The following is a 57,671-nucleotide window of genomic DNA, read 5'->3' as shown; positions in this document are numbered from 1 at the left end:
CCATGGCGGGCCCCGCCCTGCGCTTCCACTCCGACACGCGGGCGATCCTCACGGGCGCGCCCGTCGACGCCACGGTGAACGGCGTCCCGGTGGCCCGGTGGGAGGTGCTGGAGTTGCGGGCCGGGGACGAGCTGGACCTGGGTGCGGTGGAACGGGGGACGCGGTCCTACCTCCTTCTCGAGGGCGGACTGGACGTGCCGCTGGTCATGGGCTCGGCCTCGACGTTCGTGCAGGGGGCGATCGGGGGATCCACCGGGCGCGCGGTCGCCACGGGGGACGTGGTGCCCATCAACGCCCCTGCCGCCGGGCAGTTTGTGCGGGACGTCCCGCCCCACGAGCGCCCGCGGTTCGGGAGCGAGTGGGAGATCGGCGTCCTGGAGGGGCCGCACGCGGCACCCGAGTTCTTCACGGTGGGGGACATGGAGGAGTTCTACGCCGCCCGCTGGGAGGTGCACATCAACTCCGACCGGACCGGCGTCCGCCTCATCGGGCCCAAGCCGCAGTGGGCACGTCGCGACGGCGGCGAGGCCGGCATGCACCCGTCCAACATCCACGACACCCCGTACTCCGTGGGCGCCGTCGACTACACCGGGGACATGCCCATCCTGCTGGGCCCGGATGGTCCGAGCCTCGGCGGATTCACGTGCCCGGCCACCATCGCGGACGGGCAGAAATGGAAGCTGGGGCAGCTGCGGGCGGGGGACACCGTCCGGTTCGTGCCCATCACCCAGGTCCAGGCCGATGCCCTGCGCGCCGACCCGACCGCCGAGGTCACCGCGGGCAGGGCCCCCGTCGTCGACGGAGGGATCATCGCGAGGGTTCCCGCGACCGAGGGCCGTCCGGAGATGACCCTCCGACGCTGCGGGGACTCCAACGTCCTCGCCGAGTACGGCGAGATGAGCCTGGACATCGGATCCCGGATGCGCGTGGAGGTCCTCCGCCGCTCGCTCCAGGACCTCGTCGACGCCGGCCGGCTCGAGGGGGTGCTGGAGATGACGCCGGGCATCCGGTCCCTGCAGGTGCACCTCGATCCCGCCACGCTCCGCTGCGACGAGGCCTGCGAGGTGCTCATCGCCGCCGACGCGGAGCTGCCCTCGTCCCACGACCTCAAGGTGCCCAGCCGCACCGTGTACCTGCCGATGTCCTGGGACGACCCCTCGACCCACGAGGCGATCCGCCGGTACGAGAAGGGGGTCCGCGACGATGCCCCGTGGTCCCCGTGGAACATCGAGTTCATCCGCAGGGTCAACGGGCTCGACTCGACCGACGACGTCCGGTCCGTGCTGTTCGACGCGGAATACCTCGTCCTCGGCCTGGGCGACGTGTACCTCGGTGCGCCCGTCGCCACGCCGGTGGACCCCCGCCACCGGCTCGTCACCACCAAGTACAACCCGGCACGGACCTGGACGCCGCAGAACGCCGTGGGGATCGGCGGCTCGTACCTGTGCATCTACGGCATGGAGGGTCCGGGCGGGTACCAGTTCGTCGGCCGGACCACCCAGGTCTGGTCCACGCACCGCCAGCGGGGACCCTACGCACCCGGAACCCCGTGGCTGCTGCGGTTCTTCGACCGCATCCGGTGGTTCCCCGTCTCCTCTGCGGAACTCGCCGAGATGCGCGCGGACATGGAGGTCGGACTGCTCCCGATCCGGATCGAGGACGGGGAGTTCTCGATGGCCGAGTACCAGCGGTTCCTCGCGGACCACCGCGAGGGCATCGACGACTTCAAGCGCCGTCAGCAGAACGCCTTCGACGCCGAGCGCCAGCGCTGGGAGGACAGCGGGGAGTTCACCCGCGCCGCGGAGCTCGCGGAGACCGTCCGTGTGGAGGAGTCGGCCGTGGAGATCCCCGAGGGGGCCCACGCCGTCGAGTCGCCGTTCTCGGCGATCGTCTTCCGGGTGGACGTGGAAGTGGGCCAGACGGTGGACGAGGGACAGTCGCTACTGGCGGTGGAGGCCATGAAGATGGAGAGCCAGGTCCGCGCCCCGGCCGCCGGCGTGGTCGAGCGTGTGGTGGCCGAACCCGGCTCCCAGGTGGCCCCGGGATCGGTGCTCGTGGTGCTGCGCCCGGTCGTCGACGACGTGCTCGGCGCCGCATCCGGAACCCTCACCAGCAGCGCTGTCTAGAACATGGGAGAGTTGATGAGCACCCTGACCCACCACCGACCGGACACCGCGGACGACGCCGGCCGCGCCGCCGAGGACCTGGTCGCCCGACGGTTCGAGACCCTGGCGCGCGCCGATCGGCCGGAGGCGTGGATCACCCTGCGCGACCGCTCGGTGGTCGCGCAGGAGGTGTCCCGGGCCCTGACCGCCCGCGCGCAGGGGGAGTACCTGCCGCTGGCGGGCACCCTGTTCGCCGTCAAGAACAACATCGACGTGGCCGGTGCCACCACCACGGCGGCCTGCCCGGCCTACGGGTACGAGCCGGCCCGGGACGCGGTCGCGGTCCGTCGACTCCGCGACGCCGGCGCGGTGGTGCTGGGCACCACGAACCTGGACCAGTTCGCCACGGGACTGGTCGGCACCCGCAGCCCGTACGGGGCGGTCCGGCACGCCGAGGACCCCACCCGGATCTCGGGCGGGTCCAGCAGCGGTTCGGCGGTCGCCGTCGCCACGGGCGTCGTGGACTTCGCCCTGGGCACGGACACCGCCGGTTCGGGACGCGTGCCCGCCGCCCTGCACGGTCTCTACGGCGTCAAGCCGACCAAGGGCCTCGTGCCCACGACGGGGGTCGTGCCCGCGTGTCGCAGCCAGGACGTGGTGACGACGATGGCGCGCGACCTGTCTCTCGCCCGTCTCGCGGCGGACGTGATCACCGGCCTTGACGACGACGACCCGCTGTCCCGGTCAGCGCGCACGCACAGGGCCGCGGCACTCGAGCGGACCATCGGGTTCGCCCGGACCGAGCAGCTGGGCGAGTTGGCACCGGGCTGGCGGGAGGCCTACTCGGCGGCCGTCCAGCGGTTCGCCGACCGTGGCTTCCGCACCGAGGAGGTCGACATCGCCCCCTTCCTCGAGGCCGCGAGGCTGCTCTACGAGGGCGCGTTCGTCGCCGAGCGGTACGCCGCGGTCGGGGCCTTCGTGGACGCCAACCCACAGGAGGTCGACCCGACGGTGCGCGGCATCATCTCCGCGGCCGGCGAGCTCCCGGCCCACCGGGTCTTCGCTGACCAGGCGCGCCTGGACGTGTTCCGCGCGCGGGCGCGGGAGGTGTTCGGTCGCCTCGACGCGCTGGTGCTGCCCACCACCACGTTCCACCCGACCCTCGACGAGGTCGCGGCCGACCCCGTGGGCACCAACGCCCGCATGGGTCGCTTCACCAACTTCGCCAACCTCCTGGACCTCTGCGCCCTCGCGGTGCCGGCCGGGCGGGTCGCGGGGTTGCCGTTCGGTATCCAGCTCATCGGCGACGCCTTCGAGGACGCCCGTCTCGTCGCCGTGGCCCGCGAAGGAGGACATGATGAAACCTGATGATCCCGGCCGGACGGGGGGCATTCCCCTCGCGGTGGCCGGAGCGCACCTCGGGGGTCAACCCCTGAACCACCAGCTCACGGAGCGGTCCGCGCGGCTGCTCGAGAGCACCACCACTGCAGCGCGCTACCGCATGTACGCACTGCCCACAGATCCACCCAAGCCGGGGCTGGTCCGGACAGCGAACGGCGGACGGGCACAGGCGGTGGAGATCTGGGAGCTCGCGGCCGCGGACTTCGGTACCTTTGTGGCCGGCCTGCCCGCGCCGATGGCTATCGGGAAGGTGGAACTCGGCGACGGTCGCGAGGTCCCGGGCTTCCTGGTGGAGCCCGTCGCGGTGTCAGGCGCCCGGGACATCACCGACTTCGGTGGGTGGGTGAACTACCTCGACTCGCTGACGTAGCCCCGGCCCGCTGCATTACGGGACGAAGGGGCGTGTTTCGACAAGCAGTCGTCCGCAGCCGCACCTCCACAGGGTGCGGAGATCGGCGCAGATACCGGATCTCGGTGGTGTACAACCGCACCGGCGGCACCGACGCGCACGGGCGGCGCGGACCCGCGCCGGTGACCGGACGCCCGCCCCAGACTCCGGCCGACTTCATTACGGCGGACGCCCTCGACCCCCATACCTATTCGGACAAGACTCAGGGCGCGGAATCCGAGGTAGTCGTGGTTCCCATTGAGTCGCAGCCCGGGCAGGGTGTGGTGGGCACCCGGTTATACATCCCCAGCGAGGAGGTGCAGAACCTGTCCATGGATCCGTCACGGATACTCTCCGGGCAGGGGGCACCCATGATCCTCGGTGATGACCGGGGAACGGATCCTCTGGCAAGTGCCGAAGACTCCAGGGTGTCGATATACGTCGATTATGAGAACGGGGTTGTGATCGCGCGGCAGAACCCGACGGTCACCGCCGATGACAGTGATCGCCCTCGCGCCGCAATTCCCGATGGCGTGCCCACCGAACTCGTCGTGCATGATGCAACCATGAGCCCGACAGGACCGATGTTCGGCCTGCCGAAGGGTGCCAATACGCACATCGGGAACTGAAATCAGCATGCGATCAGTGTCGACTTCGGCAATTGCCGTGCCCGAGGTGTTCAAGCCGCGGCGCTTGCTGTGTCCGCGATTTTCGGGATGAAGGGACGGCGGGGGAGATGACGCGAGCGCTCACGGTGTCCGCGGTGTCGGTGTTCGGAGGCCTGCTGCTGTGGTGGGTCGCCGCGATGGCGGGCATGGCGATCTTCAGTGGGCTCGGTATCCCGGCGTCACTGTCCCTTGTTCCGGGATACCTCTACACCTATGTGGTCTGGGGGACCTTCTTCGCGGTCCGCTTCCTGGCGATCGGATGGGGGGTGTGCGTTGTCGTCGTCGGCGCGATCGTCCTGGTCGCCACCAGGCGGCGAGGCCCCGCGCGCCCGGCCGACCCCCGCATAGGTCCCACCGCGTCAGATCCCACGTCGCCTGATCCCACATGGCCGGGTCCCACCTCGCCGGATCGCAGCTAGTACCCATTCTTGACACCTGTCGACTTGGGCGTAATCTCGTAGAGCGTGACTACCCTCGCCTCCTTCCCGAACCTCACCTCGTCCGGCCGGATCGGCCCCATGTCGACGCGCAACCGCATCGTCCTGCCGGCCATGGACATGAACGTGTCCGAGGACGGCGAGATCGAGCAGCGGGAGATCGACCACTACGTCGCCCGCGCGGCCGGCGGGGCGGGCCTGATCATCACCGGCGCGTGCGCGATCGCGTTCCCGGTGGGTGCGGCGTCGATGAAGGAACCGGGACTGTCGGACGACAAGTACATCCCGGGACTGAAGGCGCTGGCCGACGCCGTGCACGCGGCCGGATCGAAACTGTGCGTGCAGTCCACCCACCACGGCAAGGTCGCGCGTGTGGACGTGGCCAATGACCGTCCCGTGATCGCGCCGAGCATGCCGGACTACGACTATGACTACTCCGCGCTCGCCGACAGCACTCCCGACGAACTGGCCCGCATGGGCGCCGCCACCGCGGGCAAGCAGATCGTCTACAAGGAGATGACCCACGAGGACATTGCCTGGCTCATCGACACCTGGGCCGAGGCCGCCGACCGCATCGCCCGCGCCGGCGCCGACGCGATCGAGATCCACGTCGCACACGGCTACATCCTGGGCGTGTTCCTCAACCGGCGAGACAACCAGCGCACCGACGAGTACGGCGGAGCGCTGGTCAATCGCGCGCGGCTGGCGTGCGAGGTGATCGAGGCAGTCAAGAAGCGCGTGGGGGACACGCTCGCCGTGATAGTGCGCGTGGCCGGGCAGGAGTACGGCCAGGAGGGCGGGCTCGAGCTGGACGAGGCGATCCTGGCCTCGCAGCTGTTCGAGCAGGCCGGCGCCGACGCGATCCACGTGACCGGCTGGGGCCGCAACCCGTTCGACAACTTCACCGACGGCCCCCTGCCCGACACCGTCGGTGCCTACCTGGACAACGCCGCCGCCATCAAGAAGGCGGTGTCGGTGCCGGTGATCGGCGTGGGTCGGATTTTGCCGGAGGTGTCGGAGAAGGCGATCGACGACGACAAGATCGACTTCGCCGCCATGGGTCGGCAACTGCTCGCCGACCCTGAACTACCTAACAAGCTCGCGGCCGGCACACCCGAGCTGGTGCGTCCGTGCATCAACTGTTACCTCTGCGTGGCCGAGAACTTCTTCGACGACACCCCGTTCTGCGCCGTCAACCCGGTGCTCGGCAACGAGGGGCTGCTGCCGTTGACGCCCGCGCCCACCCGCGAGCACGTCGTGGTGGTGGGCGCCGGACCCGCCGGACTCGAGTCGGCCGTGGTGCTGACCGAGCGCGGGCACCGCGTGACCGTGCTCGACAAGGCCGATCGGCTGGGCGGGACCATGTGGTTCTCCACGCTCACCACACCGGCCAACGAGCCGCTGATCAGCTTCTACAAGGCCAAGATCGACCAGCTGGGCATCGACGTCCGGCTGAACACCGAGGCCACGGTGGAGACCGTGCGCGCGCTGGGCGCCGACCGCGTGATCGTGGCGACCGGTGCGGTGCGGCCGGCCCCACAGATCCCGGGCGGCCAGCTTCCGCACGTGCACACCGGCGACTCGCTGCGCGCGACGATGCTCGGTACCGCCACCGCGGAGGAGGCCGGGACCTTCCTGCGGCTGGCCGGAAAGCTCGGCCGTCTGTCGGGGATCACCAAGCGTCCGGCGTGGATCCGCAACCTCACCAAGATCGCACTGCCGATGGGCAAGAACGTCGTGGTGATCGGCGGCTCGTTGGTCGGCCTGGAGCTCGCGGAGTTCCTCGGCGAGCGCGGCCGCAACGTCACGCTGCTACACGACTCGCAACAGCTCGGCCTGCCGCTGGCCATGCCGCGGCGGTGGACCGCGGTGCGTCACGCCAAGCACCACGGCGTGGATATCCAGCGCAACGTCTCCGTCACCCGGATCACCGAGCAGTCCGTGGAGTGGACCACCGCCAAGGGCGAGTCTGCCTCGGCGCCGGCGGACATGGTGATCTACGCCGACGGCACCACTGCGGCCGCGCCGCTCGCGGACCAGCTCCGCGATGCGGGCATCGAGTGCGAGGTGATCGGCGACGCCGGCGAGGTCGGCTACATCCACGGCGCGGTCCACTCGGCGTGGAAGGTCGCCACGGTGTAGGTCCGGGGCTGCGGATTCGTATGGTGTGACGTGACGTCCTCTGTCGTGGTGTCCGTGCCGCGATGGTGGGAAAGCACTACAAGGTAGCAACGACAAAGGCACCATCAATGATCCCCAGCACCCCGATCACGCCCGCCCTCGTCCGAGGTCACGAGTACCTCGAGACCACCGAGCGCGGCCTTCGCCCACACCGGCTGCCCACGTGGGTGACTGAGCAGTTCCCCGACCCGCAGCTGCTGGGCGCGGAGGCCCAGCCCTCCGGCGTGCGAGTGGCGATGGTGACCGAGGCGGAGGCCGTCACGCTCGTCTCCCATTCCACGAGGCTCGCCTACAAGGGCATCGACAGGCCGCGCGGCGCCATCGATCTGGTAGTCGACCATCAACTCGTGGAGAGCGACGAACTCACCGGCGGCGATGCCTGGGTGACCGACCTCCAGACCGGCGAGACTCACCTCGTTCCCGGCCCGTCGCACACGAGTAGCTTCACTGGACTCGGTCCCGGTGAGAAGCTCGTCGAGCTGTGGCTGCCGCACAACGAGCAGATCGAGCTCATCGAGCTCAGCACAGACGCCCCGGTGACCACGGCGCCCTCCGATACGCCACGCTGGCTCCACCACGGGAGCTCGATCAGCCACGGCTCCAATGCCACCTCGCCGGCGCGGACGTGGACCTCGATCGCCGCGAGGCTCGGCGGCGTCGACCTGCGCAATCTCGGCTTCGGCGGAAGCGCCATGGTTGATCCGTTCATGGCGCGAGTCATGCGTGACACCCCGGCCGACGTGATCAGCCTCAAGCTGGGCATCAACGTGGTCAACTCGGACGCGATGCGCCTGCGGGCGTTCGTTCCCGCCGTTCACGGGTTCCTCGACACCCTCCGCGACGGTCACCCCACCACCCCGATCCTGCTCGTCTCGCCGATCCACTGCGATATCCACGAGGACACCCCGGGGCCGGGTGCCTTCGACCCCGAGACCTTCCGGACCGGGCAGGTGCGGTTCGTCGCCACGGGCGAGGCCGGCGATACCGCGATGGGGCGCCTGACCCTTCGCGTCATCCGTGACGCCCTCGCGTCGATCGTGGAGGCCAGGGACGACGAACACCTGCACTACCTCGACGGTACCGAGCTGTACGGGCCCGCCGACGCGATCTCCCATCCCCTCCCGGACGCGCTACACCCCGACACCGCGACCCACGAGTTGATCGGTACGCGCTTCGCCCGACACGCGTTCGGGCCAGGCGGTCCGCTCCCCGGCGCCGGGAGCTGACGCGTTCTCGCTCCGTCGCGGACGACACCAGTCATGCTCAGTCGCCACACCGAGGCCTCGGTCAGCGCAGCACCACCAGCCGCTGCGTCGACCGGGTCATCGCCACATAGCGGTCCACCGCACCGGTCACGTCCGGACCGAACGAGTCGGGATCGACCAGCACCACCAGGTCGAACTCGAGCCCCTTCGCCTTGGCTGGGCTCAGCGCGCGGATGCGGTCCGTGGCGGGGAGGTCGGGGAGGGGCGCACCGGGGGCGGTGATCGCGCACGCCACGCCGTCGTGGCTCTCGGCCAGCCACTCGTCGAGCACACGAGCCAGGTCATCGACGGAGCCGTATTCCACGGGCACTCCGCTGCTGCGCACGGACTCCGGCACATTGGCATCGGGACGGACCGCTCGGATCACCGGTGCGGCCGCGTCCATCACCTCGGACGGTGTCCGGTAGTTGATGCTCAGGCCCCGTGTCCGCACGCTCTCCGGCGACAGACCGACCCGGCCCAGTCGCTCCGACCACGACTCGCCGAACTCCCCACGGGACTGCGCGCGATCGCCCACCACGGTGAGGCTGCCGGACGGACAGCGCCGCAGGAGCATCCGCCACTGCGCGTCGGTGAGTTCCTGGGCCTCATCCACGATGATGTGCCCGAACTGTCCCGCCAGTCCGGTTGGCGCCGCTGGCTCGTCGCGGCCGGGATCGAGCAGGGCCTCCTGCATTCCGGTGTGGCGCAGCATCGCGGTGACGCCTTCGGGATCGTCGTCCGCGGCGATCGCCTCGTCGATCACCGTCCGTCGCAACTCCAGCTCGGCCTGCTGTTCCTTTTGACGACGACGACCCCGACGCGCACGATCCGCATCGCCGAGCCGGTGCTGTGCCGTGTCCAGGAGGGGGAGGTCGGCGGTGGTCCACGCCTGCGGTTCGGGTCGCTGGAGTGCTCGGAGCTGGTCGGCGGTGAGCCAGGGGGCACACAGTCGGAGGTATGCGGGCACTGTCCACAGATCGCCCACGAGATCGACCGGGGAGATCATCGGCCAGGCCCGCGCCAGCGTCCGGCGCAGCTCGACGTTCGCGGCGAGCTCCGCGCGCAGGGCGGCCCCGGCGCCTGCTTTGTCCAGGAGTATCTCGACAAGGGTGTCCCAGATCTGGTCGTGGGCCTCGTTGTGCGGGGTGCCCTCCTCGACAGACGTAAAGGCCTCGGCCCAGTCGGCCGGTGTGATGCGCAGATCCAGCCATTCGGTCTGGACGACCATCGACTCCGTCGGCGGCTCCTCGTAGAAGCGCACGGCCGTGTCGATCGCGTCCACCATCTCCACTCCTGACTTCAGCCGTGCGATGTCCGGGTCGGCCTCGTCGGGTAGCTCGTCGACGTCGAGCTCGAGTGCTGCGCCCGCGAGTGCCGCGCCCGCGAGATCCGCCACCGTCGCAGTCTGGACACTGTGCTCGCCCAGCGCCGGGAGCACGTCGGAGACGTAGTCCAGGTACGGCCGATGCGGCCCGACAAGCAGGAGATTTCCGCGGCTGATCCCGGACCGGGACTGCTCGTGCAACAGGAATGCGGCCCGATGCATCGCCACCACCGTCTTGCCCGTGCCCGGCCCGCCGTCGACCACCAGCGCACCCGTGGCGTCGGCACGGATGATCGCATCCTGATCCGACTGGATGGTCGACAGCACGTCGCGCATCCGGCCGGTGCGTGCCCCGGACAGGCTGGTCACGAACGCCGATTGATCGTCGGGTGCCGTGTGGAGGTTCGTACCCGCGTTGTCGTCGTCGACAAGGACCTCGTCCCACAGATCCACGATGCGCCCTCCCGACCAGCGGTACCGACGTCGATACACCACATCTCCCGGGGCGGCGAGCGTCGCGGCGAAGTACGGCTCCGCCGCCGGCGTGCGCCAGTCCACGAGCAGCGGCGTGCCGGACTCGTCGATCAGACCGATGCGGCCGACGTACACGCGCTCGCCGCCGGTCAGGGCGATGTGCCCGATGCACAGGTCCAGGCCGAAGCGTCGCAGGGTCGCGAGCTCGGCGACGAGTCGGCGGATGTCGGCGTCGCGCTCAATGGTCTGGGCGAATCGGCCCGCGGGCTCACGGCGACGGGCGTCCAGGCGTGCGGAGAGGTCGGCGACCCGCGACTCGAGTGTGCGGGTGATCGCGGCGAAGTGCTGCTCGTCGGCGGCGATCACCGCCGAGGAGGCCTTGTGCGAGAGGTGGTCGGGGAGGGCGAAAACTGACGGGTTCGGGGCGTGACTGGCGGCAGGCATCGGGCCATTGTGCGCGCCCACCCGGGCCTTGCCGCAAGGCCCCCTACCAGCTATAAAGTGAAAGAGGGAAGAAATTCCGAGCGACGAGAACTCCTCTCTGTCGCCAACGAACGAGTCCTGTCGGGTGGGCGTTAGGATCTGGGCATCACCTGTTCGCGCACGCCCGTTCCCGTCGTCGGAGCCGGACGTGCCAGTTCGAAGGGCATCAGTGCGCACCCACCTCAGCTGTAGAGCCGCGCGTCGGGGCGAGTCGTGACAACCGTCTCCTGGACCGAGAACGGCGTCGAGCGCCGCGCGGGCTGGCGTCCGGAGAACGGCGCCACGCCGCCACGGGACATGTTGGTGGTCGACGACGACATCGCCGCCGATGCCGCACTCACACTGGCCCGCTCCGGCACGGGAATCCTCTGGCGGGGCGACTTCCACAACGCCCGGCAGCTCCACGCCGCGCTCGACCGGCGACTGCAGAAGCAGGCGGACAAGCAGGCTGCCAAAAGGGCCTCGCGTACGAGCAGCGACGCCTCGCTGACCGACCTCTTCCACGTCACGCGACTCGCGCGGTCGCAGCGGGCGGGGATCCTCGGCAAGATCCTTCTCGAGCTGGAGCCCGATTACACGATCAGGCTGCGTCGGGCTCCTGACGTGCGCGCGGCGTGCGAGCACGCGTATGGCTCGTCGGACGCAGACGGCTCGCCGGTCGCCGATGTGTCCGGGGAGTCGGTCCTGGTGTCGTTGCCCGAACTTCTGGGCATGATCAGCGCCTACGAGTGGCACCAGACCGGAATCGAAGTAGCGGCGCTGGGGGACCGCATCCACCCCGCCTACGGAGTGTTCGCGCCCACTCGGGACGAGTACCTCGATCTCGTCGCCGACGCCGCGTGGCCGGACGGGGTGGACCGGCCAACAGTCATGGATCTGGGCACCGGGACCGGAGTGCTCGCCGCGATCCTCGCCCGTCGCGGCGCACGGCGCGTGGTGGCCACCGACATCAATCCGCGCGCGGTGCGGTGCGCACGCGACAACGTCGACCGCCTGGGCCTGGCCGAGCGGGTGGTGGTGGAGCAGGCCGACCTGTGGCCCGCCACCGATGAGATGGCGGACGTGGTGGTGTGCAATCCGCCGTGGATCCCCGGCCGGCCCACGTCGGCGCTCGAGCAGGGGATCTACGACCCGAAATCCGACGTGCTCCACCGCTACCTCGCCGGACTCGCGAACCGCCTCACCCCGGGTGGCGAAGGGTGGCTGATCCTGTCCGACCTCGCCGAACTCCTCGGGCTGCGGACCCGGAAGGAGCTACTGCGACGCATCAGCGAGGCCGGTCTCGTCGTCGTCGACACCATCGATACGACGGCGACGCACTCGCGCGCCGCCGACGACACGGACCCGCTCCACGCGGCCCGGTCACGGGAACGGACCAGCCTGTGGCGGCTCCGGGTGGGGTGAGGACGCGCCGCGCAGTCCGCCGACTCGAGCGCGCCGTTCGGGCCTGATACGCCCGTCGCTCTGCCTACAGTGCTGACATGGGTCGGCGAGGAGAGTCAGCAGGGAACGGGTCGTTCATCACGAGGGTCGTGGCGGTGCTGGTCGCGGTGGTCCTCGTCGCGGCGGTGCCACAGGTACCGCGCGTCGGCGCCGCACCTGCCGAGCCCGCCGCACCGACTACGCCGGCCGCGCCCGTGGCCCTGGATTTCCACTGGGGCGTGGCCACTTCCGGCTTCCAGGTCGAGGGCTCCAGCCCCGACTCCAACTGGAAGCGTTACGTCGACGCCGCCGCGCCCCGCGGCGAGGCCGATCCGTTGCGGGACGCCGTGGATTTCTGGAACCGGTACCCCGAGGACATCGCGCGTGCCGCCGAGATGGGGGTCAACACGTTCCGCCTGAGCGTGGAGTGGGCGCGGATCGAACCGGCGCCGGGGGAGTACAGCGCCGAGGCGCTCGCGCACTACGACCGGATCATCGCCGAGATCCGCTCGCACGGCATGGTCCCGATGATCACCATGGTCCACTTCACCTACCCGGGGTGGCTCGCCGACCGTGGCGGCATGCTCTCCGGCGACGCGGTGGAGGCGTTCGGCCGATTCGCGCAGCTCATCACCGAGCGCTGGGCCGGCGAAGGGACCATGTGGGTGACAGTCAACGAACCCCTGGTGTTCTTCAAGCACGAGATGACCCTCGGCAGAGTGGGGCCCGGCGACTTCTCCCGGTTCCTCGACCAGATCGAGGCCGCCCACCGGCTGGGCTACGCCGCCGCCCACCGCGCCGACCCCGGCGCCATGGTGACCATGAACGAGGCCTACCTGCCGCTGGCCACAGGCTTCACCGACACGCTCATCGGCGACCGCGTGGCCGACGTGGTGGACTTTGTGGGCATCGACTACTACTACGGCGTCGCGCTGAACAACCTCACCGCGATCAACGCGGCCTGGGACGACTTCGCGGCGGTGCGGCCGCAGCCCGAGGGAATCTACGAGGCGATCGCCCACTACGCGCGCTCCTATCCCGGTAAGCCGATCTACATCGTGGAGAACGGGATGCCCACGGCGGACGGTGGCCGGGCAGACGGGGTGGACCGCGGTGACTTCCTCCGGGACACCGCGTTCTGGCTGCAACGCGCTGTGGCCGACGGCTACCCGGTGATCGGCTACAACCACTGGTCACTGGTGGACAACTACGAATGGGGCAGCTACTCGCCGCGGTTCGGGCTGTACCGCGTGGACGTGCTCGGCGACCCGGCGCTCGAACGGCGGCCCACCTCCGGCGTGGACGCGTACCGCGAGGTGATCGCCGGCGGGGGAGTCGGGCCCGACTACCGACCCGTTCTGCCGACGGCGTGGTGCTCCCTGTCGACGATCCCCGAGACCTGTCTGGATCCGGTGTCGGTGGAGGGGCCTCGGGCCGTGCTCACGGGATAGACCCGACAATCACGGGATAAACCCGAGCCTCACGGGATGTCTATCAGAGGCGTGACGGGTAACACAGTGGTGCCGCAGGCCGATAACCCTTGCAGGACATCACTGTCGACACTGCGAGGAGCGATCCCGATGTTCGAAGGCTCGTTAGAGGACCCGATGCGTTTCCTGTTCGGTCCCGGAGAGGGCGAGATGGCCTGTATGGCCCTCACTCCCGGCTGCATGGGGTGGATTCCGTACCTTGCCAGCAGGCTCGGGCTCGCCTCCTGAACCCGACCGAATGACGCGGCTGCCCCCGGCGTGCGACGAGTTCGCACGCCGGGGGCGCTTTGTGTCCGGGGGTAAATCGTGCCCCGCGAGGCGGCCATGTCGGTCGGGGGCTGCCGCATCAGTCCGGCATGTGCTGCTGCATGATCCGCAGGGTGGTGTCGCTTCCCCCGCCGATGCTGCCGAGATTCCGAACCGCCCCCGCGGAACTGGAACACGTTCTACGCTGCGGGCATGAGCTTTGAGGGGAAGTCAGTACTGGTCACCGGCGGGGGAAGCGGCATCGGCGCCGGAGTGGCCGAGGAGTTGGTCCGCCGCGGCGCGAAGGTCACGATCGTCGGTCGGGGAGCCGAGCGACTGACGGAGACCGCGCAGCGGATCGGCGAGAACACCGGGCGGACAGACGCCGTCCTCGCACACGCCGCCGACGTCACAGACGAGGATCGCGTGGCCGGGGCGGTCGCGGTGGCGGTCGAGCACGGGGGTGGGCTCGACGGTGTAGTGGCCTGTGCCGGTGGAAGCGAGACGATCGGTCCGCTCACCCAGATGGACACCGAGGCCTGGAAGCGCACTGTCGACCTCAACGTCAACGGCATGATGTTCACCCTCAAGCATTCCGCGCGAGCGCTGGTCGCGGCCGGCGGTGGCTCGTTCGTGGCGATCTCCTCGATCGCCGCGAGCAACACCCACCGGTGGTTCGGCGCCTACGGGGTGACCAAATCGGCGGTCGACCACCTCGTCGGGCTCGCCGCCGACGAGCTGGGCGCGAGCGGGGTACGCGTGAACGGCATCCGCCCGGGCCTGATCGAGACCGACCTGGTGGCGCCGATCCTGTCCGATCCGGCGATCGCCGAGGACTACCGCATCAACACCCCGCTCCCGCGGATCGGACGGGTGGAGGACATAGCGGAGGCCGCCGCATTTCTTCTCGGCGACGGCTCGACGTGGATCACAGGACAGGTGATCAACGTCGACGGCGGCCAGATGCTGCGCCGCGGCCCCGACTTCTCCTCGATGCTCGAGCCGCTGTTCGGGGCCGACGGCCTGCGCGGGGTCGTGGCGGACGGGAACTGATCCCTTAGCGAACCGGGACTGAACGCTTCGCCATCCGGGATGGTCCGATGTGGATAGGTTGAGGACACGCCCTCCGCGGCTGTGTGGACGGCGTCCCGTCCGCCCGGCGTCGGAAAGGTTGATCATGGCGAATCTCAAGGAACTGGCCGAGTCCCACCTCGCTACAGCGCGTGCGGGGGAGCACGGGCGCAGCGCCGAACTCGTCGCTCACGACGGGCCCCTGCGCCAGTCCGTCATCGCACTACGTGACGGGGTCCGTCTGGCCGAGCACAACTCCCCACCGGCAGCGAGCTTGCAGGTCCTCCGGGGGCGGGTCCGCGTGGATCTGGACAACGAATCCCAGGGCGAGTTCGGCGAGGGCGAACTCTGGATCCTCACCCACGAGCGCCACTCGGTGCTGGCGCTCGAGGACAGCGTGTTCCTGCTGACCACGGTCACCAGCCAGCCGGGCCAGGACTCGCGCGCCTGATCGTCCGGCGCAGGCCGAAGCTGTGCGTTGGACGAATGATGGATTATTTTTCATAGCCGGGATCGGCCGCTAGAGTGCCCGGTGTGATGGGCGACACAATTCGTAGGTGGGCGCTGAGCGCCGTCGGTACCGCAGTGACCGGATCTCTCGCGCTGGGGGGAGCGGCCAGCGTTGATCTCCTGGGCGTGCCCACCGATCACCTCGCGGTGATGTCTCCCAGCGGGCTCAGCGTCGACCCGGGCGCGGTCGGCGTGCACCCGCTGGGCGCGCACTCCGTGGTCGTCGAGGACGACGCGGTGCGAGTGGTCGAGGGCGATCAGACCGTGTGGTCGAACGCCCCGGGCGCAGCCTTCCTGTCCGCCGGGACCGGGCACGTCTCCTGGGAGGAGCACCGCGGGTACTTCTGGGCCGACGTGAACCACGATCAGCAGTGGACGGCCCAGCAGCTGACCGGCGTGGAGGCCGCCCCGGGAGCCGTCACCCTCACCGGCGACCTCGTCTCCGCGGACGGTGCGGTCCCGTTCACGGTGAGCTTCACCGAGCGCGCTGACGGCGGGGTAGCGGCCGACGTCGACACCGGCGCCACCGCGGCAGGCGGCGACGACCCGGTCCTGCAGTGGATCGGCGGCCGGTCGGCCGGCGCAGGCGTGCACGGCTTCGGTGAACAGTTCGACGATTTCAACCTCGACGGCCGGCTCGTCCCCGTGGTCGCCCGCGAGCAGGGCGTCGGCCGCGGCGAACAGCCGCTGACGCTGTTGGCCGACGTCACCAACGGCGGGGCCGGCGGGACCACCTCGATGACCTACGCGGCGTGGCCGTCGTATGTCACCGGCGACCTGCAGGGCGTTCGGGTGGACCCGGACCACGAGGCCGCGCACGCGTTCGCGGTGGGCGACACCCGCGCTCCCGACCGGGTTGGGCTGGAGGTGTGGGCCCCGTCGATGCGGCTCGAGCTCACCCGCGGCAGCACCCCTGAACACCTCATCGCCACGCAGCAGGGTTCGGTGGAGCGGCCGCGGCTGGCCGACTGGACCCAGCAGGGCGCGATCGTCGGCATTCAGGGCGGCACGGACACGGTGCGGGAGACCGTGGACAGGCTGGAGGCCTCCGGAACCGAGGTGGCGGGTGTGTGGCTCCAGGACTGGACCGGGCAGCGCACCACGGACTTCGGCGACCGCCTGTGGTGGACGTGGCAGTTGGACGAGCAGCGGTACCCGGGGTGGGAGCAGCTCGTCGGTGAGTTACATGATCGCGGCATCCGGACCACCACCTACGTCAACCCGTGGCTCGTCGACGCCGCTCCCAAGGGCGACCCCGGGATCCGTAACCTGTGGGCGGAGGCGCGGGACGCCGGGCTTCTGGTGCGCGCGCCCGACGGTGGCCCCTACATGGTCGACCAGGGCGGGTACTCGGCGGCGCTCGTGGACTTCACCAACCCGGCGGGCCGGGAGTGGATGTCCACGGTCATCGCCGAGGAGGTGCTGGCTGATGGGGTCGACGGATTCATGGCGGACTTCGGGGAGGCGCTGCCGATGGATGCCGTCCTTCACGAGGGTGACGCCACCCTCATGCACAACGCCTGGCCCCGCCTGTGGTCGGAGGTCGTGCGTGAGGGCTGCGAGAAGGCGGGACGCCCCGACTGCGTGACCTGGTTCCGCGCCGGCACCTCGGGGATGGACTCGCAGAGTCCGGCGTTCTGGAACGGCGACCAGATGGTCGGCTGGTCGGAGGAGGACGGTCTCGCCTCGGCGCTCGCCGGGACATTTGCGGCCGGGGTGTCGGGCTGGCCGGTCGTCCACTCCGACATCGGCGGCTACACCTCCGTGAACCTGCAGCTGACCGACTACGTCCGCGACGCGGAACTGCTCGCCCGCTGGGGTGAGTACGCAGCGTTCGGCCCGATGTTCCGCAGCCACGAGGGCAACCGGCCGGCGGTCAACCGTCAGGTTTATGACCCCGAGGAGATCGATGCGTTCGCCCGCAACAGCCGCATCTTCGCGGCGCTTGCGCCATATAGGGCCGAGGTTCTGGACGAGGCCGCCCTTACCGGGGTCCCGGCGATCCGGCACCTGTGGCTCACCCACCCAGGCACCACCGCCGCGGGGGCGGACGGCCAGTTCATGCTGGGCGGCTCCCTGCTCGTGGCGCCGGTGATGGCCCCCGGCCAGACCGAGGTCACGGTGTCGCTGCCGCCGGGCACCTGGCGGCACCTGATCACCGGGGAGGCCTACCAGGGCGACTCGACGATCACGGTGGCCGCCCCTATCGGCAGCCCGGCGGCGTTCATCGACGCCTCCCACCCGCTGGCCGACCAGCTCGTGGCCGACGTCGGCGCCGCTGCGCGGGGAGCCGGCTGAGCGGACTGCCCGTCACTGCGCGGGCGGCCCCCACGTGAGCTCGGATTTCCTGATCTTTCCGGCCGGGGTCATGGGCAACGAGTCCACCACCTCGAACTGGTCCGGGACCTTGTACGCGGCCAGCTGCTGCGTGCACAGGCCGCGCAGCTCATCGATGTCCACCACCTGGCCGGGTGCGGGGACAATGAACGCGCAGCCCTTCTCCCCGAAAGTCGGGTCCGGGTACCCGATCACGGCGCACAGGGCGACCGACCGGTGGGTGGACAGGACGTTCTCGATCTCGGCCGGGTACACGTTGTAGCCACCCCGGACGTACATCTCCTTCTTGCGTCCGCGGATGGTGATGTGGCCGTCCCCCGTCATGGTGCCCATGTCGCCGGTGGCCAGCCACCCGTCGGGCAGGAACGTGCTCCGGGTCTCGGCGGGCATGTCCCAGTAGCCGTCCGCCACACACGTCCCGCGGAGCTGGAGTTCGCCCTCGGCTCCGGGGGGCACCAGGTCGCCGGAATCGTCAACGATGCGGGCCTGCACGTCGCCGATCGGGGTCCCGATCGTGGTGTCTTCTCTGTGTGGGCAGAGCGGTTCCCGTCGGCGGCCGGGTTACCCGACGCGGGGCAGTGTCCTTCGCAGGAACTCCACCGTCAGTTCGCGTGCTCGCCGGCTTTCCGGTGCCAGGCCGTCGAGTACGGGGAAGGCGTGAACGGCCGTGTACCAGCGGTGCGTCTCCACCGTGCGCCCGGCCGCGTGGAGACGCTCGGTCAGCGCGATCGCGCTGTCCTCCACCAACTCGCCCGCAGCCAGCGTGATGAGTGTGGGCGGGAACGCCTCGGGGTCCACCTCGAGCATGGACCGCTCGCCCCGGATGCCGGCCGGCCCGCGCGACCACAGCGCCTGAGCGCGCTGCAGGGTCGCCGCGGGCTGGTAGGCATCGCGCGTGAACCACGATCCGTCGCGGACCTCGCGGTCGAGATCGAACAACGGGGAGTACCCCACCATCGCGGCGGGCGCCCGTACGTCGTCGAGCGCCGCAAGCTCGCAGATCTTGGCGGCGAGGAACCCGCCGGCCGAATCCCCGGCCACCACGATCCGATGCCCCGCGGGAAGCTGCCCGGCCAGACTGCGGTACGCCGAATAGACCTCGTCGATCAGCGCAGCCAGGTCCACCTCGGGCAGCTTGCGGTACCGCACCGCGTGGACCGGGGCGTCGAGGTGGACGGCGAGACTCGAGCACAGCCGGGCGTGCGTGCCCGGACCGCAGAACACGAACGCCCCGCCATGGAGGTACAGCACCGTCACGTCCGACCCGTCGGCGCCCGACCGGGGCGTCGTGGTGACCGCCGGGACACCGCCGAGCGAGCTGGCCTCAACGACCACGCCCGGCGCATGCGGTAGCCGGGCGAAGCCCCGTTCCACTGCGGCGAGTCCGCGGATGCCGGATTCTGTCAACGGCCACGCCCGGTACACGTGCCGCAGGGTCGCACGGGAGCCCCAGTAGAGGACGCGCGACGTCGGGCTGGGGGACCGGTAGGTGGTGACGACGTCACTGGTGTGTGCGCTCATCGCAGTGTGGGTCCGTTCTTCTCCACCATCTTCTTCTGCACCCGGCGCCCCTGCGTCACGAGCAGCGGCAGCGCCGCCGAGCCGAGACTGGGGAACGCGGCGCCCAGGCGGGCGAGCGCCCCGCGCCAATGCGGGATCGCCGTGACGGGGCGCGGCTTGTCGAGCACCGTGCCGACCGCCTTCACCACGTCCTCGGGTTGGAGCAGCACGCCGGAGAAGGACAGCGCCGCCTGTGGATCGTCGAGTTTGTCATGGAGCATCGGCGTCCAGATGCCGTCCGGGCACACGCACGAGATGTCGATGTTGCACACTCCCGCGAGCCGCAGATCGGCCACGGTACTGCTGGAGAATCCCATCACCGCGTGCTTGGACGCCGCGTACACGGCCTCACCGGGAACAGCCGAGATGCCGGCGAGCGAGGCGATGTTGATGATGTGGCCGCCGGGGCCCGAGCCGGCGCCGCCCCGCATCGCGTCGATCGCCGCGACCGTGCCGTTGATCGTGCCCAGCGCGTTGACGTCCATATGGAGCTTGCGCAGCTCCTCCGACTGCTCCCACGCCGGCCCCGTGACCAGCACGCCGGCGTTGTTCACCCACACCTCCAGCGACCCGGCCGCGGCGATCAGCTCATCGCGCGCCCGCTCGACCTGCGTGTGCTCGCGCACGTCGACCTCGGCCCAGAGCGCCCCACGCCCGATCTCCGCGGCCGCGGCGGAGGCGGCCTCGCCACTGAGATCGGTGACCATGACCAGGTGTCCGCGATCGGCCAGCAGCTCGGCGATCGCCCGGCCCAGCCCGCGGCCAGCACCCGTGACGAGGGCGCCGGGACGTGTTCTCGTCGTCGTCACTTCTCGTCCTTCAGGCCCGACTCGATGCGGCCGTACGAGATCCCGCCGTGGCAATATGTGGGCACCACGGGCCAGAACCGCTTCCACGGCGCCAGCTCGGTCGACGGCAGGATCTGCAGCCAACGCGGATCGGCCGCGCACGTATCCGCCATGGTCTTCTCCTTGATCATGGAGTCGTACTGATCCAGCGCATCCTCGAGGGTATTGGCGTTGGGGCAGATCTCGCGGCCGTACTGCTCGTGGTAGCGGCGCACGCCCGGGATCTTCGACAGTTCCGGCTGCCAGTTGTCCAGCGAGATACCGTTCTCCGAGGACACCCACACGCCGTCCGGGGTGTTGATGACCAGCGAGTGGTTGCCGTCGGTGTGGCCGGGCGTCCACAACAGCGCGATGCCGGGGCCGAGCTCGATGTCGCCGTCGAAGAGTGCGAACCTGCCCGGGTCCACGCCGCCGAGGCCGTCCTCGACGTACCAGGCCCACTGCATCGGGTGCAGGTCCTGCAGGGTCGCCAGCTCGCGGCGGTGCACGAGCATCCTCGCGTCGCCGAACAGCGGTTCGCGCGGGGCGGAATCGCCGGGGATCGTCTCGGTGGAGCCGAGGATCATCCGCGGGTCCTGCACGTGCAGGTGGTCGAACGTGCAGAAGTCCACGTCCGCGGGCGTCAGGCCCACCTTGGCCAACGCCACGTCCGGCTCGTTGAAGTACTTGAGGATCACCTTGCTGGCGAGCTGGCCGCCGGGGATCTTGTCGACCATCGTCTGCAGGTTGTTGTAGAACGGCGCCTCGGCCGAGCCGGCGGGAACGGTCGGCTCGAACACCAGCGTGCGGGGGCGGCCGTTGAAATCGTCGTACTGCACCACGAGCATGCGGTTGATCATCGTGATGAGCGGCAGGCTGGGCACCGACACGGCGTTGTCGAACGCGTAGTTGACCGGGTACGGCGCACCGGCCACGTCGACGGACTTCACCGCGCGCACCTGCCCCTGCGCGGCGAAGCGCTGCTTGTACTCGGTCGCGGCGGCGCGGATCGCGCGGAGACGCTCGCCGCGGGGCCAGATGTCGTGGACCCCGTCGAACTCGGGGATGGCGCGGGCACCGATCTCCTTGAGCGTCGTCGCGGTGCCCGCCTGCGGGGTGTGTTGCTGCGTGGTCATCGTTCTAGGATCGGACGGCCGCCGACAGAAAACTTGTGTCAGCGCGACAACCTGGCCTGGTGGCGGAGCCGCCTGGGGGAGACGCCGAACCACCGCCGCACCGCGTGGCTGAGCGTGGCCTGTTCGGCGAAGCCCACCAGGTCGGCGATCTGTGTGAAGGACAGGTCGGTGGTGGTGATGTACCGGTGCGCGCGGTCGCGGCGCAGGTCGTCGATGATCTGTCCGAAAGACGTGCCGACGACGACGAGGCGCCGCTGAAGAGTCCGCGGATGGAGATGAAGCGTCCTCGACACCTCCGACAGTGAAGGGATGAGGCCGGGAAGGCTCTCGCTCACGATCCGGCGGATCTGGGTTGCGATCGAGTCCGCGGGGTCCGCGTAGGCGCCGGCGAGGTGCTCGACCGCGGCCCGGCGGATCTCCTCGTCCGCGGTCTCGAAGACCGAGTCCAGCACACGGGCGTCCACGCACAGGGCGGCCACCGGCCGGTCGAACTTCACGTCCGCGGAGAAGAAGTCGAGGTATCGATTCACCGGGGACAGCGGCCCGTGCGGGATCTCGACCGACCGCAACCCGGTGGACCGGCCGAGCAACTGCACGGCGACCCGGTAAAACACGCCCAGACCGAGTTCGACGGCCTGGGGCGAGTACGGCGACTCGGAGACCTCCTTGCGGTACGTGAGCGCCACGACCCCGCGCCGGTCCCAGGGGTCGTCGTCCACGCCGATGGTCAGGACCGGGCTGTGCACGAACAGGAAGCGGGCGGCAGCGTCGAGCGCCTCGGTCGCGGTGGCCGACGTGCTCACCGCGCGGGCCACCGGGCCGAGGATCGTCAGGTCCTGCCGCTCGGCCAGACGCAGACCCAGGTCCGGGCAGTGCAGCTCGGCCGCGGCGGCGTCGAGCATCCGGTCGTGCGCGGTGATCGACAGCAGTCCGTCGTCGTGTTCGAGGACGTCCGCCACGATGTCGAATGCCTCGAGAAGGCGGACTGGGTCGCCGCCGAGTTCGGTGACGAGCGCGTCGAACCCGCGCAGGCTGGCCGCGCGGATCAGCGGCTGCACGACGGCTCCCGGGTGGTCACGGCACCTACGCTACGGTCCCGCGGGAGTAGGTCACCTCGCCCGTCCGGCGCCAGGGCCGCTTCCGTCGCCAACTGTGCGAGTCCCGTTCGCCGAGTGGTCGCAGATCACTTTCTCCGGAACGCCGGACCTGGGAGAACGTGAGGCGGTGCGACCACGCGATGGGTGCAGCGCGACGAGGCTGCGCGGCGGCGACCAGCACCCGGTCGGGAGCGGCGAAAGGCTCCGGTTGATGGTGTCGGTCTTTCGGCATGCGTGTCCCACGTCACTACGAGGTGGCCATGAAGCTGGATCTGACAGTGCTGGCGATCCCCGGGTTCGTCGGGTCGATGGTCGCCGAGTACGCGTGGCAGAAGCGCCACCCCGCCGCGGACGCGCGTGCCGGCGACTACGAACTCGCCGACACCCTGGCCAGCCTGTCGATGGGAATCGGGAGCCTGATCGCCCCGTATCTCACCGACAAGGTCCTGGCGCCGCTCACCCCCCGAACCGGCCGGTACGCCAAAGTCCTCATGGGCCTGACCGTGGCCGCCGCCGCCGCGACCACCGCTGGCGATGTAATCCGCCGAAACCGCAGCACCGGACTACTGGAGGCAGGGTCGGTGACGGAGTCGTCATCCGGCCCGGCTCCGGCCCCGGCCGGTGAGCCCGCCGCGGCGCTTCCGCCCGCACTACGCCGGATCACCGGCGCTTCTGCGGTCACGGCGGTCGCCTCGACCGTCGTCACCGCGTCCACGTTGTGGAGCGCGCAGACCGCCGCCAAGAAACTGTTCGACCGCAGCCCCCTCGACCTGGGGTCGGGGCCGTTTGCGTACGCCGCTGCGATTCTCGGATGGGACCTCATCTACTACTGCAACCACCGGCTGTCGCACGAGAGCCGGTGGCTGTGGGCCATGCACGTCGTCCACCACTCGAGCGAGCGCTACAACCTGTCGACCGCACTGCGCCAGCCGGTGGCCGAGGCGCTGACCGTGTCCGTGCCGTATGGGCTGCTGTCGCTGCTGGGGGTTCGGCCGGCGATCGTGCAGGACGCGCGGGCGGTCAACCTCATCTACCAGTTCTGGATCCACACCGAGGCCGTGCGATCGATCGGGCCGCTGGAAAAGGTGTTCAACTCGCCCTCGGCACACCGCGTGCACCACGGCAGCAACCGCCGCTACCTGGACCGCAATCACGGCAGCATCCTCATCGTCTGGGATCGGCTGTTCGGGACCTACGAGCCCGAAGGGGAGCGGGTCGTCTACGGCCTGACCACGAACATCAACACGTTCAACCCGCTGCGGATCGCCACGCACGAGTGGTTCGCGATCGCCCGCGACGTGTTCCGGTCGCGTACCTGGCGGGACCGCGCCAGCTACCTCGTTCGCGGACCCGGCTGGGCGGGTGCTCCGAGGGACTGAGCGCGGCCCGGGCCCGACGCCCGCGCAGCCGGCTAGATACTCAGCGCGTCGGACGTGTGGACCCCGTGCCGCCCCAGTGGCAGCATGAGCGGCCGGCCGGACGTGGGGGGTCCGGGATCACCTCGCACTCGAGCCCGAACACCGCGTGGACCGTCTTGGCGGTGAGCACCTCGTCGGGCGGACCGGCGCTGTGCACGCGGCCGTCGGCGATCGCGACCAGGTGATCGGCGTAGCGGGCGGCCAGGTTGAGATCGTGCAGGACCATCACGATGGTCGTCCCGCGATCACGGTTGAGGTCCACCAGCAGGTCGAGCACCTCCACCTGGTGCGCCACGTCGAGGAAGGTCGTCGGTTCGTCGAGCAGGAGCAAGTCGGTCTGCTGGGCCAGGGCCATCGCGATCCACACGCGCTGACGCTGACCGCCGGAGAGCTCATCGACCGCCCGGTCCGCCAGTTCGAGGGACCCGGTGGCCTCGAGGGCGGTGGCGACCGCCTCGTCGTCGTCCCTGCTCCAGCGCGAGAGCATCCCCTGGTGCGGGTTCCGGCCGCGCCCCACCAAATCCGACACGGTGATCCCCTCCGGCGCGAGGGGCGACTGGGGGAGCAGGCCGAGCGTGCGGGCGAGTTCCTTGGCGGGCATCCGGTGCACTCTCTTGCCGTCGAGCAGCACCTGGCCCGCCCTCGGCGTGAGCAACCGCGACATCGACCGCAGCAGCGTGGACTTGCCGCACGCGTTCGCGCCGACGATCGCGGTGAGGCGGCCGGCCGGCACCTCGAGATCCAGATCGTGGATGACGGTGATCACGAACGGCATCGTGGTCTCGCCAGCCGTGTATGCGGGGAGTCTCCGGCGGTCGACCCCGGGACGTTCGGCCGTGCGCGTTGCTGCCATGCGCTGCTTCTGCACGACCGGCTCACGCGAGGTAACGCTCGTCACTTGACGGGCGTCGCGGAAGAGTGGTCGGGTAGGGTTCGCTGGTTCCCGTGCGCGGCGACGTGCCGCCCGGACTTTGTCCTCTTTTCCCGTAGTACGTATTTCATAAGGACGACCCGTGACGTCTCAGTCCACTGCCGCCGACCACGGCAGCAGTACCGAATCCCCCCGACTGCCCGCAGCCACGATCAGGCTCATCTCGCTGCTCGTCGCGGCCGCGTTCGTGGTGATCCTCAACGAGACCATCATGTCCGTGGCGCTGCCCGACCTGATGGCCGAGTTCGAGGTCACCGCGGCCACCGCGCAGTGGCTCACCACGGCCTTCATGCTCACGATGGCCGTGGTCATCCCGTTCACCGGGTGGATGCTCGTGCGGTTCCCGCTGCGGACCGTCTTTGTCATCGCGATGAGCACGTTCACCGCCGGTACGGTTCTGGCATCTCTCGCGACGGTGTTCCCCATGCTCGTCGCCGGGCGCGTGGTGCAGGCCGTCGGCACGGCGATCATGATGCCCCTGCTCATGACCACTGTTCTCAACGTCGTGCCCGCAGATCGCCGCGGTCGGACGATGGGCATCATCTCCATCGTGATCGCCGTGGCGCCCGCCATCGGGCCGACGGTCGGCGGCGTGGTGCTGGACTCGCTGAGCTGGCGCTGGATGTTCTGGTCGGTCCTGCCGATCGCTGTGCTGGCACTGATCGCCGGCGGCGCGCTGATCCGCAACGTCACGGAGAACCGCAATGTCCCGCTGGACATCCTCTCGGGTGTTCTGTCGGCGCTCGGCTTCGCCGGCCTGATCTACGGTCTCAGCTCGATCGGCGAGGCCGCCATGGGCAACGCGCTCGTCTCCCCGTGGATCCCGGTGATCGTCGGCGTGCTCGCACTCGCGGTGTTCGTGTGGCGCCAGTTGGCGCTCAAGGGCAATGCTCTCCTCGACGTGCGGGCGTTCGCCTCGCCCACCTTCACCGTGGCCCTGGTGCTCATGCTCATCGCCATGATGTCGCTGTTCGGCGTGCTGATCCTGCTGCCGATCTACATGCAGCAGGTGCTGGGCTCGACCACGCTCGAGGCCGGCCTTGCGCTGCTGCCCGGCGGCCTGGTCATGGGCGTCCTCGGCTGGTTCGTGGGACGCCTCTACGACAAGGTCGGCCCGCGCCCGCTGATCATTCCCGGGTCGATCCTGGCCTCGGCGGGTCTGTGGGGCATGACGACCCTCGGTACCGACTCCTCGCTCGGCACGGTCGTGGTCTTCCACGTGACACTGACGTTCGGCCTCGCGCTGCTGTTCTCGCCGCTCATGACCTCGGCCCTGGGGTCGCTCGAGCCGCATCTGTACTCCCACGGCTCGGCGCTGCTCACCACACTGCAGCAGGTCGCCGCGGCGGCCGGCACCGCCCTGTTCATCACCGTGATGACGCTCGGTCAGGTGGCCGGCGGCGAGAGTGGCGAGGATGCCGTGGCGGCTCAGATGAACGGCGTCCACAACGCACTGATCGCTGGTGCGGTGATCTCGCTGGTCACCGTGGTCGGCGTGTGGTTCCTGCGCAACACCGCCCAGACCGAGGCGCCGGTGGCCCAGGCCCTGGCTGACGAGGCGGAGCAGGCCGCGCACGCCGAGCAGGCTGAGAACGGATAGCACGAGGCGAGACGAACAACGGCGGCACAATCGCCACCAGGTGGCCGGAGGCGTCCGTCGTATCTCTCCGGAGATGCCTCCACCGGTTCGTTCACTTGTCGCCGACGCGTCGGCGCGTAATCCGGGGCGGGGGAGGGGACGGGCGGCTGTCGGTCGGGGTTCGGCCAGGTAGCGCGAAAGTCGAACCAGTCGCACCACCTGGCGAGCGTGCGGCGGGAGATGCCGTAACGCCGACACACATCGTCGGCGTGCATACCGTCCTCGTACAACGTCACGGCGTCCATCCAGATGAGTTCGTCTCCGAATGCAGGTCCCATGGCGATGTTGTACCGCCTGGGTACGACACGGGCGCGCGGGCGGGAACCGGTCCAGGGGGCATCCAGCTATTGGCTCTGCGGCATGTGACGCTGCGGCTATTGACTCGGCGCCCACATAGTGTCACTGTATTAAGGTACTAATACAGCGATACGGAGGGGTGCTGCGATGCAGTTCGACACCTCGTCCCCGATCTGGGTGCAGCTCGTCCGCGAGTTCTCGCGGCGCATCGTGACGGGGGAGTGGGCGGCGGGCGAGAAGATGCCCGGCGTCCGGGAGTTGGCCGCCGACCTCGGCGTCAACCCCAACACGGCACAACGGGCGCTCGCCGAACTCGAGCGACTCGAACTGTGTCGATCAGAACGGGCGACCGGTCGCTTCGTCACCAGCGACGACGAGCGAATCGACGCGGTGCGCGCCGAGCTGGCCGCCGATGCCACGGACGAGTTCATCCGACGAGTGCGCGGTCTCGGGATGGTCCGCGACCGCGCCCGCACGCTGCTCGACGAGAGATGGGACAGCAATGAGCACCACACCACTGACGTTCCGGCCGGCGGAGGAGGCTGAGATGACCGATCACACCGCCGCCCACGACGCGGAACAGTCCGGACCCGGGTCCGCCCCGCTGATCGACGTGCGCGACCTGACCATGGAGTACGGTGCGGTCCGCGCACTCGACGGTCTCGAGATGACCGCCCGTTCCGGGCAGATCGTCGGCCTTCTCGGGGAGAACGGCTGCGGCAAGACCACCCTGCTCAAGATCCTCGCCGGTGTCCTGGCCGGATACTCCGGTCACGTGAGCATCGCCGGTCACGCCCCCGGTCCCGAGTCCAAGGCGCTCGTGTCGTTCCTGCCCGACACCAGCTTCCTTCCCGACTCGGCGCGGGTGAGCTACTGCCTCGACCTGTATTCGGACTTCTTCGCCGATTTCCAGCGGGAGAAAGCGCGGGACCTCATCGGCTTCTTCGGCCTGAGTGAGTCCACGCGGCTCAAGGAGATGAGCAAGGGCATGCGCGAGAAGGTGCAGATCTCGCTCGCCATGTCCCGCGACGCCTGCGTGTTCCTGCTCGACGAACCGATCTCCGGCGTCGACCCGGCCGCGCGCCAGCTCATCCTCGACGGCATGCTGCGCAGCCTCGACGAGGACTCGCTCCTGCTCATCTCGACGCACCTCGTGCACGACCTCGAGCCGCTCCTCGACGGCGTGGTGATGATGCGCCACGGCCGCGTGATCGCCCAGGGCGACGCCGACGACCTGCGCGCGCACCACTCCGCCAGTCTCGACCAGATCTTCAGGGAGATGTACCGATGACCACCACACTGCTCAAGCACGAGTGGCTCCGCACGCGCGCGCCGCTCGGGGCCCTCGCCGGCGTCGTCACCCTCGTGGTGCTCCTCGGCTGCCTCCTTCTCCCTCTCGGGTCGATCCTCGCCACCTTCGGACTGATCGTGTCCATCGGGGGAGTGTGCCTCCTCGTCCCGGCCACGCAGCTCCTGCTCGCCGCCGACTTCTGGCGTTCGGGGTTCGGGCGCACCGGCTACTTCACACACTCGCTGCCGATCCGGGGTGGCACCGTGTTCCGCGCGAAGCTGGCGTGGAGCGCCCTCGCCAGCCTCGTAGCTCTGGTGTGGGCGGTGGTCATGGGGCTGCTCATCCGGCAGGTGGCGGAGTGGACACTGGAGGCCGCACCGCCCGGTCCGCGCGAACTCTGGCAGCAGGCCACCGGGGTCATGCCCGCATGGATGCTCGTCGGGGCCGCACTTCTACTCCTCGCCTACATCGGCGTGTGGCCGATCTTCTACTACTTCTCCGTGTCGATCGGGCATGAGAAGCGGCTCGTCGGACTCGGTGCGGGTGGCCCGATCGTGGTGTTCGTGGGCGTCTACCTCGTCGTCCAGGTCGTGACCTTCCTCGGATTGCTGGCCATCCCGTTCGGGATCGGCATAGACGGCGACCGGCTCGGGGTCGTCCCGTTCCATCTCCTCGACGAGATGACGGCGGGCACCTCCAGCAGCGACGTGATGCCGTTTGGCGTGGTGGTGATACTGGTGGTCGCCGCGGTCTGCCTGTGGCGCACGGCCCGGTCGTGGAACCACAGGATCGCCCTGCGATGACCGTGTCCGAATCCGTGTCAGTCGCGTAGCGCGTACACCTGCGCATCGACGGTTCCGCCCCCGTCGAGCCGTGCCCGCACGGTCACGCGCGAGTACTCGTCACCCTCGAACTCGTCGAGCCGATCCCAGTGTTCGGGCAGTTCCGGTGAGCTGAACACCTGGCCGGCCACCTCACCGTCGGTTCCCAGCACGATCCCGGGAAACCCCTGTGCAGCACCCCAGCCCCGGGCCTCGAGCGAACCGGAGATCACCGCGGGCCGCCAGGTGCCCGGCACATCGGCGAGCACATGGGCGTTGGGCCGGCCCGGCGCGAGGGTTCCGTACACGAACAGGTGCTCAGGCATGCGGCGAGTATGCACGACGCGCCGTCGGCATGGCGTCAACCAGCCGCCGTCGCTACCCGCGGCTACCCGCGCGATCTCACTCCGGCTCGGCCGGCACCACCGCCCAGCCGCTGGTCATCTCCGCCAGGAACACCGGCAGTCGCTGCAGTATCCGGTTCTGCTCCGCGCGCTGCCGGAACTCCACGCCAAGCACCCGCTGCGCCTCCGCGGGCCGGTCCTGCACCAGCTCGCGCTGCCGGGGCACGAGTTCCTGCTCGATGTACTCCCAGCGGGGTTCGCGGTCGGCCCAGTTGAAGGCGGGCAGGGGAGTGTGGACGGTCAGGTGTCGCCCGTCGACCTCCGCCTGCACAGTCAGGGGCCGGAACTGTCCCAGGCTCGCCAGCCGTAGGTAGTTGACGTAGACCTTGTCGACCGTGGCGAGGTTGGCCTCCAGTCCCCGGGCGGGAACCCAGTCGTTCAGGTCGATCCCGGCGTTCTCCGCCCCTACGGCGAGCCAGTACTGCCTGGTCAGGGTGCTGTAGCTCGCGGGGTCGGCGCCGGAGGCCCGGGCCCGGTCGAGCAGCGGGCGCAATGCCTGACTGTCGACGGGAAGGGACGAGGAGAACCCGCCGCCTCGTTCGCCGTGGGGATTGTCCTCCACCGCGGTGGTCGCCGACGTCGCCTGGACGGCCGGCGCTGCGTGGGCGGGCTGTGTCGCGTGGGCGGGCGGTGCCGCGGGGCCACCGGGTGTCACGGCGGTGACGAGCGCGGACGTGACGAGCCCCGAGGTGGCAACCGTGACGACGATGACAAGGCCCGCCCGACCCGCCCGAGTTCGCATTCCCATGTACGCCCACCCAACTGTGCCCTGAGTCACATATAGCGCATCCGGGTGCGGTCTGGGCGCCGATCGGCAGATCGGTGTCGTCCCGACATCAGCGTCAGGCGGGCCCGTCGGCGAGTAGTCCGTAGAGCCGCTTTCGCAGGGCGACGAGTTCCTCCGCGGCGGCGGTGGCGGCCGCGTCGTCACCGGTCTGGACCACGGCACGCACCGCCATCGCGGCGTCGCCGAACGCCTTCCACAGCTCCGCGTTGCCGCCGAGTCGGTCGGCCGCCTCCTCGGTGGCGTCCTCCCAGGGGGCGGGACGTTCGCTGAGTCGCTCGACCTCGGCCCGGCCGGCGTCGGTGAGCTGGTAGTGCTTCGGGCCCGCGTCCTCGGCGGGACCGATCAGCTGCTCATCCTCGAGCATGGCCAGCGCCGGGTAGACGGCTCCCGAACTCGGCCGCCACGTGCCGCCGCTCCGCTCCGCCAGCTCACGGATGATCCCGTAGCCGTTCATGGGGCCCTCCGCGAGGAGGAGCAGTGCTCCATGGCGGACGTCTCCTCGACGTCGTCGTCCCCCGGAACTGCGCCGGGGACCGCGACCCCGCCCGCCCGGTCCGCCCCCGAAGGGGCCGTCGGAGCCGAACGTCCCACCGGGGCCGAACGGTCCGCCCGGACCGAACGGGCCGCCCGGGCCGAACGGGCCGCCGGGGCCGAACGGGCCCGCCTGGCCGAAGGGTCCGCCGCGATGATCGTGTCCATGGCCTCCGCGGCCGTGACCACGCGGATGGTCGTGGCCGCGGGTGTGGCCGCGTCCTCCGCGTTGTCCTGTCTGTCCGAAGCTGAACGGGTGCCCGCCGTGTCCGGGCCGACCGAACCCCTCCGGGCCGAACCTGTCCGGGTCGAATCCGCCCGGGCCGTGATTGACGTCGTGACTGCGCATCGATCGTCTCCTTCTCCGCTGGATGGCCGCCCGTGTGGCGACCGGCATGGAAGGAGTATCAACGCCACTCGAAAGAATGTCAACGACATGTCGTTAAACGGCGTTACCGACACTGCCGGCCGGCGACCGAGCGACCCTGCGTTACGGGCGAGCGGCAGGGCGGGTCTCGATTGGCAGCGGGGCGAGTGTGACGCGTCGGCCGATATCGGTGACGGCTCCCAACTAGGAAAATAAGCAAAACATCAGCTAAAGTACTCGCGTCCGCAGTGTCGGACGAGCCCCTCTCGCCCTTCGTTTCGAAAGCCCCTCGACCATGCCGATAGTCCTGCCGTCCCCGTCTCGACCGCACCTGACCGAGCCGACGTTCGTCGCTCCGCCGGTGTGGAAGCCCGTCCTGGCATGGGCCGCGCTCGTGCTCGGCGGACTGACGATGATGGCGGCGGTGGCGACGTTCGGCGACGGTATCCGCCTGTCCGTCGGGATGATCCTGGTCGGTGCGGGGATCGCCGGACCCGGAGCCTGGTGGATCTACTGCGAGCGCACCGACCGCACCCGCGCGGACGAGGACTTCCGACTCGACCAGCAGGCGGCCAGGGCGCAGCAGACGATGGCCGACTTCGTGGCCCCGGCCGCGCTGGCGCCGCTCTCATGGGACACGCCGCTGGTTCCGGTCGAGCGCCGCTGGCTGGTGGTCGGCACAGCGTCCGCGGCACTGCTCATCGGAGGTGGAATCGTCACGCCGTCGGTGGAGACCGAGCCGGGCACTGCGTCACCGGTGCGGACTCCCGTCGTGACGACCATGACGACGACCCAGACGTCGACGGCGACGACTCTCCCTCCGACCAGCACCGCCGTGACCGAACCGTCAACCGTCACCGTCACCGAAGTGGCGGTTGCCGAGGCGGCTGCGGTCCCTGCGCAGGACCCGGCGTCCACGGCGCGCGCGTACGTGCCGACGGCCCCCGCCTACGCTCCGGAGCCCACCTATGCGCCGGCACCCACCTATGCGCCGGCCCCGCTCGCCGCGGTCCCACAGGCGGCGTCGTATGCGAACTGCTCGGCGGCCCGTGCTGCCGGGGCGGCGCCGCTCTATCGCGGACAGCCCGGCTACGCCCCGAAACTCGATCGCGACAACGACGGCGTCGCCTGCGAATAGCCCGGGCCCCGCTACTCGCGACGTGCCCGGACCCAGCTACTCGCGAGACGGCGCGACGAGGGGAGTGGCGTCGCAGGAAGGCGCGTCGCGGGGAGGTGCGTCGCGTTCTCACAGGAATTGTGAAGGAAAATTCCGTGGCGGGAACATCCAGGTGAACCCGTGCGTTGACTACGTACGAGTGATTCGTCGGTCGCCCGGCGGGGACTCTCGGTAAACGACCTTCCCCACCAATCTCGAAGGGACCTCGATGCGCCAGAGCAGCAACCCGGTCTTCAGTTCACTGTCCTCCGACTCCGCGAAGGGCGCCACCGCGCTCGGCGGCGCGGGCCGCGCGGCCTTCCACCAGGGCCAGTACGGCCAGCAGGGCTTCGGTGCCCAGCCCGGTTACGCGACCCAGCAGCCGCAGTTCGCGACCGACGACCGGCCCATGACGATCGACGACGTGGTGTCCAAGACCGGCATCACCCTCGGTGTCATCGGTGTCATCGGCGTCATCGCCTACTACCTGTCGATCTCGGCAGGTCTGGCCATGCCGCTGCTGCTGGTCGGTGGCATCGGCGGTTTCATCACCGTCCTGGTGGCCACCTTCGGCCGCAAGATGGACTCCGCGGCCGTGACCCTGATCTACGCCGCGTTCGAGGGCCTGTTCATCGGCGCGGTCTCGCACGTGTTCACGATGGACATCGTCGGCGCCAGCGCCGGTGTCGTGATCGGCCAGGCCGTGCTCGGCACCTTCGGCGTGTTCGCCGGAATGTTGTTCGTCTACAAGACCGGCGCCGTCCGAGTGACGCCCAAGTTCACCCGGTTCATGACCGCCGCGATCATCGGCGTCGTGGTGCTCATGCTCGGCAACCTCGTCGGCGCGCTGCTGTTCGGCTTCAACCCGCTGCGTGACGGCGGCCCGATCGCCATCGTCTTCTCGCTGGTGTGCATCGGCCTCGCGGCGTTCAGCTTCCTCATGGACTTCGACAACGCCGACCGCCTCGTGCGCGCCGGCGCCCCCTCGAAGATGGCCTGGGGCGTCGCCCTCGGCCTGGCCGTGACCCTGGTCTGGCTGTACATCGAGATCCTGCGCCTGATGAGCTACTTCCGCGACTGACATCGCGACTGTCGCGACAGTTCTCCCGGCGACCCCGGCCACGCACAGCGCGGCCGGGGTCGCCGGCATTTGACGAGGTCGCCGGCATCTGACGAGTGAGGCCAGGAGAAATGTCGAGAGCCTTCCGCCCACGTTCCCCGCGAAAGGGAGTGAGCGGAAGGCTCTCGACGCCTGAGGTTGCCCGTCAGGGGCGTGCAGCGCCGTCACAGCGCTGGCGGGGATCAGCTGAGGCGCTCGAGCACCATCGCCATTCCCTGGCCGCCGCCGACACACATGGTCTCGACGCCGAACTGCTTGTCCTCCGCCTGGAGGTTGTTGATGAGCGACGCGGTGATGCGGGCGCCCGTCATGCCGAACGGGTGGCCGAGCGCGATGGCGCCACCGTTGACGTTGAGCTTGTCCTCCTCGATGCCGAGCTCGCGGGCCGAGCCGAGCACCTGCACGGCGAACGCCTCGTTGATCTCGAACAGGTCGATGTCGGAGATCTGCTTGCCGGCGATACGCAGCGCGTTCTTGACGGCCTCGATCGGGCCCAGGCCCATGATCTCGGGCGACAGGCCGGAGACGCCGGTGGAGACGACGCGGGCGAGCGGCGTGAGGCCGAGCTCCTTGGCCTTGGTGTCGGACATGATCACCAGCGCGGCGGCACCGTCATTGAGCGGGCAGCAGTTGCCGGCGGCGACGGTGCCGTCGGGGCGGAAGACCGGCTTGAGTTGCGAGACCTTCTCGTAGGTGGTGCCGGGGCGCGGGCCGTCGTCGGCGGAGACCACGGTGCCGTCGGGCATCGTGACCGGGGTGATCTCATTCGCGAAGTGCCCACGCTCGACGGCGGCGACGGCGCGCTCCTGCGAGCGGACGCCCCAGCGGTCCTGCTCCTCACGGGTGATGCCGGTCATCTGGGCGACGTTCTCGGCGGTCTGGCCCATCGGGATGTACACGTCGGGCAGCAGGCCCTCGGCGCGCGGGTCGGTCCACACAGGGGCCCCACCCTCGGCGCGCGCGGCGGTGCGGGCCTCGGCGTCGGCGAAGATCGGGTTGTGGGTGTTCGGGATGTGATCGGAGGTGCCGTACTGGAAGTTCGAGACGGTCTCGACACCGGCGGAGATGAACACATCGCCCTCGCCGGCCTTGATCGCGTGCAGCGCCATACGGGTGGTCTGCAGCGAGGAGGAGCAGTAGCGGTTCACGGTGGTGCCGGGAACGGTGTCCAGGCCCGAGAGCACGGACACGACCCGGGCCATGTTGAAGCCCTGCTGACCGCCGGGCAGACCGTTGCCCAGCATCAGGTCGTCGATCTGGGTGGGGTCGAGTTCGGGGACCTTGGACAGTGCGGCCTTGACCATCTGCGAGGTGAGGTCATCCGAACGGATGCCCACGAGGGAACCCTTGTTGGCGCGCCCGATGGGGGAACGGGCGTAAGAGACAATCACGGCTTCCGGCATGGAAGGCTCCTTCTATAGCAGGTGGTGCCCCCGGGTCTGATGGGAGCACCGTGCGGGTGGTTCTAGTCTGCGGGGTCAGGGCTGTCCCGATGTGGACGGGCCACCCGGAGGATGCGACTACGGCGCCTGAGGGTGTCCGCGGCCTCGCGGGCGTCCACCGTGTTCTCGGGATCGCCGTCCACGTCCTCATTATGCAGGAACGTGTTCTCGCCCCGGCCGGGCGCGTCCTCGTGGGTGCGGATGAAGTCGGTGAGGCGCCTGGACAGCCGCGCCACGACGGAGTCGCGGTGCGAGCCCGCGGCCTCGTCGTCGCCGACGTCGTCGGTGCCGGCAGCCCCGGTGCCCGGCACGGCGGTGGCCGGCAATGCGGAGTCCACCTCGTCTGCGTCGACCTTGTCGGCGACCGCCTCGTCGTCGTCGACCCCGGCCGCCACCGCGTGGTCACCCACGCGGTCCTCGGGCAGTTCGTCCCACACACCGAGCGCCACGCAGACCGACGGCAACAACAGGCCGGCCGCGAGCTCGTACCCGGCCGAATTCGGATGGAAACGATCGGGGGAGAACAGGCTCTCGCCACGCCGGTGGAACTCGGGCGCCAACGTCTCCGCCAGCGACACCGGCACGCCGCCGGCCTTGCGCACATGCGCGGTCTGCGCCGTGGCCAGACGACGGCTCAGCGTCGACATGACCGAGCGCAGAGGCTGGGGGACCGGCTTGATGATCCCCAGATCAGGACACGTACCCACCACGACGTGCGACCCGTCGTCGACCAATGCCGTGACCGCCTCGCCCAGGCGGCGCGCCGACGGCCCGATCGCGTTGCGCGCCGTGATGTCGTTGCCACCGATGAGGATCACCGAGATGTCCGGCCTGCCCTGCGCGATCTGCATGGCCTCGACCTGACCGGGCAGCCCCTTGGACGTGGCCCCGACGATCGCCTTGATGGACAGTCGCACGTTCCAGCCCGACTCCTCGGCCAGGCCGCGCGCCAGGAGGACGCCGGGCAGTTCGTGGACCGAGTCGGCGCCGAGACCGGCCGCGAGTGAGTCGCCGAAGACCATCATGTGGACGTCGCACTCCATGCCAGGACGCCACGGCTCCGGCGACACCGCGCCCGGCCGGTACAGGCCGTCGCCCGAGTACGGGGGTGAGGTGGGCTTGGGGATGATCGTGCGCGCGATCTTCGCCTGCTGCGTCAACAGTCCGAGCGTGCCCCGGTAGACACCCGCCGTCCCCACGGCGACCAGCGCGGCACCCATCACGAGTCGGCGGGCCGGATCCTCGAAGTCGCTCATCGGGCGTGTCGACGTCCTTCCGTGCGATGACGCGCTGCCGTCCCCTGGGGCGCGGCCGCGTGGATACGGGCGTGTTCTGCGAGATCGACGATAGCCTGTCGGCTCTGCATCGGCCCGCCGGACAGATCGATCGGGTACTCCACGATCGAGATGTCGGTGTGGACGATCCGCCTCGGCTGGGGTGTGTCGCCCCGGCGCTGGGCGGGATAGACCAGATACGCACGGTCCACGCCCAGCGCGGTGCACGCCGCCAGCAACCGGTAGTGCTCGGCAGCCCGCGCGCGACGGTCGGTGGGGTAGGTGGGGACGAACGTGGTGACCGGCTCGTCGTGGACCTCCCACACGAGCCCCGTACGGACGGAGATGGTGTCGGCGGCCTCGTCTGCCGGGGCACGGTGACGGCCCGACGCGTGGGTACCGGAGCCGGGGACGCCGGTGGCGGAGTCCGACGTGCCGCCCGTGCCGTCGGTGGGACCGCCTTCCGCCTCGGTGCCCGACGACAGGTCGACGACGGGGTTCTGCAGCAACCGGCCGCCACGGCTGGCCAGGGCGGCGGTCAGTTCGGCCTCGATGTAGCGCTCGAACAGGTCCGGCATCTCGGTGACGAACGCCGCCGAGGAGGCATGCCCGTCCTCGACCTCCACGGAGATCCGTCGGACGATGCGGTCGGCCAGGGATAGCGCGTCCTGGAACCGGGTGTTGAGCCGGTTCGGCGTCCACGCGGGGATCTGGGCCCCCTGCGGGATGAGCGTGGCGTCCGCCAGCCGGGCGTCGACCATCGCCAGTCGGCGTCGAGTCGAGTCGGGCAGGTCCGGCAGGAACTGCAGTCGGTGTGCCGCCGTGCGCAGGATCCGGTTCTCGGAGATGTCCGGCGTGAACTCCGAGTACGAGACCTCGAGCGGGATCGTCATGCCTGGCCGGCGGCGGATCTGGTCGCCCAGCCGGATGCGGCCGCGCACCGTGGTGAGCGACTCGTCGACGCGGCGGTAGCCGCGCAGCAGACCGGCCGCGAGCGCCTGGTGCGCGAGGTGGGCCAGGGACTCGGCGACAGAGACCCAGAGCTCGTCGTCGTCACGCGCCTGGACGGCTGAGGACAGGAACGGGTCACCGGGCGCATGGTCGAGCAGGAAGAACAACTGCGTCAAGCCGAGGCTCGCCGCGGGCATGACGCGAACCGACAGTCCCTCGACATGCACCGATCCGACAGACCCGCAGGGGATCAGTCGCCACGTGTCCCGACCGGCGGGCAGCACCTCCACCAGTCCCGTCTGGGACAGGTGCTGCGCCCCCTCCCAACTCAGGGTGACGAGCTTGCCCCGCCGGTCGAACTCGTCGAACTCGAGGACCACCGGCGGTTCACCCGCCGCCCGGCCTGTCGAGGTACGGGTCACGCCCGGCCGATCTTGCGGCGTAGCGCGGCGAGGCCGAACCGCTCGTGCACCTCGGCGCGGGTGAGCCTGCCGTAGTAGTGCTCCTCGAGCAGGGGCAGCAGGTCGAAGCGCCAGATCGCCTCGAGTCCGCCGGGCTCGGTGGTTTCGTCCTTCATGAAGTACGAGGGGCCGATCCGCAGGTCGCGGTCCGAGTCGTCGATCTCCGAGTTGAGCGCCTCGAGCAGGTCCGCGGGCTCGGTGCTCACGCCCTTCGCCTCGAGGTGGCGGCGCAGCACGCCGGCGACCGGCGGGGTGTCCGGGTGCAGTTCCATGAACGCGAAGCGGCGCCGGATGGCCGCGTCGACCATCGCGATGGACCGGTCAGCCGTGTTCATGGTGCCGATGATGAACAGGTTGCGCGGCAGGCGGAACGACGTGTCGGGACTGTACTGGGGGAGCACCGTCCGGTCGCGGTACTCGAGCAGGAAGTACATCTCGCCGAACACGCGTGCCAGATCGGCGCGGTTCATCTCGTCGATGATGAGGAAGCTCGGATGGTCGCGGCCCGATTCGGACGTGGCCCGAGCGGCCTGCCGACGCAGGGGTCCTGCCTGGAGCGCGAAGCCCGGCTGTCCCGACTCGGTGAGGGTGGGACGGTAGCCCTCGAAGAAGTCCTCGTAGGCGTAGCTCGGGTGGAACTGCACGAGCTGCACGCGACTCGGGTCGTCGAGACCGGCGAGGAAGCGGGCCAGCTCCTGGGCCAGGTAGGTCTTACCGGTTCCGGGCGGACCGTAGAACACGATCTGCTGCCGCGACTGCAGGGTGTCGACGATCTCCTGAAGTTCCTTGCGGGGCATGTGCAGGCTCTCGGCCAGCTCCTCGGTGACCTCCGGCAGCTGCGGCACCGCTCCTGCGGCCGGCGCCTCGGCGATCTGCGACTCGGAGGAGTGGCTGCCCGGGTGCATCGCCGCGAGCAGGGCGTCGAGGCCGTCGGTGAGGTCCACGACCGTCCCGGGCTCGCCGATCAGCTCGGACAGCGGGCTCGGCAGCGAGTCCAGGTCGAGGGTGACATCGCTCCACAGGACCGACCGCTCGAGCTGCTGGCCGCCGTCCTCCACGTAGCCCAGGTCGTCGGTCAGCGTGCCCAGGTGGAGGCGCGCGTCGGCGACTGTGGCCACCACGTCCTGCGGTGTCATCCGCGACAGGAAGGTGTGCAGCTCCGCGGTGAGCTGAAACCGGGCCTGGTAGTCCAGGTGCGGGTAGCCCTGCTCGACCGCCTGCGACACCTCGAGGCGGCTGGCGTGCGCCGGGATCCGCGGGAGGTGCGAAGCGGGCAGCGCGATGCGGTTCTGCTCGACCCACTGGCCGGCCTTGCCGACCCCGCCGCGACCGGGCCGGACCAGCCACGCACGGCGCGAGTGATCGTCACGGTGCCGCTGCCACTGGTTGGCCACCGACCCTCGGTACCAGTCGACCGGCTGGCCGAGCTGCGCGGACAGGACCTCGGAGATTCGGTACAGGTCCTGGTCGATGTCCAACTCGTCGATGCCGGACGGGCCGCTGATGAGGTCCGCGAACGCGTCCCGGATCCGGGTCTTGTGCTCGTGCTTGACGATCGGCTGGAAATTGCCGGGCCAGACGAGGTACTGGAGGCTGTAGCGGATCGCACGCCAGTCGCCGGGGGTGGAGCGGGCGGCCCGCTGGAACTCCCACGGGTCGGAAAGGGCGGCGTCGCGGACACCGGGCTCGAGCTCGGCCCAGTGGATGATGAACGAGCACAGCCAGCGCAGGTGCTCGCGCATCTGGACGTTGAACCCGAGACCGCCGGTCAGCGGACCACGCTCGGTGAGCACCTCGTCGAGGTCGGCGGGGATCTCGGGGGCGTCCTCGGTCCAGGAGAGCACGTCGCGGACCCGACCGCGCTTGAGGCGGGCCGTGACCGTGGACAGCGGGAGCTGCTGGATGTAGAGCAGCTCGGCGGCCAGCAGGACCACCGGGCGCGGGGCGCCCTCGAGCTGGTCGTGCAGTGCCTGCATGACGGGGGAGCGGGGATTGTCCGAGGCCGCCGACTCGTCGGGATCCGCATCGAGTCGGCGGGCGAGTTCCTCGGCCACCTCGGGAGTCCACGTATACAGGTCGTCCTCGAAGGGCGACTGCCCGGTGCGCAGCGCCGGACCCAGGACCCGAGCCGCCGCCGCTTCGAGCTTCGGCGCGGGGCCGAGGGGCCTGTCCTGGGAACCGTCTGACACGTGGAACTCCTGCAACGCCGGCGCTGGGTCGGGTCCGGGGATCCGGCCCGACATTCGTCAGAAACCTACCACCGGGAGGCGGTCGGCCACGGTCAGCTGTGGTACGGCTCCGCGGTCACGACGGTCACCTTGACGGTCTTGCCGTTGGGGGCCGTGTACTCACGGGTCTCACCGTTCTTGGCGCCGAGCAGGGCGCGGCCGAGCGGCGAGTCGGGCGAGTAGATCTCCAGATCGTCCTTGCCGGAGCCCTCACCGCGGGTACCGATGAGGAAGGTCTCCTTGGTGTCCTCGTCGCCGTTGTAGTAGGCCCGGACGACCGAACCGATGAGCGCGACACCGGTCTCCGTGGGGGCCTCGCCGACCTGGGCGTTGGCCAGCAGGTCGTCGATGGTCCGGATGCGGGCCTCTTCCTGACCCTGCTGCTCGCGGGCTGCGTGGTAGCCGGCGTTTTCCTTGAGGTCGCCCTCCTCGCGCCGCTCGTTGATCTCGGCTGCGATCACCGGGCGATTCGCGATGAGCGCCTCCTTCTCAGCCGTGAGGCGGTCGTACGAGTCCTGGGTCAGCCAGTGGACCTGGGTGTCGTTCGCCATGGCGCACTCCTATCTCTTCTACCTGTATGTAACAAAAACACGGCCCCGCGGAACGGGAGCCGTGCTGATGCGACGATCTTAACACACTGCACCGGGGGTGGCGGCGCCTCAGAGGGCCGGGCCGGAAACCTGCCGGTGGCCTCCCGGACCGTCAGCGTCGCAGGTAGGCGGGGACGTCCGTGCCGCAGCCGTAGACGTCGGCCATGAACGCGAGGGCGGTGGTGGGGACCTCGGTGGTGACCTGCACCGTGCCGCTCTCCGATGGCGGGACGAAGATCTCGCGGCGGCCGAGCTCGCCCTTGGACTGGTCCTGTGCGCGGACGATGCAGTAGACGGGGTCGCCGGGTACGTCGCGGGAGACGGTCATGATCACCTCGAGCGTGTTCTCGTCCGGGGCGTCGACGCTCACGATCTCGCCGGAGATCGAGTCGGTGGAGGTGAAGTCGTAGATCGTGAAGGCGCCGGCCACGATGATCCCCACCATGAGCAGCCCCAGCACCGCGGCAACGACCTTGCCCATGATGTTGTTCCCGCTGCTCTGCGGGCCGTAGCGGCCCTCGGGAAGCGACGTGGCGCGCTGGGGCCCGGCGTCCGACCTCGGCTGACTCATGCCCTCAAGGGTATCGGCAGGGCGGGTCCGGACCCGCCCGGGGGCACTCGGACTCGCACCGACCCTAGAATGGTGCGGACCCGAGTAGTGCGCGAGCAAAAAGAAATGGCAGGTGCCACGATGGCCGGTCTCCGGCTGATGGCGATTCACGCCCATCCCGACGACGAGGCGTCCAAGGGTGCGGCGACCATGGCGCGGTATGTCGCCGAGGGACACCGTGTCCTGGTGGAGACCTGCACCGGTGGCGAGCGTGGCGACATCCTCAACCCCGCGATGGACCGGCCGGACGTGACCGCTGACCTGCCCGCGGTGCGGCGCCGGGAGATGGCGCGTGCCGCCGACATCCTGGGCGTCGACCACCACTGGTTGGGGTACGAGGACTCGGGGTTGCCGGAGGGTGACCCCAAGCCGCCCCTGCCGGAGGGATGTTTCGCGCTGGCCGACGACGATGAGGTCACGGAAGCACTGGTACGCCGCATCCGCGAGTTCCGACCGCACGTCCTCATCACCTACGACGAGAACGGCGGCTACCCGCACCCGGACCATCTCAAGGTGCACTCGGCGTCGATGGCCGCCTACGAGGCCGCCGCGGATCCCGCACGGTACCCGGACGCCGGCGAGGCGTGGGCCGTGGCGAAGGTCTACTACACGCACGGCTTCCCCAAGAGTCGGCTCGAACTGCTCGACGAGGAGCTGTTCACCCGCGACGGGGTCCGCCACTTCGAGGAGTTCCTCTCCCGGTGGGGTGACCGCCCGGACGTCATGGAGCGTGTCACCACGCGCGTCGAGTGCGCGGCCTATTTCGAGCAGCGCAGCTCGGCCCTGCTGGCGCACGCCACCCAGATCGATCCGAACGGCTGGTTCTTCGCGGCGCCGGTGGAGATGCAGCAGCGGGTGTGGCCGACCGAGGAGTTCGAGCTGGCCGCCAGCCGGGTGGGCTTCCCGGATCTGCCTGAGGGACAATACGAGGCAGACCTGTTCGAGCGAGTCGATCCCCATGTCGACCTGCCGGTCGGACCGAGCACGAGTGAGGACCTCCGATGATCACCCTGGGACCGAACGTCCAGATCCTGGCGTACGAGTCGGTGATGGTGCTGGCGCAGAACCAGTCGCCGGGTACGCCGGGCGCCAACGACAATCCGGTGGGTCCGGAGTTCGGTAAGGCGTCGCCGATCGGCATCCCGGTCGTGCTGATCCTGCTCATCGCCACCGTGCTGCTCATCCGCAACATGAACAAGCACATCAAGAACCTGCCGGAGAGCTTCGACGCCGAGAATCCCGAAGCCGATCAGCTCGCCGACGAGGGCACCGACCGGTCCGGGGTTCCTGTCGACGACCCGGACGGGGCTCCGGACCTCCGCTGAGCTCCGTCGCCGTGAGCCGGGGCCCGCTCGGCCTGTGGGCGACCACCCTCTGACGGGTGCCCCGCTCGGCCAATGGGCGGAATCTGGCCCTGATCACCGGTGTTCAGCGGTATCGTCCCACCACGTGAGAATCGGTTTAGCACCTCTAGGTCGTGTGTCTGCAGGTCTGCTTGTCATCGCTCTCGCCTTTCCGGCGCCCGTTGGTGCGCGCACTGTGATCGGGGCGACCCCGCTGGGGATGTCGGACGAGATCGGGTTCAGAGATCGCACTGACGAGGTCGCCTTTCCGATCCCGGTGCCGAGGGGACTCACCCCGAAGACGTTGACGGGCACGGTACAGACGCCCGTCGATCTGGAGAGCGGGCATCTCGAGGCGTGGTCGGGGGATCTGCTGTTGGCCCGTATCGCCATCGACGGCCGCCGCGATTTCACGCCCGTCGAGATCCCGCTCGAGGGCGCTCGCGTACGCAACGGAGTGGCCGACGTGACGCTGCGGACCGTCCTCCACTCGGAGGGCGAGGCATGCCCGGACTGGACCGGGCGAACGCTGGAGTTTCGCGACGGCGAGGTGGTCTTCGACGGCGGGCTCGAGGTTCCGCGGGTGCTGGCGGACTTCATCCCCCCTGTACTGGAGCGGCTCGAGATCTACCTGCCCACCGATCCGAGCACCGTCGAGGCGGAGGCGGCTGCAGAACTGGCGCTCGCCGCATCGGCCAGGTTCGGTACCCGAGATCTCGAGGTGGCGATCCTGCCGGCCGACGGGGTCCGCGCGACGGCCGCCTCACCGTTTACCCGACGGGTGGAGCTGCGGGAGGAAACGGAGTCTCGGATCACGCTGGTCGAGGCTCCGGTCCCCACGGCCGAGGTCGTCGGTGACGCCAGCACCCTGGCCCACCAGGTTCGGTCGGTGTCGACGAATCTGCGGGACCTGGCGATCGCCGACTCCGTCTCCGTGGAGACGAACCTTCCGGTGCCGCGGGCTCTGGTCACCGAGGCGACGCTGAACGAGCTGGACATCGGCACGGTCACTTCACGAGGGGTGGGGACGGTGACCGCGACCTTCGGGCTCGACCAGACGCGTCTGGCGACGGCCGCCGGCGACGTCACTCTGGAGCTGTCGGGCACGTACTCCCCGCCGCCGGCGGATCATAGCGGTCTGGTGGTGGTGGAGGCCGGCGGTACGGTGATCGACTCATGGGTGGCGGATCCGTCCGGTCTGATCGACCGGACGGTCGTCGTCCCGGGTGACGTGCTGGGCCGCTACACCGACATATCCGTGTCGCTGCAGACCTCCGGCGCCGGAGCCTCGTGCGGGGTCGTCCAGCCGCTGACCATGGTGCTCTCCGGCGACTCACGGCTCCGGATCGGCGAGTCCGGTTCGCCGGCCCCTCGCGGCTTCGATTCGCTGCCCCAGGCGATGATGCCGCGGGTACAGGTGGCCACCGGATCTGCGTCACTCGACGACACCCGGCGGGCGATCACCATCCTCGTGGAGCTGCAGAGGCTCTCTGCCAGTCTGCTGCGACCGGAGTGGGTGACGGTCGAGGAACTCACCGACGGTGCGGCCCCGGGCCTGCTGGTGTCCTCCGACGGCATCGCGGACGGACTGCCGCTGCCACTGGAGTTGACCGGCGGCCGCACACTCGAGGTGATGGGCGCCGGGGACGTCGAGCCGGCAATCCTGCGGTTCTCCGAGGACATCGATTTCGCCTCCCTGCAGGTGGTGGAGGACGACGATCGCGCCATCCTGGTCGCCTCGACCTCGTCGGGTTCCGGGGAGCTCGACCGAACCCTCGAGTGGCTCTCGGCCGATCCGGACCGCTGGGCCGGACTGCGCGGCGACGTCCTGTTCACCGCTCCGGGCAGGGAACCGGTCCAGCTGTCGACCGCAGAGGCCGCCGGTGCGGCCGCCGTCGACGAGGACGGCGGGTCGGCAACGGTGCGCACCGCGCTGCTCGTCGGCTCGGTGGTCGCGGTCGCGGGAGTCGCGCTCGCCGGTCTCGCCTGGCTGGCGACCGGGCGTGGCCGCCCCCGACGGCGGTCGTGACGCCGCGGACCTCCGCGGTCATCGAATCCACCGCGCGGGGCGTACTGATCCTGGCAATGGTGGTTCTCGCTTTCTGGCCCACCTGGGGGCGGATCGCGGACGAGACCGCAGTGGGGGCGGGTAGCGCGCTCGTGTTCGCCCCACTACTCGGCGGGCTGCTCACCGTGAGCGCGCTCGCCTGGCGTCGCCGACCCGAGCTGCCGATACACGACCGCCAGAGCGATGCGATAGTCGGCACGGTCGTCCTCCTCATCGCCCTGATGGGTCAGTGGCTGCTCGTTCCGCGTTACGCCGGTGCGTACGTGCTGCTGCACATCGACGTGATGGCGGCGTGGGCGTATCTGCTGGGCTGCTGCGTCTTCGCCTTTGGACTCCGCCGCACGGGCCGCTTCTGGGCGGCGTGGCTCGTTCTGGCGGTGGCCTCTCCGGGTGCGATGCGTCTGGTCATGTACTTCCTCGGTGGTGGGCCGTGGGCGGAGGCCGCGGTGGTGGCCGCAGTCGTGTTCGCCGGCCCGGTGGTGGTCATCGTCCGTGGCGTCCGGCGGGGTCGACCGTCCGCCCGCGTGCAGTGGGCCGGGCCCGCGGTCACCGCCCGCCAGGCCTGGCGAAGTGTCCCGCTGCTGCTCGTGGTCGGCGTGGTGCTGTGGCTCGCCCCACTGCCGGGCGGCGCGCAGACCCGACTGGGCCACGGGCCGTCCGGCCCCGCCGGGCCCGGGCAGAACGTCCCCGCCGGGTGGACCGAACGGTCGGTGCAGGACATCCCGTGGGCGCCGCGTATGTTCGGACCGTCCGCGACCCTCTACCGCCAGCTACTGCGCGCCGACTCCCCGCGCGCCGACTGGGACACGCTGATGCGGCCCCGACAGGCGGTGGTGCAGACCCTCACCGTGTCCGATCCCGGACTGCTCGACCTCTACCCGCTGGAGATGACCTACGATCTGACCAACGCGCGCGTCGGGGAGCCTGAGCCCGTCGACCTGGGCCACGGGATTACCGGCCGGTACCGCACGGTGGTCGACGACGAGCGGCTCCTCACCTGGAGCCTGCTGACGTTCATCTGGACACGCTCGTCCGACCACGTCCAACGGGTCTCGGTCCTCACCGTGGACGACCACGAGTACGACGCGGAGTTCCCCGAGACCGTCCACGTGGCCGGTTCGACGTTCGGGCGGATGCTGTCCCTGTTGCTGCGCGGGTCGGCGTCGGTCACCGCCAGCGGCCCCCAGGACAAGGATCTCGCGATGCTCACCGAACTCGGCACCGACTTGGTGGAGGCACAGTGGCAGACGCAGTGATCCCGGCCCCGACTCCGGATGAGCAGGCCCGGAGCGACGCGGCGCTGCACGATTCCGTACACGGGCTCCGGGAGCGCGATCCGCTGGCCTCGGCGGCGGTGCCGTTCGTTCGCTGGCAGAAGTGGGTGGGCGTCGTGGCCGTCGTCAGCATGGTCGTCGCGCTGGTGGCGGCGACCGACGCCACGCTCATCATCCTCACCGCGCTGTGCACGGTCGCCTACCTCGTCACACTCGCCGACCGGGTCCTCCTGCTCTCCCGGGGGCTGGCGCGGGACGCGATCATGACGATCCCGGATGACCGGGCCCGCGCGGTGCCGGACTCGGAGCTTCCCCGCTACACGGTGCTCGTGCCGGCCTACAACGAGCCGGAGGTGATCGGCGACCTCATCGGCGCGATGGACGCGATCGACTACCCGGCCGACAAGCTCGAGGTGCTCCTCCTGCTCGAGGCCGACGACGAGGTGACGATCGACGCCGCCGAGGCTGCTGGTCTGGGCGAGGTGTGCACGATTCTGCGGATCCCGCCCGCCCAACCGCGGACCAAGCCGAAGGCGTGCAACTACGCGCTGCACTACGCGACGGGCGAGATCATCACGATCTTCGACGCCGAGGACCGGCCCGACCCGCTCCAGCTGCGCCGGGTCGTGGCGGCACTGGCCGATCTCGACGACGACGTGGCCTGCGTGCAGGCCAAGCTGGCCTTCCACAACGGTTCGCAGAACATGCTCGCCGCCTGGTTCACCGCCGACTACGCACTGTGGTTCAACTTCCTGCTGCCCGGCCTGATGCGGTCGGACTCACCGATCCCGCTCGGCGGCACCTCCAACCACATCCGCGCCGACGTTCTCTCGGAGATCGGGGCGTGGGATCCGCACAACGTCACCGAGGACGCCGACCTGGGCGTGCGGATCGCCGCCCGCGGCTATCGCACGGCGGTGCTCGACTCCACCACCCTCGAGGAGGCCAACCCCGACCCCATCAACTGGATACGGCAGCGTTCCCGCTGGTACAAGGGGTATCTGCAGACGTGGCTGGTGCACATGCGTCAGCCGGTCGCGCTGTGGCGGACCCTCGGCACGGTGGGCATGTTCCGGTTCACCACGTTGCTCGCCGGCACGCCGGTGATCGCCTGCCTGAACATGGTGTTCTGGCTGGTGACCCTGTCGTGGATCCTCGGCCAGCCCGCCCTCGTCGCCCAGGTGTTCCCGGCGTACGTCTATTTCCCTGCGCTGATCTGCCTGGTGCTGGGCAACGCCACGATCCTGTACTCAAACCTCGTCGCCGTGCGGGAGACCGGGAACTCGCGACTGTGGTGGGCCTGTCTTACCGTGCCGCTGTACTGGCTGCTCATGTCGGTCGCTGCTATCAAGGGCACCTACCAACTGTTCGCCAACCCCTCCTACTGGGAGAAGACCGTCCACGGGTTGGCGTCATGAGATCGCGTTCCCCGCACATCCCGCGTGCCACGCCGCTGTTCCTGCTCGCCGCCGCGGGCTATCTCGCCGTCGGCCTGTACCTCGCGCTGGGCGTGGGCTACCTGCAGGGCGACGCGCTGAGCCGTGTCGCGGACACCCGGGCCGCGCTGCTCTCCCGCGACCCGCACCTGGCCGCGATCGGGTTCATCTTCACACCGCTCACCGCGCTGGCTCAGCTCCCGCTGGTGTGGCTGTCCGAGTGGTTCCCGCAGCTCACCCGCTGGGGTCTCACCTCGATCGCCGTGAGCGCGCCGGCAATGGCGGGGGCGGTGGTCCAGGTTCACGCCATCGCCCGTGAGCGCCGCTGCTCCGCCTGGATGACGTGGCTGCTCACGGCTGGTTTCGCCCTGCACCCGATGATCATCTACTACGGGGCGAACGGCATGAGCGAGGCGCTGTTCGTGTTCTTCGTGGTGTGGGCGGTACGCCGACTGGTCCGGTGGACGACCACCGATGACGTGCACGACCTCATCGTCGCGGGCCTCGCGCTCGGCCTGGCCTACCTGACCCGCTACGACGCCCTCGCCGCCACGGGCACGGCCACGTTGCTCGTGGCCGCCGTCGCGTGGTACCGCAGCCGGCGCGGTGCGGTGGCGGTCCTCGACGGCCTCCTCGTGGCGGCGCCCACCGTGCTGGCGTTCGTGGTGTGGTCGGCCACCAGCTGGCTCATCACCGGCAGCGCGCTGGCCCAGTTCTCCTCCCGCTACGGCAACGCGGCGATTCTCGAGCAATCCGGCGGTGGCTCGGCGGGCGGACTCGAAGCGATCGCGTTCTCCGCGGCCGAGATCATCGTGATGGCGCCGGCCCTGGCCCTGGTGGGAGTGGTCTGCGTGACCCTCGCCGCGCGCCGACGCGACCCGGAGCCGCTCGCCCTGCTGCTCCCGCTGGCCGTCCTGGCGTTCGCCACCCTCGCCTACCTGCGGGGACTGACGTTCCCGTTCCTGCGGTTCTACATCATCGCGGTGCCTCTGCTCGTGCTGTGCGCGGTATTCCTCGCGCCCCGACACGGCCGGATGCGGGCCCGGCGGCCCGGCCCTCGACCCGTCGACCGCGCGGACGACCCCTCCCGGTGGACGACCCCGGTGTCGGCCATCGCGGTCCTCGCCGTCGTCGCCGGTCTCCCCGTCTCCGCCGCGGCGATGCTCTCGCCGGAGCTCTCCCAGGAACAGCACGCCCTCCACGCCGCGATCCTGCCCCGGCTCGGATACCCGGACCCCGAGCTCCGCCGCGAACAGGAGGCGATCATCGCCTCGTTCGACACCGAGCGTCGCATCGCCGAGTATCTCGATTCGCTGGGCCTGGAAGACGGATCGGTCATCATGGACACCATGCAGGGGTTCCCGATCATCGCTTCCACAAGCCACCCGCAGACGTACGTCATCCCCTCGGACCGGGACTTCGTCACCGCCCTCAACGATCCGGCCGCCCACGGCATCGAGTATCTGCTCACCGTCCCCAATGAGGGGCGCGGCGCCGCCGACGCGCTCAACCTGCGCTACCCGACGATCTACGAGAACGGCTCCGGCTTCACGTCGCTGGAGGCGGAGGTTGTCAACTCCGGACACGACAGGCCCACCTGGCGCCTGTGGCGGGTGGTCGGTTCGTGAGGCGTACCGCCGTGTGGCCGGCCGCCCGCCGCGCCGGGACGGTGGGGTTGCTCGCCGCTCTGGCGGCGGTGTTGTCGTGGGCGTCGTGCGCGCCGCCGCAGCCGCCGTGGGACGAGCCCCGGGTGGCCCCCCGCGCGACGGCTGTGGGGTCGGGCCTGTTCCTGGACGGGCGCCCGTGGTGGCCGACCGGGCTCAACGCCTACCAGCTGGCCACCGACTGGGTTATCAACGCAGGATGTGGTGCTGAGGTCGACCTGGACGCTTACTTCTCTGCGCTGCCGGACCGGTCCCTGACCCGCTTCAACGCCTTCCAGAGCCTGGCGGTCAACAAACACACGGGTGAGTTGGACTTCACCACCATCGACCGGGTCGTGGCCGCCGCCGAGCGCCACGACCAGATGATCCTGCCCGTGCTCGCCGGCCAGGACGGGGCGTGTGACGACGAGGTGTTCAAACAACGGGACTGGTACCTCGGCGGGTGGACTCGGCCGGGCGCGCTGCCACTGAGCCACCGCGACTGGGTTGCCGCAGCCGTGGGGCGCTGGTCCGGATCCCCGGTTATCGCGGCCTGGGAGCCGGTGGGGGAGCCCGAGCCGTCGATCTGTAGCGGCGACGACTGCTCGCTCGCCGCACGTACCTGTCCCGCGGATTCCGAGCGGGTCCTCCGCGAGTGGACCGACGAGGTGGGCCGGGTGATCCGTGGACAGGATCCGGGTCGGCTCATCACCGCCGGCGTGATCGGCGGCGACCAGTGCGGCATCACCGGTGACGGTTACGGGCTGCTCGCGAAATCTCCCTACGTCGACGTACTGCAGTACCACGACTACGACGACGCCGCTTGGCTGCAGCAGCGCCTCGACGAGGTCGACGCTCCGGTCCTGGTGGCCGAGGTCGGGCTACGCGCGGGCAGCTGCAACCCGCTCGACGGGCGGGCCGACCGGTTGGCCGCGCGTCTGGATGGGTACCGGGCCGTCGGCGCCGCGGGCGCGATGTTGTGGGCGTTCGTACCCGATCCGCGCCCGGACGAGTGCACCTTCGACATCGGTCCCGGCGATCCGATCCTCGCGCGCGCGGCGATGCAGCCCGGCCTCGGCTGACCTGATCAGCGGCCCAACAGATCTCCCATGGGCACGAAGTCGCCGAACTCGTCGTCGTCGGTCCTTCGTCCCCGACCCGCGTCGGCGCGCGTGGGTGCCACGGCGCCGGCCGTCACCCCGGCGAAGCGCAACATGTAGTCGGCCAGTTCGGTGCCGACGCGCCCCGCGCGGGAGGCCAGCGAGTTCTCGTCGGCGGCGGTGGTGACGGCGCCGAAGTCCTCGCTCGCCGCGAACACCGTGGTGGGCACGACGTCGGCCTTGAAGTACGCGAACATCGGCCGCAGTGCGTAGTCGATCGCCAGCGAGTGCCGCGCGGTGCCGCCGGTCGCGCCGAGCGCCACCGGGACGCCGGTCAGCGTGCCCGGCTCGATCACGTCGAACAGCGCCTTGAACAGGCCTGAGTAGGACTGGTTGTAGGTCGGCGTCACCGCGATCACCCCGTCGGCGCGCCCGATCTCGTCGAGCGCGGCCTTGAGCTTGTCGCCGGGGAACCGCGTCAACGTGGCGTCGACGATCTCGTGCGCCAGTTCCCGCACCTCGAGGACCGTCACGGTGACGTGGCGTCCGTGCCGCGCCAGCGCGTCACGGGTGGCCGCCGTGAGCTGGTCGGCGAGCATCCGGGTGGAGGAGGGGACGGAGGTTCCGGCGGCGACGACGACGAGGTTCAGCGGTCGATCGCCGGTGGCGGTGGCGTCGGGGGCGTTCACTTGGACTCCTTTCCGGCGGGCGAGTCGGCGAGGCGGGCCTGGTTGCGGCGGTCGCGGGCCAGCGACTGCTCCTGCGCGCGCTGGCCGCCCTCGACGGTGAGGCCCGTCCAGTTGTCGCCGGTGCCGAAGCGGTAGGCGTCGTCGTAGGCCGGCTCGTCCGCGGCGGCCAGCGCGGCGTCGCGGGCGGCGACCCGGGCGGCGTGGGTGGGGGCGTCCGGCACGTGGGCCGGGCGCAGGGCGTCGAGCTCGCGGCGCAGCACGGGCACGATCTCGGTGCCCAGGATCTCGATCTGCTCGAGCACCGTCTTGCGGGGCAGTCCGGCGTGGTCGATGAGGAACAGCTGGCGCTGGTAGTCGCCCACGTGCTCGCGCATCGTCATGTAGCGGTCGATGATCTGCTGCGGCGAGCCCACCGTCAGCGGGGTCTGGGCCGAGAAGTCCTCCAGCGACGGGCCGTGGCCGTAGACCGGGGCGTTGTCGAAGTAGGGGCGGAACTCGTTGACGGCGTCCTGGCTGTTGGCCCGGGCGAAGAACTGTCCGCCGAGCCCGACGATCGCCTCGTCGGCGGAGCCGTGGCCGTAGTGCTCGTAGCGCCTGCGGTACAGCTCGACCATCTGCTTGGTGTGGCTGATCGGCCAGAAGATGTTGTTGTGGAAGAAGCCGTCACCGTAGAAGGCGGCCTGCTCGGCGATCTGTGGGGAGCGGATCGAGCCGTGCCACACGAACGGCGCGACACCGTCGAGCGGTCGCGGGGTGGAGGTGAACTGCTGGAGCGGGGTGCGGAACTTGCCCTCCCAGTCTACGACGTCCTCGTGCCACAGGCGGTGGAGGAGCTCGTAGTTCTCGATCGCCAGTGGGAGACCCTGGCGGATGTCCTGTCCGAACCACGGGTACACCGGTCCGGTGTTGCCGCGTCCCATCGTCAGGTCGACCCGCCCGCCGGACAGGTGCTGGAGCATGGCGTAATCCTCGGCGATCTTCACCGGGTCGTTGGTGGTGATCAGCGTGGTGGCGGTGGAGAGGATGATCTCGGAGGTCTTGCCGGCGACGTAGCCGAGCGTGGTGGTGGGGGAGGACGTGACGAAGGGGGGATTGTGGTGCTCGCCGATCGCGAACACGTCCAGGCCGACCTGCTCGGCCTGCACGGCGTACTCGACCATCGCCTCCAGACGCTCATGCTCGGTGGGGATAGCGCCGGTGACCGGGTCCGGCGTGATGTCCGCGATGGTGAAGATTCCGAACTGCATGATGTGACCTCTCGTTTGTCTGGCGACGCTCCTAACGGTGGTGCGTCACCGGTCCTGGGTTGTACCCACCATAACTTGATGACACGTCAAACAAAGTAGGATCGGCCGGTATTCCTCGTCACTCCGGCGGCGACTCGGTTCTGCTACAGTGGCCCTCATGTCGAACGCTCGCGCATATTGGCGCTTTATGTGGGCTCCGGGTGGAGCCCGCGCCGCGAGCGCACGCGTCTTCTGACAGAGGCGCCGACACCCGGAGCCCAGAGGCGGTGACCAGATGGTCGCCGCCTCCCGCCATTTCAGACAGGCGGCCCGGGTGTCATTCGAGGGCACCAGAACATCACGGCACCCGGCCCGCCACCCGTTGAGAATCCAGGAGTGCACTGCCGTGACCATCACCGCCGAGAATCCCACCCAGACCGCCGACCGTCGGGTCCTGAAGTACTCGCCGCTGCCGACCCCCACCGAGATCCTCGACGAGCAGCCCCTGGGTGAGGCCCGCGGAGCGCTTGTGGAGCGCAGCCGGCGCGAAGTCGCCGACGTGCTGGCGGGCAGGGACGACCGCCTGCTCGTGGTGGTGGGCCCCTGCTCGGTCCACGATACCGAGGCCGCGCTCGACTACGCCGGGCGCCTGGCGACGCTCAACGCAGAGCTCGCCGAGGACCTGCTGATCGTCATGCGCGTGTACTTCGAGAAGCCGCGCACCACCGTCGGCTGGAAGGGCCTCATCAACGATCCCGCACTGGACGGCAGCTACGACATCCCGCGGGGCCTGCGCACGGCCCGGTCCCTACTGCTCGACGTGTTGGACCTGGGGCTGCCCGTCGGCACCGAGTTCCTCGAGCCCACCAGCCCGCAGTACATCGCCGACGCCGTGTCCTGGGGCGCGATCGGCGCGCGCACGACCGAGAGTCAGGTCCACCGCCAGTTGGTGTCGGGACTGTCCATGCCGGTCGGCTTCAAAAACGGTACCGACGGCAACGTCCAGGTCGCCGTGGACGGCTGCCGCTCGGCGGCGGCGCGCCATGTGTTCTTCGGGACCGACGCCGACGGACGCGCCTCCGTGGTGGAGACCGCGGGCAACACCGACTGCCACGTGATCCTGCGCGGTGGGACGGCCGGTCCCAATTTCGACACCGAGTCCGTCAGCTCCGCGGTCACCGCAGTGGACAAGGTCGGGCTGCCGGGTCAGGTGATGATCGACGCGAGCCACGCCAACTCTGGCAAGTCCCACGAGCGTCAGGCCGAGGTCATCGCGGAACTGGGTGAGCGGATCGGTGCGGGGGAGAAGGGGATCTCCGGCCTCATGGTCGAGAGCTTCATCGAGGCCGGCGCCCAGTCCGTCGAGGCGGCCGAGCTCGTCTACGGCCAGTCCGTCACCGACGCCTGCATCGGCTGGGACACCACCGAGCAGAGCCTGCGCGCTCTCGCGGAGGCGGTTCGCCGCGCCAGGACCGCGTGACCCCGGCCGGTGTCCTGTGTCGGCGGCGCCTCGCAGTAACGGGGGCGTGGCGCGGTAATCTTGCCGCGTGACCGCCTTCTCGCCCCTGTACTCGTTCTACGAATCCAGGTTGCGCGCCTCACTGGACGCCTCGAGGCTGCCCCGCCACATCGCCGTGATGGCGGACGGCAACCGTCGTTGGGCCCGCGAGGCCGGGTTCACCGACGTCACGCACGGGTACCGCGCCGGCGCCACCAAGATCTCGGAGCTGCTCGGCTGGTGCGACGAGCTCGGGGTCGACGTGGCCACCATCTACCTGCTCAGCACCGAGAACCTCAGCCGTGACGCCACGGAGCTCGAGGAACTGCTCGGGGTGATCGCCGACGTGGTGGACGAGATCACGGGCCCGGACCGCAACTGGGAGGTGCGGATCGTCGGCAAGCCCGACATGCTGCCGGAGCCCATCGCCACACGGCTGCGCGCGGCGGAGAAGGCCAGTGCCGGACGGCCGGGGTGCAAGGTCAATGTGGCGATCGGCTACGGCGGTCGGCACGAGATCGCCGACGCCGCCCGCGAACTCGTCGCCCAACTCATCGACGAGGGCAAGACCGGCCGGGAGCTCGTCGAGGGCATGACCGTCGAGGCGATCGGCGAGCACCTCTACACCTCGGGGCAGCCGGATCCCGACCTGGTGATCCGCACCTCCGGCGAGCAGCGACTGTCGGGCTTTCTGCTGTGGCAGAGCGCCTACTCGGAGATCTGGTTCACCGAGGCCTACTGGCCCGCGTTCCGCCGCATCGACTTCCTCCGCGCGATGCGTGACTACGGCAATCGCAATCGGCGGTTCGGCAAGTGACCCCGACTATCGCTCCCGGCGACACGTTCGGCATCCGCGCCGTGTGCGTGGTCTCCCAGCTCATCACCGTCCCCGGGCGCGTGGGGGTCTCGGCCATCGACAAGCGTCCCGTCGACGGTCCCGTCCGGGTCCGCGAGCTCGGTCTCCACGGCGATATCCAGGCCGACCGCAAGCACCACGGCGGTCAGTGGAAAGCCGTCTACATGCTGTCGGACTCCGATGTCGAGCAGTGGTCCGGAGAGTTCGGCGGCCCGATCCCGATCGGGTTCTTCGGCGAGAACCTCCGCCTGACCGGCGTCGACACCTCGCGGCTGCAGATCGGTACCGAGCTCGAGGTGGGAACCGGCGGGCTGCGCCTGCAGATCACCACCCCGCGCGTCCCGTGCCAGACCTTCGCCCACCGCACCGGCAAGGCGAAGTGGGTCCGCCGCTTCACCGAGGGCGGCCGCCCCGGCGCCTACGCCCGGGTCCTCACCGCCGGCCTGGTCGAACAGGCTGACGAGATCCGGGTGGTCACCGTCCCCACCCATGGTGTGACCATCGGGCGGGTCCTTGCGGGGGTCGACGACGACGAGGCTCGCCGCCTTTTGGCCGAGTTCGACACCGACGACCTCGCCCCGAGCCTTCTCCGCAAGCTCGACCCCGCCACCGATGTCAGGCCGACCGACCTCGACTGAGGTGGGCCCACACGTCGCCTGCGGTGCCCCACACGTCGCCTGCGGTGCCCCACACGACTGACGCCTGATCGGCGCCGAGGTCCGGCAGGCGAAACGCCCCGCCGCCGCCGGCCGAGGTGGCGACCAGCGTGGCCAGGCCGGCGCGACGCTGGAACGGCGTCCGGCGGATGTTCCAGCCCAGGATCCCGTCGCGGAGCAGCACATCCGTCCGACGCAGGACCGATCCCTTCCGCAGTGCCACCACCGTGTCGGTGACCGTATGGCCGAGCCCGCGGTGGTTGTCGACGGCGATCCACCACGACACGACCCCGGACACGACCAGCACGGTGACCGGCACCCACCACAGCCACGGCCACACCAGTGCCGGCACGAGTGCAATCGCCGTGAGCGCGACGGTGGCGAGGACGGCGCGGAGGTGTCGTCGTCGTCGGGCTGCAACCGGGTGACCCCGCAGCGCCCCGGACGCGGGGAGCTCCACGCCGAGCACCGACTCCGCGACCCCCACCGACACCTCGCGCGGCGAGGCCGGCACCAGGGCGGGGCTCGGCTTGGTCTGGCCGTTCTCGTCCTTGCCGAGCCCCACGCCGATCGCCAGCACGTCCAGACGAGCGGCGCCGATCCCGCGCAGGCCCGGCGGCTCGTGCAGGGTCACGCCGCGGATCCGGCTGCCATCGAGGGTCGTGTGGCGGCCGACCAGAAGGCCGCGACGCATCTCTAGCGAGCCGTCGCGGTGGAGGTCCAGGCGCATCGACCACCAGCTCTCGACGAACACCGCGACAGTGGCGACGGTGCCCAGCACTCCGATGATCAGTACGGCAGCCACCACGAGGAGCGGGATCGGGACGTGGTCCACGCGCTCCCAGACCTCGCGCACCAGGGCCGGCACCGCGTTGAACCAACTGGCGACCTGGAACACCAGGCCCACCCCGATCGCGCCGAACACCGGGGTCATGAACGACACTGGCGTGTAGCGGACCCAGCCCGGATCGAGGCGCGCGATCTCGGTGGAATCGGTGGACGCGCGCTCCGCGAGCAGTCGGCGGCGCAGGTCCTCGGCGGCCTGCAGGTCCAGTGACGCCAGGGTGAGTCGCGAGCCGTCCGTCTCGCCGCTCGAGAGCTTGACCGTCGCGATGCCCAGCCGGCGCTGGACCACGTTTGCCGAGATCTCCACATTGCGCACGCGCGGCGTGGCGATGGACGTGGTGGTGCTGGCCAGGAACCGCACCCGGCGTTCGACGCGATGGGAGTCGAGCCGGAACGTGGTGACGGCCAGGCGGACGGCCTCGGCGACCGCCGTCGACACCGTGCCCAGCACGATCCCGCCGACGCACCACAGCGCGATCCACCCGGCGCCCAGCCCGCCCAGAACCATGCCGATCGCCGTGGGCACGGCCGCGGCGACCAGGGCTCCGGCCGCGACGATCGTGCTCGCGGTGACCGTGCGGCGGTCCAGGTGGTGGCGGTCTCGGCTGTAGTGGTCCGGGCTGTGGCGGTCCGGGTGCCTGCGTTCTGCGTGTTGGTGGTCGGGGTGGTCGGGGTCCGGCTGCTCGGGCCCGGTCATGTCGCGTCCCGCTGCTCGCCCTCGGCGGTCACAGTGAGGCGCTGCGCGATCTCCTCGGCCAGACCTGCGTCGAGTGACCGGATGCGGACCGCCCCCTTCGACGAGGCCGTGGTGACCACCACTGTCGCCAGGCCGAACAGGCGCTCCAGGGGGCCGCGCGACTTGTCCACGGTCTGGACCCGCGACAGGGGAGCGGCCCGCCACTCCTCCCAGAACAACCCACTACGGCTGTAGATGGCGGTGTCCGTCTCCTCCCACCGGTGGATCGACCAGCGCACCCGCGGCACCACGACCAGAGCGATCACGCCCACCACCACCCACGCGACCGGAGCCAGGACCAGCCACGGACCGAAGAACAGTGGCAGGACCGGAAGTCCGACGAGCCCGGCGATCACGACCACACCGACCTGCACCGTCCACCATTGCCTGCAGCGTGGATCCACCCGGTTGCCCGGCGGTCGCAGGTCGAGGGGCGGCGGTGATCCGGCAGGAGCATTCACGGTGTTCACCGTAGGCGGGATGTGACACGCTTGCAGCGTGAGCGTCCACCGCATGTACCGGGCTACTGGGGCAGACCTGCCCTTCGGCGATCCGCTCCGCGCGCACGGCGTGGCCATGGAGGGATACTTCCTTCGGATCACCGACTCCGAGCACGGGCGGGTGGTGATCGCCCTCATCGGCGTGAATCGTGGGCCGGCGGGTCAATGGGCGACGCTCGGACTGGCCTCTGACGAAGTGACCACCCGGAGCGGGGACGACCGATCCCGCCGGGTGGGTGACGGGCAGACCGTGTCGTCGTCGTCGACCTACTCCTCCCTCCGACTGGCCGCCGCGCCGCACGGCTGGTCACACCCGCACCACGTCGGCGCCCGCTCCGGGGACCAGTTCGACTACCGCCACGACGGGATCCGCGTCGACCTGGGGGAGGGGGCTCGTCTCCACGTGGACATCACCGACACGGTGCCCTGGCCGGACAGTCCGTGGACGCATCGCGCGGTCGGTGGATCCAGCATCTTCCAGGCGGTCCCGCGGCTCAACCAGTACTGGCACCCCTGGCTCCTCGGCGGACGCGCGCACGGGTGGGCCGAGCTCGACGGCCGACGCTGGGAGCTCGAGGGCGCCGAGGTGTACGGCGAGAAGAACTGGGGAGCGGAGGGGTTCCCCGAGGCGTGGTGGTGGGGCCAGGCCCAGGCCTTCTCCGAGCCCGACACCTGCGTCGCGTTCGCCGGCGGACAGATCCATTCCGGGCCGCTGCGCACCGAGGTGACCGCGCTGGTCGTGCGGTTGCCCGGGGGTCGGGTGATCAGGCTGGGCAATCCCGTGATCTCGCCGGTGCGCGCCGAAGTCGGCGACGACGAATGGCGGCTGTCCGGTCGAGGCTACGGGTGGCAGGTGAGGGTGACCGGTCGGTCGCCCCTCGACCGTGCGCACGTGTTGCCGGTTCCGCTGCCCTCGCAGGGGAGGAACGTCGCCGGCGCGATCGAGCATCTCACCGGGGAACTCGAGGTCGAGGTGGGGCGGCACGGGCGACTCGTGTGGTCGGACCGGAGCCGACTCGCCGCGCTCGAGCACGGAGGCTTGGCGCGGGCCGAGGCGGAACTCCGGCGGCGCGGGATA

At 70.0% G+C, this 57,671-nt stretch carries 48 protein-coding genes and 4 pseudogenes (1 of these 52 running past the window's edge); 30 read left to right on the top strand and 22 right to left on the bottom strand.

Features of this window, described 5'->3' with window-relative positions:
• The 6 genes and pseudogenes from uca to OPF83_RS12330 all read left to right on the top strand — a co-directional run.
• A protein-coding gene (gene uca / locus OPF83_RS12360) for an urea carboxylase (protein WP_264887764.1) crosses the window boundary here: on the top strand, window positions 1–2,126 show its 3' portion. The gene continues 1,522 nt to the left of window position 1, outside the view; the window shows 2,126 of its 3,648 coding nt (coding positions 1,523–3,648); the start codon falls outside the window, past its left edge; it ends in the stop codon at window positions 2,124–2,126.
• Between the two features lie 15 nt (window positions 2,127–2,141).
• Window positions 2,142–3,876 (top strand): annotated as a pseudogene (gene atzF / locus OPF83_RS12355) (allophanate hydrolase).
• Between the two features lie 107 nt (window positions 3,877–3,983).
• The gene (locus OPF83_RS12345; RefSeq protein WP_264887761.1) at window positions 3,984–4,523 is read left to right on the top strand and encodes a hypothetical protein; all 540 of its coding nucleotides are present in this window, start codon (window positions 3,984–3,986) and stop codon (window positions 4,521–4,523) included.
• A gap of 107 nt (window positions 4,524–4,630) precedes the next feature.
• A complete protein-coding gene (locus OPF83_RS12340) occupies window positions 4,631–4,981 on the top strand; it encodes a hypothetical protein (RefSeq protein ID WP_264887760.1) in 351 nt (116 codons plus the stop codon).
• Between the two features lie 99 nt (window positions 4,982–5,080).
• Complete coding sequence (locus OPF83_RS12335) at window positions 5,081–7,141, top strand: NAD(P)/FAD-dependent oxidoreductase (RefSeq protein ID WP_264887784.1); 2,061 nt, start codon at window positions 5,081–5,083, stop codon at window positions 7,139–7,141.
• Between the two features lie 107 nt (window positions 7,142–7,248).
• Window positions 7,249–8,406, top strand: a complete 1,158-nt coding sequence (locus OPF83_RS12330) for an SGNH/GDSL hydrolase family protein (RefSeq protein WP_264887759.1) — start codon at window positions 7,249–7,251, stop codon at window positions 8,404–8,406.
• A gap of 61 nt (window positions 8,407–8,467) precedes the next feature.
• Here the strand turns inward: OPF83_RS12330 and helR are convergent, their stop codons facing one another.
• On the bottom strand, window positions 8,468–10,669 hold the full coding sequence (helR, locus tag OPF83_RS12325; protein ID WP_264887758.1) for an RNA polymerase recycling motor ATPase HelR: 2,202 nt from the start codon (window positions 10,667–10,669) through the stop codon (window positions 8,468–8,470).
• Between the two features lie 252 nt (window positions 10,670–10,921).
• Here helR and OPF83_RS12320 point away from each other — a divergent pair, with 252 nt between their 5' ends.
• The 6 genes from OPF83_RS12320 (at window position 10,922) to OPF83_RS12295 (ending at window position 17,745) form a co-directional block, all read left to right on the top strand.
• The gene (locus OPF83_RS12320) at window positions 10,922–12,112 is read left to right on the top strand and encodes a class I SAM-dependent methyltransferase (protein ID WP_264887757.1); all 1,191 of its coding nucleotides are present in this window, start codon (window positions 10,922–10,924) and stop codon (window positions 12,110–12,112) included.
• Between the two features lie 116 nt (window positions 12,113–12,228).
• The gene (locus OPF83_RS12315) at window positions 12,229–13,581 is read left to right on the top strand and encodes a glycoside hydrolase family 1 protein (protein WP_375546265.1); all 1,353 of its coding nucleotides are present in this window, start codon (window positions 12,229–12,231) and stop codon (window positions 13,579–13,581) included.
• A 129-nt stretch (window positions 13,582–13,710) separates the two neighbouring features.
• On the top strand, window positions 13,711–13,848 hold the full coding sequence (locus OPF83_RS12310) for a hypothetical protein (protein WP_264887755.1): 138 nt from the start codon (window positions 13,711–13,713) through the stop codon (window positions 13,846–13,848).
• A 231-nt stretch (window positions 13,849–14,079) separates the two neighbouring features.
• Window positions 14,080–14,919, top strand: a complete 840-nt coding sequence (locus OPF83_RS12305) for an SDR family oxidoreductase (RefSeq protein ID WP_264887754.1) — start codon at window positions 14,080–14,082, stop codon at window positions 14,917–14,919.
• 124 nt (window positions 14,920–15,043) lie between these two features.
• Window positions 15,044–15,388 carry a cupin gene (locus OPF83_RS12300; RefSeq protein WP_264887753.1) on the top strand — a complete coding sequence of 115 codons (345 nt, stop codon included), beginning with the start codon at window positions 15,044–15,046 and terminating at the stop codon, window positions 15,386–15,388.
• An 86-nt stretch (window positions 15,389–15,474) separates the two neighbouring features.
• Window positions 15,475–17,745, top strand: coding sequence for an alpha-glucosidase (locus tag OPF83_RS12295; protein ID WP_264887752.1), 2,271 nt, complete (start codon window positions 15,475–15,477; stop codon window positions 17,743–17,745).
• A 12-nt stretch (window positions 17,746–17,757) separates the two neighbouring features.
• Here the strand turns inward: OPF83_RS12295 and OPF83_RS12290 are convergent, their stop codons facing one another.
• From OPF83_RS12290 to OPF83_RS12270, 6 genes and pseudogenes are all read right to left on the bottom strand, one after another.
• Entirely contained in the window at window positions 17,758–18,174 is a 417-nt protein-coding gene (locus tag OPF83_RS12290; RefSeq protein ID WP_375546264.1) for a class I adenylate-forming enzyme family protein, read from the bottom strand.
• A gap of 15 nt (window positions 18,175–18,189) precedes the next feature.
• Window positions 18,190–18,300 (bottom strand): annotated as a pseudogene (locus OPF83_RS17535) (AMP-binding protein); the annotation flags it as partial.
• Between the two features lie 45 nt (window positions 18,301–18,345).
• Entirely contained in the window at window positions 18,346–19,305 is a 960-nt protein-coding gene (locus OPF83_RS12285) for an alpha/beta hydrolase (protein ID WP_264887751.1), read from the bottom strand.
• Window positions 19,302–20,153, bottom strand: coding sequence for an SDR family oxidoreductase (locus OPF83_RS12280; RefSeq protein ID WP_264887750.1), 852 nt, complete (start codon window positions 20,151–20,153; stop codon window positions 19,302–19,304). The genes OPF83_RS12285 and OPF83_RS12280 overlap by 4 nt, the downstream gene beginning before the upstream one ends.
• Window positions 20,150–21,307 (bottom strand): hypothetical protein, encoded by a 1,158-nt coding sequence (locus OPF83_RS12275; protein ID WP_264887749.1) that lies wholly within the window; start codon window positions 21,305–21,307, stop codon window positions 20,150–20,152. The genes OPF83_RS12280 and OPF83_RS12275 overlap by 4 nt, the downstream gene beginning before the upstream one ends.
• A 38-nt stretch (window positions 21,308–21,345) precedes the next feature.
• The gene (locus tag OPF83_RS12270; protein WP_264887748.1) at window positions 21,346–22,365 is read right to left on the bottom strand and encodes an AraC family transcriptional regulator; all 1,020 of its coding nucleotides are present in this window, start codon (window positions 22,363–22,365) and stop codon (window positions 21,346–21,348) included.
• Window positions 22,366–22,634: 269 nt separating this feature from the next.
• On the opposite strand from OPF83_RS12270, the gene OPF83_RS12265 reads away from it, so the two are divergent.
• Window positions 22,635–23,783: a sterol desaturase family protein gene (locus tag OPF83_RS12265; RefSeq protein WP_264887747.1), complete on the top strand. Its 1,149-nt coding sequence runs from the start codon at window positions 22,635–22,637 to the stop codon at window positions 23,781–23,783.
• A 32-nt stretch (window positions 23,784–23,815) separates the two neighbouring features.
• Here OPF83_RS12265 and OPF83_RS12260 read toward each other — a convergent pair.
• Window positions 23,816–24,597 (bottom strand): annotated as a pseudogene (locus OPF83_RS12260) (ABC transporter ATP-binding protein).
• Between the two features lie 238 nt (window positions 24,598–24,835).
• Between OPF83_RS12260 and OPF83_RS12255 the strand changes: the two are divergent.
• Window positions 24,836–26,353: an MDR family MFS transporter gene (locus OPF83_RS12255; RefSeq protein ID WP_264887746.1), complete on the top strand. Its 1,518-nt coding sequence runs from the start codon at window positions 24,836–24,838 to the stop codon at window positions 26,351–26,353.
• Between the two features lie 167 nt (window positions 26,354–26,520).
• On the opposite strand, the pseudogene OPF83_RS17530 reads toward OPF83_RS12255, so the two are convergent.
• Window positions 26,521–26,637: pseudogene (locus OPF83_RS17530) on the bottom strand (helix-turn-helix domain-containing protein); the annotation flags it as partial.
• A gap of 199 nt (window positions 26,638–26,836) precedes the next feature.
• On the opposite strand from OPF83_RS17530, the gene OPF83_RS12250 reads away from it, so the two are divergent.
• The 3 genes from OPF83_RS12250 to OPF83_RS12240 are packed head-to-tail and all read left to right on the top strand — an operon-like array spanning window position 26,837 to window position 28,783.
• Window positions 26,837–27,235: a GntR family transcriptional regulator gene (locus tag OPF83_RS12250; RefSeq protein WP_264887745.1), complete on the top strand. Its 399-nt coding sequence runs from the start codon at window positions 26,837–26,839 to the stop codon at window positions 27,233–27,235.
• Between the two features lies 1 nt (window position 27,236).
• Window positions 27,237–27,980: an ABC transporter ATP-binding protein gene (locus OPF83_RS12245; protein WP_264887744.1), complete on the top strand. Its 744-nt coding sequence runs from the start codon at window positions 27,237–27,239 to the stop codon at window positions 27,978–27,980.
• A complete protein-coding gene (locus tag OPF83_RS12240; protein ID WP_264887743.1) occupies window positions 27,977–28,783 on the top strand; it encodes a hypothetical protein in 807 nt (268 codons plus the stop codon). Before OPF83_RS12245 ends, OPF83_RS12240 begins: the two co-directional genes overlap by 4 nt.
• Window positions 28,784–28,800: 17 nt before the next feature.
• Here the strand turns inward: OPF83_RS12240 and OPF83_RS12235 are convergent, their stop codons facing one another.
• The 3 genes from OPF83_RS12235 to OPF83_RS12225 form a co-directional block, all read right to left on the bottom strand.
• Window positions 28,801–29,127, bottom strand: coding sequence for a gamma-glutamylcyclotransferase family protein (locus tag OPF83_RS12235; protein ID WP_264887742.1), 327 nt, complete (start codon window positions 29,125–29,127; stop codon window positions 28,801–28,803).
• A gap of 76 nt (window positions 29,128–29,203) precedes the next feature.
• Complete coding sequence (locus OPF83_RS12230) at window positions 29,204–29,953, bottom strand: hypothetical protein (RefSeq protein ID WP_264887741.1); 750 nt, start codon at window positions 29,951–29,953, stop codon at window positions 29,204–29,206.
• 94 nt (window positions 29,954–30,047) lie between these two features.
• Entirely contained in the window at window positions 30,048–30,872 is an 825-nt protein-coding gene (locus tag OPF83_RS12225; protein ID WP_264887740.1) for a PadR family transcriptional regulator, read from the bottom strand.
• Between the two features lie 313 nt (window positions 30,873–31,185).
• Between OPF83_RS12225 and OPF83_RS12220 the strand changes: the two genes are divergently transcribed.
• Together OPF83_RS12220 and OPF83_RS12215 are read left to right on the top strand one after the other, a co-directional pair.
• Window positions 31,186–32,028 carry an excalibur calcium-binding domain-containing protein gene (locus OPF83_RS12220; RefSeq protein WP_264887739.1) on the top strand — a complete coding sequence of 281 codons (843 nt, stop codon included), beginning with the start codon at window positions 31,186–31,188 and terminating at the stop codon, window positions 32,026–32,028.
• A gap of 247 nt (window positions 32,029–32,275) precedes the next feature.
• On the top strand, window positions 32,276–33,127 hold the full coding sequence (locus OPF83_RS12215) for a Bax inhibitor-1/YccA family protein (protein ID WP_264887738.1): 852 nt from the start codon (window positions 32,276–32,278) through the stop codon (window positions 33,125–33,127).
• 221 nt (window positions 33,128–33,348) lie between these two features.
• Here OPF83_RS12215 and OPF83_RS12210 read toward each other — a convergent pair whose 3' ends face one another.
• The 6 genes from OPF83_RS12210 to OPF83_RS12185 all read right to left on the bottom strand — a co-directional run bounded on the left by OPF83_RS12210 (window position 33,349) and on the right by OPF83_RS12185 (window position 40,683).
• Window positions 33,349–34,569, bottom strand: a complete 1,221-nt coding sequence (locus OPF83_RS12210; RefSeq protein ID WP_264887737.1) for an acetyl-CoA C-acetyltransferase — start codon at window positions 34,567–34,569, stop codon at window positions 33,349–33,351.
• A gap of 62 nt (window positions 34,570–34,631) precedes the next feature.
• Window positions 34,632–35,864, bottom strand: a complete 1,233-nt coding sequence (locus tag OPF83_RS12205) for an SGNH/GDSL hydrolase family protein (RefSeq protein WP_264887736.1) — start codon at window positions 35,862–35,864, stop codon at window positions 34,632–34,634.
• Complete coding sequence (locus OPF83_RS12200; RefSeq protein WP_264887735.1) at window positions 35,861–37,255, bottom strand: McrC family protein; 1,395 nt, start codon at window positions 37,253–37,255, stop codon at window positions 35,861–35,863. The genes OPF83_RS12205 and OPF83_RS12200 overlap by 4 nt, the downstream gene beginning before the upstream one ends.
• Window positions 37,252–39,483: an AAA family ATPase gene (locus OPF83_RS12195; protein WP_264887734.1), complete on the bottom strand. Its 2,232-nt coding sequence runs from the start codon at window positions 39,481–39,483 to the stop codon at window positions 37,252–37,254. The genes OPF83_RS12200 and OPF83_RS12195 overlap by 4 nt, the downstream gene beginning before the upstream one ends.
• Before the next feature lie 92 nt (window positions 39,484–39,575).
• Window positions 39,576–40,073 carry a transcription elongation factor GreA gene (greA, locus tag OPF83_RS12190; protein ID WP_264887733.1) on the bottom strand — a complete coding sequence of 166 codons (498 nt, stop codon included), beginning with the start codon at window positions 40,071–40,073 and terminating at the stop codon, window positions 39,576–39,578.
• Window positions 40,074–40,224: 151 nt separating this feature from the next.
• Entirely contained in the window at window positions 40,225–40,683 is a 459-nt protein-coding gene (locus OPF83_RS12185; protein ID WP_264887732.1) for a DUF4307 domain-containing protein, read from the bottom strand.
• A 120-nt stretch (window positions 40,684–40,803) separates the two neighbouring features.
• On the opposite strand from OPF83_RS12185, the gene mca reads away from it, so the two are divergent.
• The 7 genes from mca to OPF83_RS12150 all read left to right on the top strand — a co-directional run bounded on the left by mca (window position 40,804) and on the right by OPF83_RS12150 (window position 49,568).
• Window positions 40,804–41,727, top strand: coding sequence for a mycothiol conjugate amidase Mca (gene mca, locus OPF83_RS12180; RefSeq protein ID WP_264887731.1), 924 nt, complete (start codon window positions 40,804–40,806; stop codon window positions 41,725–41,727).
• Window positions 41,724–42,047 carry a hypothetical protein gene (locus tag OPF83_RS12175; RefSeq protein ID WP_264887730.1) on the top strand — a complete coding sequence of 108 codons (324 nt, stop codon included), beginning with the start codon at window positions 41,724–41,726 and terminating at the stop codon, window positions 42,045–42,047. The genes mca and OPF83_RS12175 overlap by 4 nt, the downstream gene beginning before the upstream one ends.
• Before the next feature lie 214 nt (window positions 42,048–42,261).
• Window positions 42,262–44,094: a hypothetical protein gene (locus tag OPF83_RS12170; protein WP_264887729.1), complete on the top strand. Its 1,833-nt coding sequence runs from the start codon at window positions 42,262–42,264 to the stop codon at window positions 44,092–44,094.
• A 56-nt stretch (window positions 44,095–44,150) separates the two neighbouring features.
• The gene (locus OPF83_RS12165) at window positions 44,151–45,389 is read left to right on the top strand and encodes an exosortase/archaeosortase family protein (RefSeq protein ID WP_264887728.1); all 1,239 of its coding nucleotides are present in this window, start codon (window positions 44,151–44,153) and stop codon (window positions 45,387–45,389) included.
• Window positions 45,374–46,825: a glycosyltransferase gene (locus tag OPF83_RS12160; RefSeq protein WP_264887727.1), complete on the top strand. Its 1,452-nt coding sequence runs from the start codon at window positions 45,374–45,376 to the stop codon at window positions 46,823–46,825. Before OPF83_RS12165 ends, OPF83_RS12160 begins: the two co-directional genes overlap by 16 nt.
• On the top strand, window positions 46,822–48,471 hold the full coding sequence (locus tag OPF83_RS12155) for a glycosyltransferase family 39 protein (protein ID WP_264887726.1): 1,650 nt from the start codon (window positions 46,822–46,824) through the stop codon (window positions 48,469–48,471). The genes OPF83_RS12160 and OPF83_RS12155 overlap by 4 nt, the downstream gene beginning before the upstream one ends.
• Window positions 48,468–49,568, top strand: a complete 1,101-nt coding sequence (locus tag OPF83_RS12150) for a beta-mannosidase (protein ID WP_309297782.1) — start codon at window positions 48,468–48,470, stop codon at window positions 49,566–49,568. Before OPF83_RS12155 ends, OPF83_RS12150 begins: the two co-directional genes overlap by 4 nt.
• Window positions 49,569–49,573: 5 nt before the next feature.
• On the opposite strand, the gene OPF83_RS12145 is transcribed toward OPF83_RS12150, so the two are convergent.
• Together OPF83_RS12145 and OPF83_RS12140 are read right to left on the bottom strand one after the other, a co-directional pair.
• A complete protein-coding gene (locus tag OPF83_RS12145) occupies window positions 49,574–50,275 on the bottom strand; it encodes a CE1759 family FMN reductase (protein WP_264887725.1) in 702 nt (233 codons plus the stop codon).
• Window positions 50,272–51,522: an LLM class flavin-dependent oxidoreductase gene (locus OPF83_RS12140; RefSeq protein WP_264887724.1), complete on the bottom strand. Its 1,251-nt coding sequence runs from the start codon at window positions 51,520–51,522 to the stop codon at window positions 50,272–50,274. Before OPF83_RS12140 ends, OPF83_RS12145 begins: the two co-directional genes overlap by 4 nt.
• A 385-nt stretch (window positions 51,523–51,907) precedes the next feature.
• Here OPF83_RS12140 and OPF83_RS12135 point away from each other — a divergent pair, with 385 nt between their 5' ends.
• From OPF83_RS12135 to OPF83_RS12125, 3 genes are all read left to right on the top strand, one after another.
• Window positions 51,908–52,981 carry a 3-deoxy-7-phosphoheptulonate synthase gene (locus OPF83_RS12135; RefSeq protein ID WP_264887723.1) on the top strand — a complete coding sequence of 358 codons (1,074 nt, stop codon included), beginning with the start codon at window positions 51,908–51,910 and terminating at the stop codon, window positions 52,979–52,981.
• A 67-nt stretch (window positions 52,982–53,048) separates the two neighbouring features.
• Window positions 53,049–53,816, top strand: coding sequence for an isoprenyl transferase (locus OPF83_RS12130; RefSeq protein ID WP_264887722.1), 768 nt, complete (start codon window positions 53,049–53,051; stop codon window positions 53,814–53,816).
• A complete protein-coding gene (locus OPF83_RS12125; RefSeq protein ID WP_264887721.1) occupies window positions 53,813–54,493 on the top strand; it encodes an MOSC domain-containing protein in 681 nt (226 codons plus the stop codon). The genes OPF83_RS12130 and OPF83_RS12125 overlap by 4 nt, the downstream gene beginning before the upstream one ends.
• Here the strand turns inward: OPF83_RS12125 and OPF83_RS12120 are convergent.
• Both OPF83_RS12120 and OPF83_RS12115 read right to left on the bottom strand, forming a co-directional pair.
• Entirely contained in the window at window positions 54,471–56,054 is a 1,584-nt protein-coding gene (locus tag OPF83_RS12120; protein WP_264887720.1) for a PH domain-containing protein, read from the bottom strand. The two genes, OPF83_RS12125 and OPF83_RS12120, sit on opposite strands and share 23 nt — an antisense overlap.
• Window positions 56,051–56,554, bottom strand: a complete 504-nt coding sequence (locus tag OPF83_RS12115) for a PH domain-containing protein (RefSeq protein ID WP_264887719.1) — start codon at window positions 56,552–56,554, stop codon at window positions 56,051–56,053. The genes OPF83_RS12120 and OPF83_RS12115 overlap by 4 nt, the downstream gene beginning before the upstream one ends.
• Window positions 56,555–56,606: 52 nt before the next feature.
• Between OPF83_RS12115 and OPF83_RS12110 the strand changes: the two genes are divergently transcribed.
• On the top strand, window positions 56,607–57,671 hold a 1,065-nt coding region (locus OPF83_RS12110), incomplete at its 3' end, for a tocopherol cyclase family protein (RefSeq protein ID WP_375546263.1).

Source organism: Dietzia sp. NCCP-2495 (genome assembly GCF_026011735.1).
GTDB lineage: Bacteria > Actinomycetota > Actinomycetes > Mycobacteriales > Mycobacteriaceae > Dietzia.
The sequence above is the reverse complement of the archived record's forward strand: the minus strand, read 5'-3'. Positions and strand labels throughout refer to the sequence as shown.

Coding starts and splice junctions, on each gene's coding strand:
- OPF83_RS12340 (WP_264887760.1), top strand. CDS start 4,631: ATGACGCGAGCGCTCACGGTGTCCGCGGTGTCGGTGTTCGGAGGCCTG.
- OPF83_RS12335 (WP_264887784.1), top strand. CDS start 5,081: ATGTCGACGCGCAACCGCATCGTCCTGCCGGCCATGGACATGAACGTG.
- OPF83_RS12330 (WP_264887759.1), top strand. CDS start 7,249: ATGATCCCCAGCACCCCGATCACGCCCGCCCTCGTCCGAGGTCACGAG.
- helR (WP_264887758.1), bottom strand. CDS start 10,669: ATGCCTGCCGCCAGTCACGCCCCGAACCCGTCAGTTTTCGCCCTCCCC.
- OPF83_RS12310 (WP_264887755.1), top strand. CDS start 13,711: ATGTTCGAAGGCTCGTTAGAGGACCCGATGCGTTTCCTGTTCGGTCCC.
- OPF83_RS12305 (WP_264887754.1), top strand. CDS start 14,080: ATGAGCTTTGAGGGGAAGTCAGTACTGGTCACCGGCGGGGGAAGCGGC.
- OPF83_RS12300 (WP_264887753.1), top strand. CDS start 15,044: ATGGCGAATCTCAAGGAACTGGCCGAGTCCCACCTCGCTACAGCGCGT.
- OPF83_RS12295 (WP_264887752.1), top strand. CDS start 15,475: ATGGGCGACACAATTCGTAGGTGGGCGCTGAGCGCCGTCGGTACCGCA.
- OPF83_RS12290 (WP_375546264.1), bottom strand. CDS start 18,174: ATGCCCGCCGAGACCCGGAGCACGTTCCTGCCCGACGGGTGGCTGGCC.
- OPF83_RS12285 (WP_264887751.1), bottom strand. CDS start 19,305: ATGAGCGCACACACCAGTGACGTCGTCACCACCTACCGGTCCCCCAGC.
- OPF83_RS12275 (WP_264887749.1), bottom strand. CDS start 21,307: ATGACCACGCAGCAACACACCCCGCAGGCGGGCACCGCGACGACGCTC.
- OPF83_RS12265 (WP_264887747.1), top strand. CDS start 22,635: ATGCGTGTCCCACGTCACTACGAGGTGGCCATGAAGCTGGATCTGACA.
- OPF83_RS12250 (WP_264887745.1), top strand. CDS start 26,837: ATGCAGTTCGACACCTCGTCCCCGATCTGGGTGCAGCTCGTCCGCGAG.
- OPF83_RS12245 (WP_264887744.1), top strand. CDS start 27,237: ATGACCGATCACACCGCCGCCCACGACGCGGAACAGTCCGGACCCGGG.
- OPF83_RS12240 (WP_264887743.1), top strand. CDS start 27,977: ATGACCACCACACTGCTCAAGCACGAGTGGCTCCGCACGCGCGCGCCG.
- OPF83_RS12235 (WP_264887742.1), bottom strand. CDS start 29,127: ATGCCTGAGCACCTGTTCGTGTACGGAACCCTCGCGCCGGGCCGGCCC.
- OPF83_RS12230 (WP_264887741.1), bottom strand. CDS start 29,953: ATGGGAATGCGAACTCGGGCGGGTCGGGCGGGCCTTGTCATCGTCGTC.
- OPF83_RS12225 (WP_264887740.1), bottom strand. CDS start 30,872: ATGCGCAGTCACGACGTCAATCACGGCCCGGGCGGATTCGACCCGGAC.
- OPF83_RS12220 (WP_264887739.1), top strand. CDS start 31,186: ATGCCGATAGTCCTGCCGTCCCCGTCTCGACCGCACCTGACCGAGCCG.
- OPF83_RS12215 (WP_264887738.1), top strand. CDS start 32,276: ATGCGCCAGAGCAGCAACCCGGTCTTCAGTTCACTGTCCTCCGACTCC.
- OPF83_RS12210 (WP_264887737.1), bottom strand. CDS start 34,569: ATGCCGGAAGCCGTGATTGTCTCTTACGCCCGTTCCCCCATCGGGCGC.
- OPF83_RS12205 (WP_264887736.1), bottom strand. CDS start 35,864: ATGAGCGACTTCGAGGATCCGGCCCGCCGACTCGTGATGGGTGCCGCG.
- greA (WP_264887733.1), bottom strand. CDS start 40,073: ATGGCGAACGACACCCAGGTCCACTGGCTGACCCAGGACTCGTACGAC.
- OPF83_RS12185 (WP_264887732.1), bottom strand. CDS start 40,683: ATGAGTCAGCCGAGGTCGGACGCCGGGCCCCAGCGCGCCACGTCGCTT.
- mca (WP_264887731.1), top strand. CDS start 40,804: ATGGCCGGTCTCCGGCTGATGGCGATTCACGCCCATCCCGACGACGAG.
- OPF83_RS12175 (WP_264887730.1), top strand. CDS start 41,724: ATGATCACCCTGGGACCGAACGTCCAGATCCTGGCGTACGAGTCGGTG.
- OPF83_RS12165 (WP_264887728.1), top strand. CDS start 44,151: ATGGTGGTTCTCGCTTTCTGGCCCACCTGGGGGCGGATCGCGGACGAG.
- OPF83_RS12155 (WP_264887726.1), top strand. CDS start 46,822: ATGAGATCGCGTTCCCCGCACATCCCGCGTGCCACGCCGCTGTTCCTG.
- OPF83_RS12140 (WP_264887724.1), bottom strand. CDS start 51,522: ATGCAGTTCGGAATCTTCACCATCGCGGACATCACGCCGGACCCGGTC.
- OPF83_RS12120 (WP_264887720.1), bottom strand. CDS start 56,054: ATGACCGGGCCCGAGCAGCCGGACCCCGACCACCCCGACCACCAACAC.